49 protein-coding genes, 2 pseudogenes and 1 riboswitch (2 of these 52 only partly in view) are annotated in these 57671 nt (G+C 60.6%); of the genes and pseudogenes, 23 read left to right on the top strand and 28 right to left on the bottom strand.

Annotated elements, in window-relative coordinates:
* The 6 genes from M2401_RS12675 to M2401_RS12700 all read right to left on the bottom strand — a co-directional run.
* Positions 1 to 412, bottom strand: partial view of an MFS transporter gene (locus tag M2401_RS12675; protein ID WP_409033918.1) — the start only. 944 nt of this gene lie to the left of the window's left edge; only the first 412 of its 1356 coding nucleotides appear in the window; it begins with the start codon at positions 410 to 412; its stop codon lies beyond the left edge, outside the window.
* Between the two features lie 192 nt (positions 413 to 604).
* Positions 605 to 1765 carry an L-talarate/galactarate dehydratase gene (locus M2401_RS12680; protein ID WP_259103162.1) on the bottom strand — a complete coding sequence of 387 codons (1161 nt, stop codon included), beginning with the start codon at positions 1763 to 1765 and terminating at the stop codon, positions 605 to 607.
* A gap of 156 nt (positions 1766 to 1921) precedes the next feature.
* Complete coding sequence (locus tag M2401_RS12685; protein ID WP_259103301.1) at positions 1922 to 3217, bottom strand: MFS transporter; 1296 nt, start codon at positions 3215 to 3217, stop codon at positions 1922 to 1924.
* 252 nt (positions 3218 to 3469) lie between these two features.
* Complete coding sequence (locus M2401_RS12690; RefSeq protein ID WP_259103163.1) at positions 3470 to 4522, bottom strand: LacI family DNA-binding transcriptional regulator; 1053 nt, start codon at positions 4520 to 4522, stop codon at positions 3470 to 3472.
* Positions 4523 to 4757: 235 nt separating this feature from the next.
* A complete protein-coding gene (locus M2401_RS12695; RefSeq protein ID WP_259103165.1) occupies positions 4758 to 5825 on the bottom strand; it encodes a dienelactone hydrolase in 1068 nt (355 codons plus the stop codon).
* Between the two features lie 385 nt (positions 5826 to 6210).
* The gene (locus M2401_RS12700) at positions 6211 to 7095 is read right to left on the bottom strand and encodes a LysR family transcriptional regulator (protein ID WP_259103167.1); all 885 of its coding nucleotides are present in this window, start codon (positions 7093 to 7095) and stop codon (positions 6211 to 6213) included.
* Between the two features lie 96 nt (positions 7096 to 7191).
* Here M2401_RS12700 and M2401_RS12705 point away from each other — a divergent pair, with 96 nt between their 5' ends.
* A complete protein-coding gene (locus M2401_RS12705; protein ID WP_259103168.1) occupies positions 7192 to 8118 on the top strand; it encodes a DMT family transporter in 927 nt (308 codons plus the stop codon).
* Positions 8119 to 8157: 39 nt separating this feature from the next.
* On the opposite strand, the gene M2401_RS12710 is transcribed toward M2401_RS12705, so the two are convergent.
* A complete protein-coding gene (locus M2401_RS12710) occupies positions 8158 to 8772 on the bottom strand; it encodes an FMN-dependent NADH-azoreductase (RefSeq protein ID WP_259103170.1) in 615 nt (204 codons plus the stop codon).
* A gap of 76 nt (positions 8773 to 8848) precedes the next feature.
* A complete protein-coding gene (locus M2401_RS12715) occupies positions 8849 to 9133 on the bottom strand; it encodes a hypothetical protein (protein ID WP_259103171.1) in 285 nt (94 codons plus the stop codon).
* Between the two features lie 14 nt (positions 9134 to 9147).
* On the opposite strand from M2401_RS12715, the gene M2401_RS12720 reads away from it, so the two are divergent.
* Entirely contained in the window at positions 9148 to 9285 is a 138-nt protein-coding gene (locus M2401_RS12720) for a hypothetical protein (protein WP_259103173.1), read from the top strand.
* A gap of 12 nt (positions 9286 to 9297) precedes the next feature.
* On the opposite strand, the gene M2401_RS12725 is transcribed toward M2401_RS12720, so the two are convergent.
* Positions 9298 to 9597 carry a DUF6124 family protein gene (locus M2401_RS12725; RefSeq protein WP_259103175.1) on the bottom strand — a complete coding sequence of 100 codons (300 nt, stop codon included), beginning with the start codon at positions 9595 to 9597 and terminating at the stop codon, positions 9298 to 9300.
* A 416-nt stretch (positions 9598 to 10013) separates the two neighbouring features.
* On the opposite strand from M2401_RS12725, the gene M2401_RS12730 reads away from it, so the two are divergent.
* Both M2401_RS12730 and M2401_RS12735 read left to right on the top strand, forming a co-directional pair.
* A complete protein-coding gene (locus M2401_RS12730; RefSeq protein ID WP_259103177.1) occupies positions 10014 to 10919 on the top strand; it encodes a LysR substrate-binding domain-containing protein in 906 nt (301 codons plus the stop codon).
* Positions 10920 to 10932: 13 nt separating this feature from the next.
* On the top strand, positions 10933 to 11283 hold the full coding sequence (locus tag M2401_RS12735; protein WP_259103179.1) for an MmcQ/YjbR family DNA-binding protein: 351 nt from the start codon (positions 10933 to 10935) through the stop codon (positions 11281 to 11283).
* A 1-nt stretch (position 11284) separates the two neighbouring features.
* On the opposite strand, the gene M2401_RS12740 is transcribed toward M2401_RS12735, so the two are convergent.
* Both M2401_RS12740 and M2401_RS12745 read right to left on the bottom strand, forming a co-directional pair.
* Entirely contained in the window at positions 11285 to 11680 is a 396-nt protein-coding gene (locus M2401_RS12740) for a DUF1294 domain-containing protein (protein WP_259103180.1), read from the bottom strand.
* 159 nt (positions 11681 to 11839) lie between these two features.
* Entirely contained in the window at positions 11840 to 12670 is an 831-nt protein-coding gene (locus M2401_RS12745) for an undecaprenyl-diphosphate phosphatase (RefSeq protein WP_259103187.1), read from the bottom strand.
* 267 nt (positions 12671 to 12937) lie between these two features.
* Between M2401_RS12745 and pnuC the strand changes: the two genes are divergently transcribed.
* Both pnuC and M2401_RS12755 read left to right on the top strand, forming a co-directional pair.
* On the top strand, positions 12938 to 13498 hold the full coding sequence (gene pnuC, locus M2401_RS12750) for a nicotinamide riboside transporter PnuC (protein WP_259103188.1): 561 nt from the start codon (positions 12938 to 12940) through the stop codon (positions 13496 to 13498).
* On the top strand, positions 13495 to 14031 hold the full coding sequence (locus M2401_RS12755; protein WP_259103189.1) for an AAA family ATPase: 537 nt from the start codon (positions 13495 to 13497) through the stop codon (positions 14029 to 14031). The genes pnuC and M2401_RS12755 overlap by 4 nt, the downstream gene beginning before the upstream one ends.
* Here M2401_RS12755 and M2401_RS12760 read toward each other — a convergent pair.
* Positions 14019 to 15344: a sigma-54 dependent transcriptional regulator gene (locus M2401_RS12760; protein ID WP_259103190.1), complete on the bottom strand. Its 1326-nt coding sequence runs from the start codon at positions 15342 to 15344 to the stop codon at positions 14019 to 14021. The two genes, M2401_RS12755 and M2401_RS12760, sit on opposite strands and share 13 nt — an antisense overlap.
* A 353-nt stretch (positions 15345 to 15697) precedes the next feature.
* Between M2401_RS12760 and M2401_RS12765 the strand changes: the two genes are divergently transcribed.
* Positions 15698 to 15964 carry a hypothetical protein gene (locus M2401_RS12765; RefSeq protein WP_259103191.1) on the top strand — a complete coding sequence of 89 codons (267 nt, stop codon included), beginning with the start codon at positions 15698 to 15700 and terminating at the stop codon, positions 15962 to 15964.
* A 115-nt stretch (positions 15965 to 16079) separates the two neighbouring features.
* Here the strand turns inward: M2401_RS12765 and M2401_RS12770 are convergent, their stop codons facing one another.
* Genes M2401_RS12770 through cobW form a run of 4 tightly spaced genes read right to left on the bottom strand, consistent with a single transcriptional unit; the run spans position 16080 to position 22614 of the window.
* Positions 16080 to 16706 (bottom strand): VWA domain-containing protein, encoded by a 627-nt coding sequence (locus tag M2401_RS12770; protein ID WP_259103302.1) that lies wholly within the window; start codon positions 16704 to 16706, stop codon positions 16080 to 16082.
* 53 nt (positions 16707 to 16759) lie between these two features.
* Entirely contained in the window at positions 16760 to 17779 is a 1020-nt protein-coding gene (locus M2401_RS12775) for an ATP-binding protein (RefSeq protein WP_259103192.1), read from the bottom strand.
* Positions 17779 to 21546 (bottom strand): cobaltochelatase subunit CobN, encoded by a 3768-nt coding sequence (gene cobN, locus M2401_RS12780; RefSeq protein ID WP_259103193.1) that lies wholly within the window; start codon positions 21544 to 21546, stop codon positions 17779 to 17781. The genes M2401_RS12775 and cobN overlap by 1 nt, the downstream gene beginning before the upstream one ends.
* Before the next feature lie 3 nt (positions 21547 to 21549).
* Positions 21550 to 22614 (bottom strand): cobalamin biosynthesis protein CobW, encoded by a 1065-nt coding sequence (cobW, locus tag M2401_RS12785; RefSeq protein ID WP_259103194.1) that lies wholly within the window; start codon positions 22612 to 22614, stop codon positions 21550 to 21552.
* Positions 22615 to 22707: 93 nt separating this feature from the next.
* Positions 22708 to 22925, bottom strand: a riboswitch (cobalamin riboswitch).
* A gap of 107 nt (positions 22926 to 23032) precedes the next feature.
* Here cobW and M2401_RS12790 point away from each other — a divergent pair.
* Complete coding sequence (locus tag M2401_RS12790) at positions 23033 to 23458, top strand: cobalamin biosynthesis protein (RefSeq protein ID WP_259103195.1); 426 nt, start codon at positions 23033 to 23035, stop codon at positions 23456 to 23458.
* A complete protein-coding gene (gene cobM, locus M2401_RS12795; protein ID WP_259103196.1) occupies positions 23455 to 24201 on the top strand; it encodes a precorrin-4 C(11)-methyltransferase in 747 nt (248 codons plus the stop codon). Before M2401_RS12790 ends, cobM begins: the two co-directional genes overlap by 4 nt.
* Before the next feature lie 207 nt (positions 24202 to 24408).
* Here the strand turns inward: cobM and nfuA are convergent, their stop codons facing one another.
* Positions 24409 to 25002: a Fe-S biogenesis protein NfuA gene (nfuA, locus tag M2401_RS12800; protein WP_259103197.1), complete on the bottom strand. Its 594-nt coding sequence runs from the start codon at positions 25000 to 25002 to the stop codon at positions 24409 to 24411.
* Positions 25003 to 25256: 254 nt separating this feature from the next.
* Positions 25257 to 27545, bottom strand: coding sequence for a fatty acid cis/trans isomerase (locus M2401_RS12805; protein WP_259103198.1), 2289 nt, complete (start codon positions 27543 to 27545; stop codon positions 25257 to 25259).
* 151 nt (positions 27546 to 27696) lie between these two features.
* Here M2401_RS12805 and metH point away from each other — a divergent pair, with 151 nt between their 5' ends.
* Complete coding sequence (gene metH, locus M2401_RS12810; RefSeq protein WP_259103199.1) at positions 27697 to 31416, top strand: methionine synthase; 3720 nt, start codon at positions 27697 to 27699, stop codon at positions 31414 to 31416.
* A gap of 136 nt (positions 31417 to 31552) precedes the next feature.
* Positions 31553 to 31774, top strand: coding sequence for a DUF2970 domain-containing protein (locus M2401_RS12815; RefSeq protein WP_259103202.1), 222 nt, complete (start codon positions 31553 to 31555; stop codon positions 31772 to 31774).
* Here the strand turns inward: M2401_RS12815 and M2401_RS12820 are convergent.
* Positions 31771 to 32856, bottom strand: coding sequence for an ABC transporter substrate-binding protein (locus tag M2401_RS12820; RefSeq protein ID WP_259103204.1), 1086 nt, complete (start codon positions 32854 to 32856; stop codon positions 31771 to 31773). The genes M2401_RS12815 and M2401_RS12820 overlap by 4 nt on opposite strands.
* 527 nt (positions 32857 to 33383) lie before the next feature.
* Between M2401_RS12820 and M2401_RS12825 the strand changes: the two genes are divergently transcribed.
* Complete coding sequence (locus M2401_RS12825) at positions 33384 to 35042, top strand: nitrite/sulfite reductase (RefSeq protein ID WP_259103303.1); 1659 nt, start codon at positions 33384 to 33386, stop codon at positions 35040 to 35042.
* Entirely contained in the window at positions 35026 to 35520 is a 495-nt protein-coding gene (locus M2401_RS12830) for a DUF934 domain-containing protein (RefSeq protein WP_259103205.1), read from the top strand. The genes M2401_RS12825 and M2401_RS12830 overlap by 17 nt, the downstream gene beginning before the upstream one ends.
* An 89-nt stretch (positions 35521 to 35609) precedes the next feature.
* Here the strand turns inward: M2401_RS12830 and M2401_RS12835 are convergent, their stop codons facing one another.
* Both M2401_RS12835 and sohB read right to left on the bottom strand, forming a co-directional pair.
* Complete coding sequence (locus M2401_RS12835) at positions 35610 to 39179, bottom strand: NEL-type E3 ubiquitin ligase domain-containing protein (RefSeq protein WP_259103206.1); 3570 nt, start codon at positions 39177 to 39179, stop codon at positions 35610 to 35612.
* A gap of 84 nt (positions 39180 to 39263) precedes the next feature.
* Positions 39264 to 40286, bottom strand: a complete 1023-nt coding sequence (sohB, locus tag M2401_RS12840; protein WP_259103208.1) for a protease SohB — start codon at positions 40284 to 40286, stop codon at positions 39264 to 39266.
* Positions 40287 to 40495: 209 nt separating this feature from the next.
* Here sohB and M2401_RS12845 point away from each other — a divergent pair, with 209 nt between their 5' ends.
* From M2401_RS12845 to M2401_RS12860, 4 genes are all read left to right on the top strand, one after another.
* On the top strand, positions 40496 to 41197 hold the full coding sequence (locus tag M2401_RS12845; protein WP_259103210.1) for a histidine phosphatase family protein: 702 nt from the start codon (positions 40496 to 40498) through the stop codon (positions 41195 to 41197).
* A 55-nt stretch (positions 41198 to 41252) separates the two neighbouring features.
* Positions 41253 to 41567: an SCP2 sterol-binding domain-containing protein gene (locus M2401_RS12850; RefSeq protein WP_259103212.1), complete on the top strand. Its 315-nt coding sequence runs from the start codon at positions 41253 to 41255 to the stop codon at positions 41565 to 41567.
* Between the two features lie 198 nt (positions 41568 to 41765).
* Positions 41766 to 42833 carry a phosphotransferase family protein gene (locus M2401_RS12855; protein ID WP_259103214.1) on the top strand — a complete coding sequence of 356 codons (1068 nt, stop codon included), beginning with the start codon at positions 41766 to 41768 and terminating at the stop codon, positions 42831 to 42833.
* Positions 42834 to 42856: 23 nt separating this feature from the next.
* Positions 42857 to 43624, top strand: coding sequence for an SDR family oxidoreductase (locus tag M2401_RS12860; RefSeq protein ID WP_259103216.1), 768 nt, complete (start codon positions 42857 to 42859; stop codon positions 43622 to 43624).
* 111 nt (positions 43625 to 43735) lie between these two features.
* On the opposite strand, the gene M2401_RS12865 is transcribed toward M2401_RS12860, so the two are convergent.
* Complete coding sequence (locus M2401_RS12865; protein ID WP_259103218.1) at positions 43736 to 45010, bottom strand: glucarate dehydratase family protein; 1275 nt, start codon at positions 45008 to 45010, stop codon at positions 43736 to 43738.
* Positions 45011 to 45028: 18 nt separating this feature from the next.
* Entirely contained in the window at positions 45029 to 46303 is a 1275-nt protein-coding gene (locus tag M2401_RS12870) for an MFS transporter (protein WP_259103304.1), read from the bottom strand.
* 210 nt (positions 46304 to 46513) lie between these two features.
* On the opposite strand from M2401_RS12870, the gene M2401_RS12875 reads away from it, so the two are divergent.
* The 3 genes and pseudogenes from M2401_RS12875 to M2401_RS12885 form a co-directional block, all read left to right on the top strand.
* Positions 46514 to 47407 carry a LysR substrate-binding domain-containing protein gene (locus M2401_RS12875; protein WP_259103220.1) on the top strand — a complete coding sequence of 298 codons (894 nt, stop codon included), beginning with the start codon at positions 46514 to 46516 and terminating at the stop codon, positions 47405 to 47407.
* A gap of 132 nt (positions 47408 to 47539) precedes the next feature.
* On the top strand, positions 47540 to 48664 hold the full coding sequence (locus tag M2401_RS12880) for an RHS repeat-associated core domain-containing protein (protein ID WP_259103221.1): 1125 nt from the start codon (positions 47540 to 47542) through the stop codon (positions 48662 to 48664).
* 28 nt (positions 48665 to 48692) lie between these two features.
* Positions 48693 to 48953 (top strand): annotated as a pseudogene (locus M2401_RS12885) (LysR substrate-binding domain-containing protein); the annotation flags it as partial.
* A gap of 137 nt (positions 48954 to 49090) precedes the next feature.
* Here the strand turns inward: M2401_RS12885 and M2401_RS12890 are convergent.
* Positions 49091 to 49855, bottom strand: coding sequence for an SDR family oxidoreductase (locus M2401_RS12890; protein WP_259103305.1), 765 nt, complete (start codon positions 49853 to 49855; stop codon positions 49091 to 49093).
* Between the two features lie 108 nt (positions 49856 to 49963).
* Here M2401_RS12890 and M2401_RS12895 point away from each other — a divergent pair, with 108 nt between their 5' ends.
* Positions 49964 to 50914: a GlxA family transcriptional regulator gene (locus M2401_RS12895; RefSeq protein ID WP_259103223.1), complete on the top strand. Its 951-nt coding sequence runs from the start codon at positions 49964 to 49966 to the stop codon at positions 50912 to 50914.
* 156 nt (positions 50915 to 51070) lie between these two features.
* Here M2401_RS12895 and M2401_RS34495 read toward each other — a convergent pair whose 3' ends face one another.
* The 3 genes and pseudogenes from M2401_RS34495 to M2401_RS12905 form a co-directional block, all read right to left on the bottom strand.
* On the bottom strand, positions 51071 to 51934 hold the full coding sequence (locus M2401_RS34495; protein WP_409033923.1) for a methyl-accepting chemotaxis protein: 864 nt from the start codon (positions 51932 to 51934) through the stop codon (positions 51071 to 51073).
* Positions 51929 to 52684: pseudogene (locus tag M2401_RS34500) on the bottom strand (HAMP domain-containing protein); the annotation flags it as partial. The pseudogene M2401_RS34500 and the gene M2401_RS34495, both read right to left, overlap by 6 nt.
* A gap of 131 nt (positions 52685 to 52815) precedes the next feature.
* Positions 52816 to 53667, bottom strand: coding sequence for a CAP domain-containing protein (locus M2401_RS12905; RefSeq protein ID WP_259103227.1), 852 nt, complete (start codon positions 53665 to 53667; stop codon positions 52816 to 52818).
* Positions 53668 to 53930: 263 nt separating this feature from the next.
* Between M2401_RS12905 and M2401_RS12910 the strand changes: the two genes are divergently transcribed.
* Positions 53931 to 56054, top strand: a complete 2124-nt coding sequence (locus M2401_RS12910) for a bifunctional diguanylate cyclase/phosphodiesterase (protein WP_259103229.1) — start codon at positions 53931 to 53933, stop codon at positions 56052 to 56054.
* 147 nt (positions 56055 to 56201) lie between these two features.
* On the top strand, positions 56202 to 57491 hold the full coding sequence (locus M2401_RS12915; protein WP_259103231.1) for an MFS transporter: 1290 nt from the start codon (positions 56202 to 56204) through the stop codon (positions 57489 to 57491).
* Between the two features lie 146 nt (positions 57492 to 57637).
* Here the strand turns inward: M2401_RS12915 and M2401_RS12920 are convergent, their stop codons facing one another.
* Positions 57638 to 57671, bottom strand: partial view of an FAD-dependent oxidoreductase gene (locus M2401_RS12920; protein WP_259103232.1) — the 3' portion only. 1631 nt of this gene lie beyond the right edge of the window; 34 of the gene's 1665 nt are visible here — the last part of the coding sequence; its start codon lies off the right edge, out of view — the gene reads right to left on this strand; its stop codon occupies positions 57638 to 57640.

Here is a 57671-nt window from a genome sequence, read left to right on the forward strand (position 1 = left end):
ACACCGGCGCCTCGATCAGCCCCAGCAAAAAGCGCAGGACAAACAGCATGGCGACGGCAACCGACACCGAGAAAAAGCCGATCATGCCCTGGGCCACGGTAATGGTGGACCAGAGAAACAACGAGACGCCGTAGACCCGCGCCGAGCCGAACTTGTCGAGCAGCCAGCCGCCAGGTAACTGGCCCAGCACATAGGCCCAGGCAAACGCGGAGAAGATATAACCCAGGGTGATGGAATTGATTCCCAGGACCTGAGTCAGTGCAGTGCCGGTGATGGACAGCGTGGCCCGGTCACCGACATTGATCGCCGTGACGATGAACAGCATGGCCAGGATGTAATAGCGCACCTTGCTACGTGCGGCTGTTGCGGCAACGGCGGCGGCCGGGGAATCTGCAACGTTGGAATGATCCACATGAAAGTCCTCTTCTTATCTTTCTTATGATTGGGGCTTAACGGGTGCGACTTTGCCTGGATGGGAGCAAATTCTGTGGGAGCGAATTCATTTGCGACGAAGCCAGTACATTCGACGCATACCTATCGTCTGAAACACCGCTTTCGCGAATGAATTCGTTCCCACAAGTCGTCCCCAAAAATATCTCAAGGGTTATGGGCGAATACCCACTTCCACCTCTTGCGCGGTCCAGACCTTGACCTGTTCGCTCATGGACAGGCCCAGGCCCGGACGGGTCGGCACCAGCATGCGGCCGTCGCGGGTTTCCAGGCGTTCGTTGAACAGCGGCTCCAGCCACTCGAAATGCTCGACCCACGGCTCGGTCGGATAGGCCGCCGCCAGGTGCACATGCAGCTCCATCGCGAAGTGCGGTGCCAGCATCACACCGGCCTGCTCGGCCATGGCCGCAACTTTCAGGTATGGCGTGATACCGCCGACGCGAGGCGCATCGGGCATCAGGAAGTCAGCGCCGCGCAGCTTGATGAACTCGGCGTGCTCGGCGACGCTGGTGAGCATTTCCCCGGTGGCGATCGGCGTATCGAACTGTTGCGCCAGGGCCGCATGGCCTTCGGCGTCGTAGCAGTCCAGGGGCTCTTCAATCCAGATCAGGTTGAACTCTTCGAAGCGCCGGCACATACGCTGGGCGGTCGGGCGATCCCACTGCTGGTTGGCGTCGACCATCAACGGAAAATTGTCGCCCAGGTGCTTGCGCACGGTGCTGACCCGATGCAGGTCGAGGGCGCAGTCCGGCTGGCCGACCTTGAGCTTGATACCGCCAATACCTTTCTCGCGGGACATATCGGTGTTGTGCAGCAGTTGCTCCAGGGGCGTGTGCAGGAAGCCGCCGGAGGTGTTGTAGCAGCGTACGGAATCACGCTGGGCGCCGAGCAGGCGGGCCAGGGACAGGTTGGCGCGCTTGGCCTTGAGGTCCCACAGGGCGACGTCGAAGGCGCCGATGGCCTGGGTCGACATGCCGCTGCGGCCCACCGAAGCACCGGCCCAGCACAGCTTGGTCCACAGCTTGGCGATATCGCTGGGGTTCTCACCGATCAGCGCCGGGGCGATTTCCTTGGCATGCGCGAACTGGCCAGGGCCACCGGCGCGCTTGGAATAGCTGAAACCCAGACCGCGATGACCATCGACCGTTTCGATTTCAGCGAACAGGATGGCGATTTCGGTCATCGGCTTCTGCCGCCCGGTGAGCACCTTGGCATCACTGATCGGGTTGGCCAGGGGCAGGAACACTGAGGACACCCGGACCCAGGCAATACGATCGTCATCGGAGGATTTGAGGTTTTGTTGTTGTGCGAGCATGAGGGCTCTCCTTGGGGCAAATAAAAGGCTTGTCATGACGTTGTGGGAGCGAGGCTTGCCCGCGAAACAGTCGCTGCGGTGTACCTGCCAGACCGAGGTATCGTTCTTCGCGGGCAAGCCACGCTCCCACAGGGCTACCAAATTGCAGTTATTCAGTCAGTTATGAGTTGGCTGGGCCGCGACAGCAGGCTGCGGCTCATCCTCACCATCATCAATTTCCAGGCGCTTGAGCGGCCCGACGATAAACAGGTAGGCAAAGGCGCCGAGCAGGCCCATGGCACCGACGTACAGCAGCGCCGAGTCGAAAGAGCCGAGCTGATTGACCAGCACACCAATGGCGATGGGGGTGACGATGCTGGCGATGTTGCCGCAGAAGTTGAACATCGCCCCGCTGATGCCCATGGCCCGTTTCGGCGAAACATCACCGACGATGCACCAGCCCAGGTTGCCGACGCCCTTGGCGAAGAACGCCACCGACATCACCAGGATCACCAACGGCACCGATTGGGTGTAGTTGGCGACAACGATGGTGCTCGACAGCAACAGTCCGCAGATGATCGGGGTCTTGCGGGCGGCGGTCAGGCTGAAGCCTTTCTTGAGCATCCAGTCCGACCAGATGCCGCCGATCATGCCGCCCAGGCAGCCGGCAATCGGCGGGATCGCCGCGACCAGGCCGACCTTGAGCATGGTCAAGCCCTTGGCTTCGATCAGGTAGGTGGGGAACCAGGTCAGGAAGAACCAGGTGATGGAGGTCAGGCAGAACTGCCCTAGATAGACGCCGAGCATCATGCGGTTCCCACCAATGGCGCGAACCCGCTTCCAGCTGAAGGGCGTCTTCACGTCACCCATATTGGGCAGGCCACCACCGGCTTCGATGTAGTCGATTTCGGCCTGATTGGCGCGCTTATCCTTGCGCGGCTCATGAACCATCTTGAACCACAGCAGGCCGATCAGGATCCCGGCGCCGCCGGTCCAGAAGAACACATGCTGCCAGCCGAAACTGTTGAGCAGCAGCACCATCAACGGTGTGAACGCGGCCAGGGCAAAGTATTGCGCCGACTGGAAGATCGCCGTGGCCAGGCCACGCTCGTGACGCGGAAACCACATCACCGTCAGGCGGTTGTTGGCCGGGAACGCCGGGGATTCGGCCACGCCCATCAGGAAGCGCAGGACGAACAGCGCCAGGAAGGCCGAGCTGAACATGTCCACGTAACCCTGCAGGAAGGTCAGTGCCGACCAGATGATCAGGCTCATGCCCAGCACTACGCGGGAACCGAAGCGATCGAGGACGATACCGCCAGGAATCTGCATGCTGGTATAGGCCCAGCCGAAGGCAGAAAAGGCGATGCCCATGGTGATCGCGTCAAAGCCCAGATCGCCGCGCATGGCGGGTGCGGCGATGGACAGGGTGGCGCGGTCCACGTAGTTGAAGACGGTGACGATAAAGATCATCGCGAGGATGAGATAGCGGACGTTGGTCCTCGCTATCGACGGCGTAGGAATGCTCACTGTTGTTGTCCTTATTGTGTGGTGTTGCAGTGCTGGCCTGCCCTTCTCCAAGGTCTTTGTGATTGTAATGATTGCGCAATCATAACAACTTCAAAAAAAAGGTACTGCGCGGCAGGCAGATCACCTTGGGGCCGATCTTACACTGATTGCGCAATCATTCAACGCCACAAAACAAGGTTTTTTAAAAAAACGAGATCAGGTACTTTGCCGATCGATCAAGGTAAAGCCAGTGTCGACGCGCACCGGGTCGTGGCTGCCTTCGGGGTATTTGAAGCGATCCAGCAGCGCTTGGGCGACATATTGGCCGATCTTGCTGCCATCGACGCGAACGGTGGACAGCGCCGGATAGACCTGCGCGGCGCTGCTCAAGTCGCCGAAGCCCATGACCGCCAAGTCGCTCGGCACCTGCAGGCCGCGGCTGGCGGCTTCGGCGAGAATGCCCTGGGCAATGGTGTCGGAACTGCATACCACGATATCCGGGCGCTCGCCCTGATCAAGCAGCGCCTTGAGCCCTTCCCTGCCGACCTCAAGAGTCGCCGGAGGGGTCATGACCTGCATCGGCACCTGTTCGATGCCATGACGCTGCAACTCGGCAATCAGACTGTGGCAGCGCCGCAGCCCCCGGGGGTCGCTGATGGTCACCACGGCAAAGCGCTTGTAACCTTTGCCGAGCAGATGCCGCGCGGTTTCTTCGCCCACTTGCTCATGAGAGAACCCTACCAGCATGTCCAACGGCTGCTCACTGAGGTCCCAGGCCTCCACCACCGGAATGCCCGACTGCGCCAGGCGCAGGCGGCTGGACTCGGTGTGCAATGTGCCGGTCAGAACAATACCGTCCGGACGACGCCCCAGCACCGCTTCGAGCAGTTTCTCTTCCTGTTCGGCGGAATAACCGGTCAGCCCCAACAAGGTCTGGTAGCCCGCCTCGGTCAGACGGTCCATCAGCGCCTGCACTGTATCGGCGAAGATGGAGTTGGCAATGGTCGGCAGAAAGATCGCCACCAGACGGCTCTTGTTACTGGCCAGGCCACCGGCCAGCATGTTCGACACATAACCGGTCTTGCGCACGGCTTCGCGAACCTTGTCGCGGGTCTCCTCACTGACCAATTCGGGGCGATGCAAGGCCCGGGAAACCGTCATGGGCGAAACCCCGGCAACCTTGGCAACATCGATCAGGGTAAGGCTGGAAGCTTTTTTCGGCAGGGACAGGTCCATGGCGACCGTGGACTTTCCGGATTTCTTCGGCATGGGGTTTCCGGGTTCGAAGCGCTACGGGGTAACGGCGGGAAGCGAATTTACCAAAGCTGCGCGTTGCACGCACGAAAGCAAATCAGCGGCACGATTTTTGTGGGAGCGAATTCATTCGCGAACAGGTCGTTCAAACGATAAACATGCATCGAATGTCCCGGCCCTTCGCGAATAAATTCGCTCCCACACAGCGTCCGTGCATGGCCACAGCAAAGGGAGCTGCAGCCAATAACCCTTAAAGCCCTGCACTGGCCTGTGCAGACCCGCCCTGATCACGATGCGCCGTCTGCATCCCGGCCAGCTCCGATACGCCCAGAGCGCTGTCGAAGAACTGACCGGCATCGGAGCTCAGTTGCCGATGGATATCTTCACGGTCCACGCCCACGCGGTCGTTGCACATCACCGGAATGGTCGCCCGTTGCTCGTCGGTGCATGGTGCCATGAACACAAAGTGCCCTGCCCCGGCCAGCAGCTTGAACTCCGGGCTCTTGGGCAGCTTGCGCGCCAAGGCCTGGGCGTTCTTGTCCAGGGCCAACAGCTCATCGCCATCACCGGCATACATCAGCACCGGCACCTGCACATCACTGAGGGTCTGGCGGCCGAACATCAGGCTCAACGGCGCCATCAGCATCAGGGCACGGACCCTTGGGTCGGCCTTGGCGTGCAGGTCTTCACGGTCGACCAGCAGCTCGCCCCGGGTTTTGCAGGCGTCGCGGTCCTGCGGACGTTCGATGCAGTATTCACGCAAGCGTTGCAGGTCCGGCTGGGCACCCGCGAGGATCAATGCAGTCTCACCGCCAGCGGAATAGCCGATCACCCCGACCTGACGCGGGCTCAGGTAAGGCGACAGCATGGGATCGACCAGCGCGGCGCTGATGGCTTCGGAAATCTGCAGGGGGCGGCCGTACAGGTTGCTCAGGGCACCCAGACGGCTGTGATCGAGATAGTTATCGCCGGGGTGCAGCACTGCGACCACCACAAAACCCTGGCGCGCCAGGGACGTGGCCAGGTCGTGCAGCGCAAGCGGCGTACCAGTGTTGCCGTGGGACAACATCAACAGTGGGAAACGGCCCATGGCGATATGGGCATCTTCGCCAGCGTGGAGTTCATAGCCCTGGACTTTGGTGACCTGTTCGTCGTCCGTGGACGGATAGAAGGCAATGGCCTTCATCGGCTGGGAATCCAGGGGATCGAGGAAGCTCAACTCGTGGAAACCCGCACTCCATTGCTCCTCGGCCTGCACTTGCACCGAAATCAGGCTATCGAGCAGACACACCAGCATCACTGCACAAAGACGTACCATCGTCAGGCCCTACCCCTTCCAAGTTCGAACTGCTACCCCACCCATACCACACGGCAAACCCGCCAACGGCGCACTTATCGCACCTTCATGGGATACAGCCCTGCACAAGTCGGGCCAGATACCCACTACAACTTTTCACACAGGTAAAACTGATAAGTCGGTCAAGCTTCAGGGCGTTATCTTACTTTCGATAAGGAAACGTCGTTCGTAACGAAATCGTAAATCCTGGAGCCTCAGCGGAATTGACCGCTGCCGCAGCAGAAAACTCCGTCGCTACCAACAAATAAATATAGATCCGCAACTGAGAACAACCCTCCAGCGCGACCAGAGGTCACGGCGCAAATGGGGGTGAGAGGAAGAGATTCAGCGCTTGCAAGTCACAAGATCATTCAAAGAGTGTCACGGGCTCCCTGAACTCAGCCTGTAACAACTCGACAAAGGCGTCACGGGCAGGGTGCCGTCCGGCGCTTTCATGCCAGTAGAACAGGTTGTCGATACTCGCCAGTTCAGCGAACTCATGGCCCTGCCAACCCGCCCCGGCCCGGTATTGCTCGTAGATCCCGCGAGGCACCAGGGCGACCCCGGCACCGGCACTGACACAACCGACGATCGCGCCATAGCTGGCAATGCTGGTGATTGGCTGCACCTGTTCATGGCGCAACAGCCATTGTTCCAGGGCAAAACGATAGGGACAGCCCGCAGGCCACATGAAAATCGCCTTGCCCTGCAAATCTGCCGCCGTACGCATAGGACCATCAGACGTTGGCGCGATCAGAATCAGGTCTTCACGGTACATCACCGAGCGCTTGAGCCCCTGGCGCTCGACGTCCACCGCGACAATCGCGCCATCGAGCCGGCGATGGCGAATATCGTCGAGCAACTGGGTCCAGTTACCGGTGCTCAACTCCAGGCAGACCTGGGGGTACAGCGCATGGTATTTGGCCAGCAGCCGGGGCAGCCGCCCGGACGCGCTCGACTCGATGGCACCGATGCGCAGCGGGCCGCTGGGTGCAGCGCCCGGCCCCAAGGCATGGCGGGCCTCATCGGCCAGGGCGAGGATTTTCCGTGCGTAGTCCAGCAGCACCTCGCCAGCCGGGCTGATGCGCAAGCCTCGTCCTTCACGGAAAAACAGCGTCGCCCCCATTTCCCGCTCCAACGACTTGAGCCGGGCGGTGATATTGGACGGCACGCAGTGCAGGACCTCGGCAGCACGGACGATGCTGCCCAGGTCGTGGACTGTCTTGAACATGCGCAGTTGGGCGATTTCCATGACTGACTCAAAGTGAATGATCAGCTCAGTTTAAGTCACTTGTAGTGAGACAAGGGCTTTTTGATACTCGCCGCTTCGATGATCAGGAGTCGCGACATGCAAGCCATCACGCCCACCGCTCAAGCAACCGAAAGACCCAGGCCCAACCTGAAAATCGGCATGGCCACGCTGTTCGTGATTCTCTGCTGGGCCTATTCGCCAACGGGGGTCCATATTGCGCTGCACGACTACGGCCCCGCTCATCTGGCGCTGCTGCGCTTTATCGTGGCCTCGATCTTCATGGCTGGAGTGGCGTTGGTCATGGGTATTTCCCTGCCGCGCCTGCAAGACCTGCCGGTACTGGCCCTTCTCGGTCTGTTTGCCGTAAGCCTGCACCACACTGCCCTCAATTACGGACAACAGGGTGTCAGCGCCGGGGCGGCCAGCGTACTGGCGCAAACCACACCACTGTTCAGCACGCTGCTGGCGCATTTCGTGTTCAAGGAGCGGGTCAATGCCAGGCAGTGGGCCTGTGTGCTGTGCGGCCTGTTCGGCATTGCCATCGTCGCTGGCGGCGATCATGGTTTGGCCGGGCTAAACCCGCAGGCCCTGTTGATTCCGCTGGCAGCCTTGTCCTGGAGCCTGTATTTCGCCCTGCAGAAACGTCATTGCCATCGTTACAGCGGGCTGACCATCGTCTGTTACACGGTCTGGTCGGGCACGGCACTGCTGCTGATCTACGCGCCGGGCCTGTGGCAGGTCGCGCTACATGCCTCTGCCGCGGCCAACCTGGCGGTGCTGATCCTGGGGATTTTCCCCAGTGCCCTGGCGTATCTGGCCTGGGCCTATGTGCTGGCACACAGCAATGTCAGCCGCGCTGCCCTGGCGCTCTACCTGATTCCGCCCACCGCCATGTCCATGGCCGCCATCGCTCTGGCCGAACGCCCTGGGCTCATGGTTATCGTTGGCACCGTCATCGTCCTGGCGAGCGTGCTGGCGTTGACGCTGAGCCCGGCCATAAAACAAAAAACTCCGTCGCCCTGAACAAGGTGACGGAGTTTATTTGACAAGCCAGCGGCTTGATCAGGCAGTCGCGAACAGCTCTTCAGCGATCTGCTTCTGCGCAGCGGTGATCGCATTGGCGCGCGGCTCGTCACCGTAGGCCAGACCGTGGGCAAAGACGAATTCGATATCGGTGATACCGAGGAAACCGAACAGTACACGCAGCAGGTTCTCGTGACCGGCGGCGGTTGGCTGACCCACATGCAGGCCACCGGAAGTCGACACGATGATCAGTTTCTTGCCACCACACAGGCCTTCTGGACCGGCTTCGGTGTAACGGAAGGTGCGGCCGGCAACGGCAACACGGTCGATCCACGCCTTGAGCTGGCTCGGAATGCTGAAGTTGTACATCGGCGCGCCGATCACCACGACGTCAGCATCGATGAACTGCTGCAGGGTCGCTTCGTTGGTTTCGGCTTCCAGCTTCTGCGCGGCAGAGCGGGCATCGGCAGGTGTACCGCCAGCGGCCAGGCTTGCACCGTTGAAGTGGCCCAGGGCGCCTTCAGCGGCCAGGTCCAGGTAGCTGACTTCGGCAGTGGCATCGACGGCCTTATAGGCGTCAACCACGGCGCGGCTCAACTGACGGGAGGCCGAGTGATCACCAAGAATGCTGGAATCGATATGCAACAGTTTCATATGAATGCTTCCCAAAGTGAGAATCGCCACTTGGCGATCAAGTGGGGATAATCCTACAGGTCATATCAATGATCGATTAGTCTGCATTTTTGCGATAGTTTGTCCCATCAACAGGACAGTCTGTAAATTGCAGTAACTCACTTTCTATGTAGGAGCGAGGCTTGCCCGCGAATCGGGCGGCGGGGTTTCTCAGATAAATCGCGTCATCGTTCTTCGCGGGCAAGCCCTGCTCCAACGGATCGCCGCCCCGTAACCATCGCCCCCATCGATTATCGCCATCACCCATGTTCGTTTCTGCGCCGCTTTCATTCAGCGGATGCTTGTCCCATTCATTCAACGCCAGCCATTGCGGCTGGCCCAAGGGGAGCATCGAACATGCTGATTCTGGCCTCGCTGGTTTTGATTTTTGCCTTTGTTGCGGCCTATGGCTTTACGGCTCTGGTCATTCGGGTGGCACGCGGGTCGGCGCACAGTTATCTGTCGTCTGCGGAACACCCGGGCCACTCGAAATAGCTGGAAAGGCTGTTAAACCTCTATTTCAGCGAACGCCCTGCACGCCCCCGACACACCTGGCAGGTAATCGATCATCTGTTCGATCAGCCCCTGGGTCTGGGCAATCAGATGGGTGCTGGCCATGACCAGTGCACGGTCCTGGCCTTGCAGGTTATCGCCCGCTTCATAGGTAGTGGCATTGGCGCAGTTGAGCAGGTCAGAGGCGTGATTCAGGCGCTCTTCGAAGTACGCCAGGGCGGCGAGGATGGTTGCTACGGGGGATCGGGGACTATCTTTTTCATGAAGTAACTCTTTTTCGGTGAATGAAATCACCACCCTCACGCGGCCAAGCGAAAAAGGTGGCAACGGCACAAGGGTTGGCCGACCGGGGAAAAAGATAAACCCGGCACACCCGAAGGTGTCCCTTGCACAGTTGCCATAACGCATGCGCGGACTGACAGCGTCCGCAAACAGCACAAGCGACTGCATCTTTTTCTCACCATGGGCGGCCAAGCCCTATCACTGAATATCAGCGACGGCAGGCAGCCTAGAGATCGAAATTGACCAGCGCAAGCGGTCGGGGATTCTCTCGGAAATTTCACTCAGAAGAAAGAGAGACGTCTCGCAACGAGCCACTTTTGCGGGGATCGCCACTGCTGTGGTTCTGTGTGACAGTGCTAACCCGCAGTAGACGCCCAACCCCCGGCAATGCGAAGGTTCGCCCCATTCATAGAACAGTCGAACTTCTCATGCAGGACCTCAACGATCTCTATTATTTCGTCAAAGTCGTCGAACACGGCGGTTTCGCCGCAGCCGGGCGTGAATTAGGCATCCCCAAGTCGCGTCTGTCGCGGCGCATTGCCGAACTGGAAGAACGCCTGAATGTCAGCCTGCTGCAGCGCACTACACGCAAACTGGCACTGACTGCCGTCGGCGAGCGCTATCTGACTCACTGCCAGGCCATGCTGCTGGAAGCGGAAATGGCCGATGAGGCCGTGGCCTCGCTGTCCACCGAGCCGCGCGGGCGCCTGCGGGTGTCGTGTCCGCTGGGCATGTTGCAGTGGAACCTGTCGGCGGTGGTCAATGAATTTCTTGCCAGCCACCCGCAGGTGCAACTGGAAATGCTGCTGGTCAATCGGCGGGTCGATCTGGTCAACGAAAGCATCGATGTCGCCCTACGCGTACGCGATATCGGCGACGAAGACCCGCAACTGATCGTACGTCAGCTGCTCCCTGCCCGGGCATTGCTGGTGGCCTCCCCGGCACTGCTCGCAGGCCATGACATCCGCACGCCGAATGACTTGGCCAGGCTGCCGATCCTCGGCGCCATCGACGCCGCGCGCAAGGTGCACTTCCAATTGACCCACCGTGACGGCGAGCGCCAGGATTTCTCCGCCGAACCGCGCCTGGCCATTGATGACTTCCCGATGCGCAAGGGTGCGGCCCTGGCCGGGCTAGGCGCGACGATGCTGCCACTGTTGAATTGTCAGAAGGAATTGGCCGACGGCAGCCTGATCCAGCTACTGCCCGACTGGTCGCTGCCCGCCGGCAATCTGCAGGCGGCCTACACCCAGCGCCGGGGTATGCTGCCCGCCGTCAGAGCGTGGATCGAGCACGTCAGCAGCGCCTTCAAATCTGAAGACAACGGCGCATGAACAGGAGATGAGCATGGATATCGAAGCAATCGCCGCCTTTTGCCTGAGCCTGCCAGGCGCTCGGGAGGACTATAAATGGGGGGGCGTGCGGGTGTTTTCCATTGCCACGAACAAGATGTTCGCGGTCATGGGCTTGTCGGGCGATGACCTGGCGTTCAAGGTCGGCAGCGATCTCTTTCTCGGTTATGTCGACCGGCCCGGCATCCGTCCAGCGCCCTACCTGGCGCGCGCCCACTGGATCAGCATGGCCCTGCCACCGCCTTTGAGCGACGGCGAGCTGACCGAACTGCTGACACGCTCGCACCAGTTGGTGGTGGCACGCCTGCCAAAACGCCAGCAGATCGCGCTCAAGCTGGATAGCTGAGTCAGTACAAATGGCGGGAGATAAAGGTCCCGCCAAGCAACACCCGATCCAGCCAGAACAGCTCATGCAGCAGCACGATCAGCCAGAACAACACTTGATAGGACGCCTTGCGGGTCTTATGGCGAAACACCTGCTGCGCCAACAGCGCCCCCGCCCAGCCGCCCAGCAGCTCGGCGGCATGGAGGACCTTCTCCGGAGTGCGCCAGCCGTCGTTGCGCGCCTGATACTTGTCCCGTGCATACAGGGCAAAAGCCAGTACGCTCGCCAACAGGTAAGCCAGTGCTGGCAGTCGCGAGCCGCCCTTGAGCCACATCGATACCAGTCCGAAGCCTGGCAACGCACACAGGCCCAGAAAAATCGCCAGTTTTAATTTGAGCCACTGCACATCTGAACGCATTTTTACTCTCGGGCAGGAAATCTCGCCCCACCAAGCGGTTACCTCGTTGGAGCGAGGCTCGCCCGCGAAGACCTCGACGCTGTACGTCTGAATTGTCGCGACGCTCAATTCGCGGGCAAGCCTCGCTCCAGCAGGCCAATATGTATGGCGTGACGAAGCTTAAGGTTGCGCCGACGACCAATCAATCCAGCCGAACTGCCAGGTCGCCAGAATCAGCAGGCCAAAGGCAATCCGATACCAGGCGAACACCGCATAACTATGGCTGGCAATGAACTTGAGCAGCCCGCGCACGGCAATCATCGCGAAGATGAACGAAGTGACGAAGCCGATGGCAATCACTCCGAGGTCATCGGGCTTGAACAGATGCCGGTACTTGTAGCCCGAGAGAACGGCGGCGCCGACCATGGTCGGCATGGCCAGGAAGAACGAAAACTCGGTGGCCGCCTTGCGCGACAGGCCGAACAACAGACCGCCGATGATGGTCGAGCCGGAGCGCGAGGTGCCCGGAATCATCGCCAGGCATTGCGCGCAGCCGACTTTCAGGGCTTCCTTCCAGGTCATGTCATCGACCGTTTCCGCTGTCACCGTATGCTCGCGGCGTTCGGCCCAGAGCATGATCACGCCACCCACCACCAGGGCCGTGGCCACGGTGATCGGGTTGAACAGGTAATGGTGAATCAGGTCGGAGAGCAATACCCCCAGCACCACCGCCGGCATGAAGGCGATCAGCAGATTGGTGGTAAAGCGTTGTGCCTGACGCTGTTTGGGCAGGCCGATAACCACATCGAAAATCTTGCGGCGAAACTCCCAGACCACCGCCAGGATGGCCCCCAGCTGGATGATGATGTTGAACGCCATCGCCCGTTCGCCACCGAAACCGATCAAGTCCGCAATAATGATCTGGTGGCCGGTGCTAGAAATCGGCAGGAACTCCGTCAGTCCCTCCACGACACCGAGTATCAACGCCTGAGCGGCGGTCCAAAGATCCATCATTCCCCCAAGTGGAAGCCGTGCACGTGGCAGGCATCCTTAATATGTATACAAAAACCGCTACAAACAGGGCCAGCAAGGTATCGCGCCCCGCCATGCTCAATGCCGGTGAAGGCTGACGGGGAAAAGCGGCGCGATGCTAGCAGACAACATGTGACAACGCTCACCGCGCAACAATAAGCACTGCTGCAAAATATTTTCGGCTACCCCACAGGCGCAAATGCTTACAATCGCCCTCCACTTTTTACGCCCGTCGAGGAGTCACCGTTGTCAGGCCTTGAACTATTGGCATCCGCCCTCGGCGTAATCGCCGTCTGGCTCACCGTTAAGCAGAACGTCTGGTGCTGGCCGATCGGGCTGATCATGGTGCTGCTGTACAGCTGGATCTTCTTCGACGTGAAGTTGTACTCGGACATGCTGCTACAGGTCATCTACGCGGTCCTGCAAGTCTATGGCTGGGTGCTGTGGAGCCGTCGCCAGCAGGCCCCGGCCCGCGCCGTCAGCGTCCTGACCGTGCAAGCCATGCTGCCGGGGCTGGCGGCAGGCGCAGTCGTCAGCCTGCTGCTGGGCGCCGCCATGGCGCACTTCACCGACGCCGCGCAACCCTGGCTGGATGCTGCCCTGACCGGTTTCAGCCTGGTGGCTCAGGTGTGGATGGCGCAGAAACGCCTGCAATGCTGGCCGCTGTGGATCCTGCTCGATGTGATTTTCGTCGGTTTGTTTCTGTACAAGGCGCTGTACCTGACGGCTGCGCTCTATGGCCTGTTCACCCTGCTGGCCGTGCTCGGCTGGCGTGAGTGGCGCCGGGCGTTGGTGCCGACGGCATGAAAGTGCTGGTCCTGACCGGGCCTGAATCCAGTGGCAAAAGCTGGCTCAGCGCCGAAATACACCGTCAGTACGGTGCCCTGGTAGTGGGCGAATACGTTCGCGAGTTCATCGATTTGCATCGCCGCGACACCTGCTACGCCGATATCGATGCCATCGCCCGGGGGCAGCTCGCTCGGGAAGATGCCGCCCGCGCTACCGCCGTCCCGCTGGTGGTGCTGGACACCCATCTGTTGAGCAATATGTTGTGGAGCCAGGCGCTGTTTGCTGCTTGCCCGGAATGGATCGAAGCGCAACTGTTGAGCCATCGCTACGATCTGCACCTGCTGCTTGCGCCGGAAGGTGTCGACTGGGTCAGTGATGGTCAGCGCTGCCAACCACAACTGGGCCAACGGCAGAAATTCTTCGCTGACAGTCAGCACTGGCTGGAACGTCATCAGCAGGCGTTTCGGGTTATTACTGGCGACTGGAGCGCGCGCCGTGAACAGGCTTTTGCCGCAGTAGAGCAACTGCTGGAACAGGATCAGCGAATTTGATGCTTGTGCAACAAGCGATAGAACGTCGGACGTGAAATACCCAGAACCTTGGCGGCGACGCTGAGGTTGTCACTGTGCCGGGTCAGTACGTCGCATAAAGCCTGACGCTCGGCGCGGGACTTGTACTCGTCCAGAGTGCCCATGCTGCTGACGATATCGTCGTCGCCCAGCAAACCCAGGTCTGACGCCTCGATCTGCCGCCCATCGGCCAATACCAGGCCACGCCGCACCCGATTGGCCAGCTCGCGAACATTGCCCGGCCAGTCATGCTTGCCCATGGCGATCAGCGCATCCTGACTGAAGTTGCGCGCCCTGCGCCCGGTTTCCTGACTGTAGAAATGAGCAAAGTGATTGGCCAGCAAGGCCAGGTCACCATGGCGCTCGCGCAGCGGCGCCGTACCCACCTGCAATACGTTCAGGCGGTAATACAGGTCTTCGCGAAAGCGCTTCTTGCGAATGGCGGCCTCCAGGTCCACATGGGTCGCGGCGATGATTCGTACATCAATAGGGATCGCTTCGCGCCCGCCCATGCGCTCGATCTGCTTGTCCTGCAGAAAACGCAGCAGATTGGCCTGTATGTCCAACGGCAGGTCGCCGATCTCATCGAGGAACAAAGTGCCGCCATCGGCCGCCTCGATACGTCCGATTCGCCTTTCCTTGGCGCCACTGAACGCCCCCGCCTCGTAACCGAACAATTCGGAGTGAATCAGATGCTCAGGGATTGCCGCGCAATTGACCGCCACAAAGGGCTTGTTGCGTCGATGGGACTGGCTGTGCAGTGTGCGCGCCACCAACTCCTTACCGGTGCCACTTTCACCGCGAATCAGTACAGGCGATTCGGTGGGCGCCAGCTTGCTCAGCAATCGTCGCAATTCGCGGATGGGGCGACTGTCACCGAGCATTTCATGCTCCGGCGCACTGGCCGGCACACCACCCTGGCTGCGCAGGCGAGCCATGCCATAGGCGCGACCCAGCGTGACCTGCACTCTGGCGACGTCGAATGGCAAGGTATGGAAATCGAAAAACCACTCACAAACAAAGTCACCGATCTTCTCCCGACGCAGGTCATCCGGGGTCAGCACGGCAATCCATTCGGTATTGCTGCGAGTAATCAGCTCCTTGACCAGGTCGGGATGCTCGAAATGCTGAGGCATCAGGCGAATCAGTCCGATGTCGCAGCTGCGCCGCAGGGCGTCTTCGAGAGTACAGCTGTCAACCGCCCAACCGGCCAGTTTCAGGACGGGAATCAACTGGTGACAATTGTCGCAAGGATCGACGATCAACAGGCGTCGCGATGTAGCCGCATCATGCATATAGGTTCCTTGGCGCCAAATTGACCGGACATGAGTTATAAATCTTTTTAAAACAGTGTCTTGGCGATTCCGAAATTTACATTAGCAAGTTTTTGACACACCCTTGTACCGATTGACTATATGAGCAAGACCGAAAAGTAATTAGGCCCGTCGTCCTTATTAACGGGCGCTCTGAAATATCCGTCGGTTTTGACCTGGAGGGGTTGAAAGACGCGGCTTTGTAAAAAATCGGAAAAATTTTGTTTTTGTGTGTGACTCATGTACCGGTTGCCGTCATCAACACAAGTAACCAGCCGAGCGGTAGGCCCACCGACGGCGGACCTGAATTGATACGGGCACTTGAGGAATTGACCATGAACGCCCCACTGCGCTTTAACGACGTACTCTTGATCGCTGGCAACGCTTTCAAACCTTTTCAATGCGTTGCCTGGGCTCCACAGGACGGTAACGGTGTACTCAACCTGACCGTCGTCGACCGCATGAGCGCCCGTATCGGCCGCAAACAGATCCCGAGCAGCGCTTACTCAGACAAGGCGCAACTGGCCAACTGGCTGGAAGAGGCCCGTGCTGAAATCAGCAACGAAGGCTACGACCTGAAGCCTTGGACCATGCCGGCCTGATCACTACCTGACTTGCTGAAAACTGTGGGGGCGGATTCATCCGCGAAGACGTCGGCAGATTCAATTCCGCCTTCGCGAATGAATTCGCTCCCACAGATTGCAAAACGTTCCTGCCCTACTCGTCTATCTGTTGAATAATTTTTAAGTCATCTATCGCCTGATACCGCGCGTTCAATTGTGCCGCCAGTTGCCGCGCCCGCCCGAGACGAATAGGTCCCTGTTCAATATCGATCAGGCAGCACGGGCAGGCAAACTGCGGTAGCCCGGCAGTTTCCTTGATACGCCCATCCGTCAGCACCCAAACCCTCTGTACTTCATCCGGATAGCGCCGCGCACGCCGCTGCAACCAATCGGCCGCCTGTTGCAGGGCCTCCGGCAGCGGAGTGCCGCCGCCCGCGCCGAGGCTGTCGAGCCAGGGTTGCAGCGCCCGGGAAGCCTTGTGCCCTTGATACTGCCAGCGGGCCTGGCTGCCACTGGCGGTGAGCAGGGCCAGCCGTGCGCGCTGGCGATAACCCTCATCGAACATCTGTGCCAGCAGTCCCTTGGCTTTGCTTAACGCCTGGGAGCGCCGGGTCGAGGCCGAGGCATCGACCACCAACAGCCAGATTTCCTGCGCACGACGGCTGCGGGGCTGACGGATCAGCTCGTGGCGATAGCGCGGACGTCCGCGCAGCAAAGTCGGCACCCAGGCGATCGCGCCGCTCTCGCCCGCACGCATCGCCCCACGGCTACCGCCGTCCAGCTCTCCGGGCCTGGGCTGGGCATCCGCCGTCGAGGTTACAGGAGGACGGATGCCTAGGGCTTTTTTGGCCAGCTCGGCACTTCAAGACGCTGACCGGTGGCGATGGCCTGGGCGGGTAACTCGCCCCATTGACCCTGAGCATTGTCAGGTTTCTCGGCTGCCGCTTGATTATTCTGCGGGGCCGGTGTCTGGGAGTTTTGCTCATTGGCCTGGCTGTTACGCCGCCGATGACGCAGGGCAAACTCGGCCACGGCCTCGATATCCTGCTCTTCGATGGCCTGGGCGCCACGCCACGCGGTATGAGCCCGGGCCGCGCGCAGCCAGACCAGATCGGCGCGCAAGCCATCGACACCGGCGGCAAAACAACGCTCGCTGATGGCCTGCAACGCGCGATCGTCCAGCTCAATCTGCGCCAGCAACACGCGGGCCTGCTGGCAGCGTTGTTGCAGTTGCTCCTGCTGCGGCTGCCACTGTGCGCAGAAGCCTTGCGGGTCGCTGTCGAAATCCAGGCGGCGGCGGATGATCTGACTGCGTTCGGCCGGCAGGGTCTGCCCGCTCAGAGCGACGTTAAGACCGAAACGGTCGAGCAACTGCGGGCGCAATTCGCCCTCTTCCGGGTTCATGGTGCCGATCAGTACGAAACGCGCCGAATGACGGTGGGAAATACCGTCGCGCTCCACCAGATTGACGCCGCTGGCGGCCACATCAAGGAGCAGATCGACCAGATGATCGGCCAGCAGATTGACCTCATCCACATACAGCACGCCGCCATCGGCCTTGGCCAGTACGCCCGGCGAAAACTGCGCCCGGCCTTCGCCCAGGGCCGCGTCCAGATCCAGGGTGCCGACCAGTCGCTCCTCGGTGGCGCCCAGGGGCAAGGTGACGAACTGCCCGCTGGCCAGCAGATCGGCCAGGCCACGGGCCAGGGTCGACTTGGCCATGCCCCGTGGCCCCTCGATCAACACACCGCCGATCTTCGGGTCGATGGCGGTCAGGCACAGCGCCAGTTTCAGCTCATCGGCACCCACCACGGCGGCCAAAGGAAAATGCGGGATGTCGGCAATGCTTGTCATCAGTTCTCTTCTATATCCAGCAGCAGGTTTTCCAGCGTTTCCCGGTAATCCCCCGGCTCCTGCCAGAGCCCGCGCTGCTGGGCTTCGAGCATGCGTTCGGTCATGTCGCGCAGGGCGTCAGGGTTGTGCTGGCGAATGAACTCACGGGTCGAATCATCCAGCAAGTAAGCATCGGCCAGCAGCGCGTATTGGTGATCATCGATCAGCTCGGTGGTGGCGTCGAAGGCAAACAGGAAGTCCACCGTCGCTGCCATCTCGAACGCGCCCTTGTAGCCATGGCGCTTGACCCCTTCGATCCACTTGGGATTGGCCGCCCGCGAGCGTATGACCCGGTTCAGCTCTTCCTTGAGGGTACGCACTTTCGGCAGGTCCGGTTGGCTGTTGTCGCCGTGGTAACTGGCGACCTTGTGCCCACTCAGACTCTCCACCGCCGCCAGCATGCCGCCCTGGAACTGGTAGTAATCGTTGGAATCGAGCAGGTCGTGTTCGCGATTATCCTGATTCTGCAACACCGCCTGGACCTGGGACAGGCGCCGGGCAAAGCCCTCGCGGGCCGGTGTACCGTCATCGGCGGCGCCGTAGGCATAGGCGCCCCAGTTCAGATAAACCTCGGCCAGATCCTCGCGGCTCTGCCACAGGCGCCCGTCGATAGCGTTCTGCACGCCCGCGCCATAGGCGCCCGGCTTGGCCCCGAAGATGCGCCAACCCGCCTGCCGCGCCGCGTCATCGGCACTCAAGCCCTCGGCTTGCAGGTTGCGTCGCTCCTCACGAACCCTGGCGGCCAGGGGATTCATGTCATCCGGCTCATCCAGGGCCGCCACCGCCTGCACCGCCGCGTCGAACAGGCGGATCAGGTTGGCGAAGGCATCGCGGAAGAAACCCGAGACCCGCAATGTCACGTCCACACGCGGCCGATCCAGCAGGCTCAGCGGCAGAATCTCGAAGTCATCAACCCGCTGGCTGCCCGTGGCCCATACCGGCCGCACGCCCATCAGGGCCATGGCCTGGGCGATGTCATCGCCACCGGTGCGCATGGTCGCCGTGCCCCAGACCGACAGGCCCAGTTGGCGCAGGTAGTCGCCATGATCCTGCAGATGCCGCTCCAGCAACAGGTTGGCCGACTGGAAACCGATGCGCCAGGCCGTGGTGGTGGGCAGGTTGCGCACGTCCACGGAAAAGAAGTTGCGCCCGGTGGGCAGTACGTCCAGACGCCCGCGACTCGGCGCACCACTTGGGCCTGCAGGGACGAAACGGCCGCTCAAGGCGTCCAGCAGGCCCTGCATCTCCGCCGGACCGCAGGCATCCAGACGCGGTGCCACTTGTTCACGCAGGCTCTGCAAAATCAGGCGCAGGTCCTCATGCGCCGGCAAATCGTTCAAGTCGTGCTGCAACAGCACCCGCTCGATCAGGGCACTGGCAAACAGCTCCAGACGTTCGCGGGTATCGCCGGCGCTGCGCCAGACCTGGTCCGTGACAGACAGCAGCGCTTGCGGACGCGGGCCCGTCCAGGGCTCGGCCAACTCGCAGTCCAGAGGATCGAAGCCCAGCTCGAAGGCCCTGGCCAATGCCCGCAGCAAACTCGACTGGGCGCCACGGCCGTCGCCACGGGGAATGCGCAGCAAGGCCAGCAAGGTATCGATGCGCAGACGGCCCTCGGGCGACTCGCCGAATACATGCAGGCCGTCACGAATCTGCGATTCCTTGAGGTCGCACAGGTAAGTGTCCAGGCGCGGCAGCCAGATCGCTGCGTCGGCCTGATCGTCGAGGTTGTCGTCCAATGCCAGTTCGCGGTCCAGATGGCTGTCGCGCACCAGTTTGAGGATGTCCCGTTGCAGCTCCTGGGCGCGGCGCGGGTCGAGCAGTTGCGCGTCGTAATACTCGTCGGCCAGCAGCTCCAGATCGCGCAGCGGGCCATAGGTCTCGGCGCGGGTCAGGGGCGGCATCAGGTGATCAATGATCACCGCCTGTGTACGGCGCTTGGCCTGGGCGCCCTCCCCCGGATCATTGACGATGAAGGGATAGATATTGGGCATCGCACCGAGAACCGCGTCGGGCCAGCACTGCTCAGACAGGCCGACGCCCTTGCCCGGCAGCCACTCCAGATTGCCGTGCTTGCCGACGTGAATCAGCGCGTGGGCACTATAGGCCTTGCGCAGCCAGAAGTAGAACGCCAGGTAACCGTGGGGCGGCACCAGGTCCGGGTCGTGATAGACCGCGCTGGCATCGACCTGATAACCCCGGGCCGGTTGAATGCCGACGAAAGTCAGGCCAAAGCGCAGCCCGGCAATCATCATGCGTCCGCCACGAAACATCGGATCGGCCTCAGGGCTGCCCCAGCGCTCGTTCACGGACAGGCGATTGGCCTCGGGCAGCGCGTTGAACTGAGTCAGATACTCGTCCAGGGCCATGCTCTGGTGGCAGGGGCGCTGATCGAGATTGTCCAGATCGTTGCTGACCCCGCCCAGCAATTGCTGGATCAGCTCGGTGCCGGAACCGGGCAACTCCGTCGCCAGGGGATAACCTTCGACCTGCAAGGCCCGCAGGATATTCAGCGCTGCGGCCGGGGTGTCCAGGCCAACACCGTTACCGATACGACCATCGCGGGTCGGGTAATTGGCCAGAATCAGGGCGACGCGCTTGTCCGCATTGTTCAGGCGCCCGAGCAGAATCCAGCGCCGCGCCAGTTCGGCGACAAAGTCCATGCGTTCCGGTTGCGCGCGGTAGCAGACCACATCGCTCTGGCTGCGCTCACTGCGCCAGGCCAGGTCCTTGAAGCTGATCGGCCGGCTGATGATGCGCCCGTCCAGTTCCGGCAGGGCAATGTGCATGGCCAAGTCCCGTGAACCCAGGCCCTGCTCACTGGCCGCCCACGCTGTTTCGTTGTCCTGGGCGCAGATGGCCTGGATCACCGGGATATTGCGGCGGAACGGCCGCAGATGCGGCGCCTCGGGGCTGGACTGGGCGAAACCAGTGGTATTGAGGATCAATTCGGCGTCGACCTGATCCAGCAAATCCTCCACCACGCTCAGGCAGCCCGGTTCCTTGAGACTGGCAACGGCCATGGGCAGCGGATTGAGGCCCTGGGCCTGCAAGCGCTGGCAGAACACGTCGATAAACGCCGTATTGGCCGCCTGCAGGTGGGAGCGATAGAACAACAGGCCCACCACCGGCTGATCGGCCTGCCAGTCACCCTGCCAGTCCGCCAGCTCGGCACTGCCCAGGCGCGGATGGTAGATCGCCGTGCGCGGCAGGCTGACCGGCTCGGACCAGGGATAATCCCGGCCGAGCCAGCGACTGGCCATGAATTGATACAGCTGCAGGGCATTGTGTCGACCGCCCTGGCGCAGGAAGTGCCAGAGGCGTTCGGCATCGGCGGCAGGCACGGTGCTCAGGTCGCTGAGTTCCGGGTCCGGACGGTCGTCGCCGGGGACCATGATCACCTGCACACCGCGCCCGGCCAGCTCCACCAGACGTTCGACGCCGTAACGCCAGTAGCCGACGCCGCCGTGCAGGGAAATCAGGATGACCTTGGCGTGGCGCAGCACCTCGTCGACATACAGGTCGACGGACGCGTGATTCTGCACCTGCATCGGGTTGGCCAGGCGCAGGCTCGGGTAATCGTCGGGCAACTGCTGCGCGGTTTCCGCCAGCAACGCCAGATGGGAGTCGCCGCTGCAGAGAATCACCAACTCGGCCGGGGTCTGGCCCAGGTCGGCAATGCTGTCATCGGGGACAAAGCCGCCGGGCTGGGTTCTCAGCAGGTGCATGGATCAGCCTGCGATGGCAGCGCGCAAGGCGGCTTCGAGGACCACGGCATCCAGTTCCTGGCCGATCAGCACCAAATTGGTCGCGCGCTCTTCGTCAGCAGCCCAGGCACGGTCGAAATGCTTGTCGAAACGGCTACCAACGCCCTGGATCAGCAGGCGCATCGGCTTGCCGGGAATGGCGGCGAAGCCCTTGACCCGCAGAATGCCGTGCTGCACCACCAGTTGGTTCAGGGCCGCAAGCAGTTGCGCTTCGTTGGCCTCGGGCAGCTTGATCGAGATCGAATCGAAGGCGTCATGGTCGTGATCGTCATGATCGTCGCCTTCGTGATGATCGTGGTGAGTCTTGCGCCCGTCGATATGCACTTCGGATTCGGCTTCCAGGCCCAGCAAAACGTTGAGCGGCAGGCGCCCGCTGCTGGCTTCGATAACCTTGACTGCTGGCGGTAGCTCTTGCGAGACCTCGGCACGCACCGCAGCCAGGCCTTCGGCGTCGATCATGTCGGCCTTGTTGAGGATCACCAGGTCGGCGCTGGCCAGTTGGTCGGCGAACAGCTCGTGCAGCGGCGACTCGTGATCCAGGTTCGGATCAAGCTTGCGCTGGGCATCGACCTGATCCGGGAAGGCGGCAAAGGTGCCGGCCAGCACAGCCGGGCTGTCGACCACGGTGATCACCGCGTCGACGGTGCAGGCATTGCGAATTTCCGGCCACTGGAAGGCTTGCACCAGAGGCTTGGGCAGGGCCAGGCCCGAGGTTTCGATGAGGATATGGTCCAGGTCGCCGCGACGGGCAACCAGCTCGCGCATCACCGGGAAGAACTCTTCCTGCACGGTGCAGCACAGGCAGCCGTTGGCCAGCTCGTAGACGCGACCATTGGCTTCTTCTTCGGTGCAACCGATGCTGCACTGCTTGAGGATTTCGCCGTCGATGCCCAGTTCGCCGAACTCGTTGACGATCACAGCAATGCGACGTCCTTCGGCGTTATCGAGCATGTGCCGCAACAGGGTGGTCTTGCCCGAGCCAAGGAAGCCGGTGACGATGGTGACGGGGAGTTTGGCCAGTGTTTTCATCGGATGCCCTTTGGCAAAGCGGCGGGCAAGCAGGACGAGAACCGACGGCCTGCGCGCGTGGTTCGATTCGCCACCGGATCACCCCGCCCGGTTGTAGTGAGAATTTCGCGAGGCAGGTCTCCTGGCTTACGGCGGCGCGTCGCTTGCTTTGCGACGGGCATTCAGCGCGCCTTCCCGCTTGCGCAGTGGCTATGCGATGAATATGACCGTTTACAGTTGCGGGGGCAGCCGCGGAGTAGCACCGCGTTCCCTTCTTAGCCCTGACCGCCGTTTGCAGGCCATGTCAGGGAACCTCGAACCGGCAAGGCTACGCAGTGGTCGGCGGCAGGTCAATGTCTGGCGCCTGCCACCTCGAAATTGACGATACAAGGCGCAGCATGGTCTCCTCCCGGCCTGCCTGACGATCGAGGACGCTACCGTGAATCCACCCGCACACACCCTGGTGATTGGCCTCGGCTGCAAAAGCGGCTGCTCCACCGACACCCTGCTGGAACTGATCGAACAACAGCTCAAGGCCTACGGCACGGACCTCTCGGCCATCGACGCCCTGACCTCCATCGAACACAAACGCGCCGAGCCCGGCCTGCTGGAACTGGCCGAGCGCCTGGAAAAACCCCTGGTCTTGTTCAATGTCCTGCACCTGTCGGCGTTCGAGCGCCAGCTCAGCCATCGCTCCCAGGCGTCCTTCGACAGCACCGGCTGCTGGGGCGTGGCCGAAAGCGCGGCCCTGGCGCTGGCGGTACAGCTGGGCGGCGGCAATACCGGGCTGCTGATCAAGCGCCAGAACAACGCCGAAGCCACCTTTGCCCTGGCCGGCAGCACTGCTCATCCGGAGAATCCATGACCGTCTTTTTCATCGGCGCAGGCCCCGGCGATCCGGAACTGATCACGGTCAAGGGCCAGCGTCTGATCCGCAGTTGCCCGGTGATTATTTACGCCGGATCACTGGTCCCGACAGCCGTGCTCGAGGGGCATCAGGCCACTCAAGTGGTCAATAGCGCCGAATTGCATCTGGAACAGATCATCGAGGTGATGAAATCCGCTCATGCACAGGGCCGGGATGTCGCTCGCGTGCACTCCGGCGACCCTAGCCTGTATGGCGCCATTGGCGAGCAGATTCGCTATCTGCGCGAACTGGAAATTCCGTTCGAGATCATCCCCGGCGTCACCGCCACGGCAGCCTGCGCGGCGCTGCTGGGCAGCGAACTGACCCTGCCGGATATCTCGCAAAGCGTGATTCTGACCCGCTACGCCGACAAGACCGCGATGCCTGCAGGCGAAGAACTGAGCAGCCTGGCGCAACACAAGGCAACCATGGCGATTCACCTGGGGGTACAGCATCTGGGCAAGATAGTCACTGAACTGACGCCGCACTACGGCAGCGACTGCCCAATCGCCGTGGTCCATCGTGCCAGCTGGCCGGATCAGGACTGGGTCAGCGGCACCCTGGCGGATATCCAGGACAAGGTTCAGGCCAAGGGCTTTCGTCGCACGGCGCTGATCATTGTCGGCCGGGTGCTGGCCAATGACAGTTTCAGTGAGTCATCGCTGTATCGGGCGGGGCATGCTCATCTCTATAGGCCATAAAATACAATCCCGTTGGAGCGAGGCTTGCCCGCGAAGATGATCTGCTGACCCAAGAGATGCTTTGATTGTACCGGCCGCTTCGCGGGCAAGCCTCGCTCCCACCGAAGACTCATGTAAGCCCGAAAACAAAACACCCCGCCAGAGACAGACTCTGGCGGGGTGTTTTGGCGCAACGAGAAAGCCGTAGGAGCGGCTTCAGCCGCGAGCTTAGTAGTAAGCGTTTTCTTTCTGCGTATGGTCGGTCACGTCGCGCACGCCGGTCAGTTCCGGGATACGTTCGAGCAGGGTGCGCTCGATGCCTTCACGCAGGGTCACGTCAGCCTGACCGCAGCCCTGGCAGCCACCGCCGAATTGCAGAACGGCAACGTTGGCCTCGCCCTCTTCAACCACGTCGATCAACGTGACCTGACCGCCATGACTGGCCAGGCCCGGATTGATCTCGGTTTGCAGGTAGTAGTTGATACGCTCGTTGATCGGGCTGTCGGCGTTGACCATCGGTACTTTGGCGTTCGGTGCCTTGATGGTCAGCTGGCCGCCCATGCGGTCGGTGGCATAGTCGACGACGGCGTCATCGAGGAAAGCCTCGCTGAAACCATCGATCCAGGCAGTAAAGCTTTTCAGGCCGATGGCCTTGTCGTCAGACTTTTCTTCGCCGGGCTTGCAGTAGGCAATGCAGGTTTCAGCGTACTGGGTGCCAGGCTGGGTGATGAATACGCGGATGCCGATACCGGGGGTATTCTGCTTTTGCAGCAGATCAGCCAGGTAGTCGTGGGCAGCGTCGGTGATAGTAATAGCGGTCATAAAAATTCCTCGCAGACTTGGCGCCAGTCTACGCCAAACGTCTGCGCCACACAAAGTCCTAGTATTTTTGTCGGGAATGATTCTCAGCCTTCCTGCCACACAGGCTGAGCACCCACCTATTCTTTGATTTGGAATGAAATCCTGTGGGAGCCGGCTTGCTGGCGATGGCGATGGATCAGTCACCGAAGTCATTGCGAGCGCTTGGCACTCGATCGCCACCAAGGCGGCTCCCACGCCCGGCAAACCGACTCACTCTACAGATTTTCATACCTGTTCATATCCAGAACCCCCGCCTCCCGTGGCTCGGTCTCGCGGATATAGCGGTCCAGATCATGGAAGTAGTTCCAGAACAGCGGATGGCTGCGGCGTATACCCCAGTGCTCGACGATCCTGTCGAACTCCGGCTGATGCCGCACCTTCTGCATGGCCTCGACAAACGCCGGAACGTCGCCAGCCGGAACATTGAACAGGAAATTCGGGTAGCTGCTGATCACCCCCGGATAGATAGTCAAGGTGTCCAGGCCCGGCTGATAGCGTGAAGACTCACCCAAGAGAAACGCCACGTTAATGTGGGCCCGATTGCGCAGCATGCTGTACATCACCCGCTTGCCGCGGCTGTCTTCGATGCGCAGCATAGTTGCTTCCGGCAGGTAATCGATCACCTTCAAGCCAGCGGCGGGACGCGAAGCCAGGCGACTGAGCACCTGTTCCACCTGCTGGAAGCTGGCACTGATGCCGGGCCGCGAGCAGTCGCCAGTGCAGCGGTTGATCGGGTCGGGCGCGGCATCCAGGGTTCCGGCGCGCTGTACCAACTTAAGGGCAAAATCGCGCTTGGGGTCCTTGGGATCGAGCTGCATGCCGCTGGGCTTGTCGTCGTCGATCTTCTGGTAATCCAGCCACATCTTGAATTTGCCGCCTTCCTGATACCAGTCGGCGAGAATTTCGTCGCGCTTGTCGGCAGGCATCAGGCGCAGGAAATTGACCTCGGCACCGTTGCGGATCAGGTCGAAATACAGGCGAGTCTGCGCTTGATGGGAGACGTTGCCGTACACATCAAAATTCACCGCCAACTGGTAATAGGTGCGCTCCAGCAGCGGATAGTCGAACAACCATAGCGACTGCGGTACATCGCCGATCAGGCCCTTGTTCACCGAGGCGCTGTCGAAATGGCGGAAGACCGTCAGCAGCGCGTTGTCATTGCCCGCCCACAGGGTCGACCAACTCGGCGGCGGCATCTGCGCGTAGGCGTCGCGGCGCAGGTCTTCGTACTCATTGCGCTTGTCCCGATAGTCGCGCCACAAACCCAGTACGCTGCCAACGTCATCGTTCTGCCCCGGCATGGCCAGCAGTGGCGTGGCCTTGCTGCGGTAGGCGGCATCGAATACGTAGCGGTCATGGGCCGGCTCCTGGAACAGAACCCAGAACTGGTCACGGATCACATCCGTGGCAATCTGCCCACGACACACCGGACCACGAATAAAGGTGCGCACGAAGTACTCGGCGTTATCCAGCATGAATTGATAGCGAGCCACCGCCGGGATCGCTTCGAAGGTATCGAAAGGATTGGCCCGGCGCTCCGGCCCGTAGCCAGGCAAGGACGTCGCCCGCCAAGTGCCGCTGTAGAACAGCTGCTTGACCCGGTCGAGCTTCTGCGCGTTGAGCGGATAGGTGATGTGGGTCTTGTGCACGATCACGCCCTGCACCGGCATCAGGCGGTAATAGACCTGGGTGCCGGGGTCGTCGTTGGGACGGCGGGTGGCGATCAGGTCGATGGCCTGGCCGCTGGGCGTACGCGAGCGCACCCACTGGAAGAAATGCTCCTGATCGCCATTGGTGAAATAGATATGGGCCAGGAATAAATGCTCGTAAAGCCAGCGCCCGACCAGGGCCTCACTGGAGCCGGGGCGGTTGAGCAAGGCTTCCCAATCGGCAATCTGCGCCGCTTCCATGGCATTGGCCTGGATCGCCTGCTGATCCACCGGCGCGCCGGCCGCCAGCCAGCGCTGCACGGTCTGGTACTGGGCATCGGTCAGGCCGGTAACGGCCATGGGCATGCCTTCTTTGGGATGCGCCGCCGCATAGGTATTGAATTCATTGGGTGCCGGGCAGCTGTTATCGCGATTCAGGCCCAGGGCAATTTCTTCCGGCAGCTTGGCATTGGCCTGTAATGGCGTGCTGTGACCCAGTTCGAGCATGCGCGACATCAACGCCGCCTGGCTGCCCTGGGCATCGAGGACCGAGTAGAAACCCTTGTGGCGCCAGGCTTCGGGGCCACTGGCATCGTAGAAAATCCGCGTCGGTGCTACGGCGGTAGAACGATCGCCCTGATACACCGGCACTTTGGAAGCACCGCGCAACGCACCTTCGCCGCTGCCCAGATTGAGCTGACAGGCGGCGTCGTTGCAGGCATGGCAGGCCACGCACTTCTCGGTAAGAATCGGCTGGATATCGCGGGTATAGGAAATTTGCGGCAGCAGGTCCTCGGCACAGGCAGCTGCACTGATCAGCATTAATACAATGCTGACCATCGAACGTAACGGCATAACCTGCGTCCCAGGATCAAAAATCGCAATTCTACAGAGAGCCACAAAGGCTCAACATGAATGATATTCATGCAAAACCCTTAACAACGCTAAATCCGTTCGGGTTTGCTATCATTTCGACCTTTCTGTATCGACCCGTCCAGGTAGCCCTATGTCTGACCGCAGCGCCCGCCTCCACTCGTTCCAGCAAGCTCTCAAGCAGAGGATCCTGATCCTCGATGGTGGCATGGGCACCATGATCCAGAGCTATCGCCTCGAGGAAGAGGACTACCGTGGCAAGCGTTTCGCCGACTGGCCGAGCGACGTCAAGGGCAACAACGACCTGCTGGTCCTGACCCGCCCTGACGTCATCGGCGCCATCGAGAAGGCGTATCTGGACGCCGGGGCCGACATTCTCGAAACCAACACCTTCAACGCCACCCAGGTGTCCCAGGCCGACTACGGCATGGAAGCATTGGTGTATGAGCTGAACGTGGAAGGCGCGCGCCTGGCCCGCCGGGTCGCCGATGCCAAGACCCTGGAAACCCCGGATCGCCCGCGCTTCGTTGCCGGCGTCCTCGGCCCGACCAGCCGCACCTGCTCGCTGTCCCCGGACGTCAACAACCCCGGTTATCGCAACGTTACCTTCGATGAGCTGGTGGAAAACTACACCGAGGCCACCAAGGGCCTGATCGAGGGCGGCGCCGACCTGATCCTGATCGAAACCATTTTCGACACCCTCAACGCCAAGGCGGCGATCTTCGCCGTGCAGGGCGTGTTCGAGGAACTGGGTGTCGAGCTGCCGATCATGATTTCCGGGACCATCACCGATGCGTCCGGCCGTACCCTGTCGGGCCAGACCACCGAAGCCTTCTGGAACTCGGTCAGCCACGCCAAGCCGATTTCCGTGGGCCTGAACTGCGCCCTGGGTGCCAGCGACCTGCGCCCGTACCTGCAAGAGCTGTCGACCAAGGCCGACACCCATGTGTCCGCCCACCCCAACGCCGGTCTGCCCAACGAATTCGGCGAGTACGACGAATCCCCTGCAGAAATGGCCAAGGTCGTCGAAGAGTTCGCCCAGAGCGGCTTCCTCAATATCGTTGGCGGCTGCTGCGGCACCACCCCAGGCCATATCAAGGCCATCGCCGAAGCGGTGGGCAAGTACGCGCCACGGGAAATCCCGGATATCGCCCCGGCCTGCCGCCTGTCGGGCCTGGAGCCGTTCACCATTGATCGCCAGTCGTTGTTCGTCAACGTCGGCGAGCGCACCAATATCACTGGCTCCGCCCGTTTTGCCCGCCTGATCCGTGAAGAGAACTATACCGAAGCCCTGGAAGTCGCCCTGCAGCAGGTCGAAGCCGGTGCCCAGGTAATCGACATCAACATGGACGAGGGCATGCTCGACTCGAAAAAGGCCATGGTCACCTTCCTCAACCTGATCGCTGGCGAGCCGGATATCTCCCGCGTGCCGATCATGATCGACTCGTCGAAATGGGAAGTGATCGAAGCTGGCCTCAAGTGCATCCAGGGCAAGGGCATCGTCAACTCCATCAGCATGAAGGAAGGCGTCGAGCAGTTCATTCATCACGCCAAACTGTGCAAGCGCTATGGCGCGGCAGTGGTGGTGATGGCCTTCGACGAAGCCGGCCAGGCCGATACCGAGGCGCGCAAGAAAGAAATCTGCAAGCGCTCCTACGACATTCTGGTCAATGAAGTCGGCTTCCCGCCGCAAGACATCATCTTCGACCCGAACATCTTCGCCGTCGCCACCGGTATCGAAGAGCACAACAACTATGCCGTGGACTTCATCAACGCCTGCGCCTACATCCGCGACGAGTTGCCGTACGCCCTGACCTCGGGCGGCGTGTCCAACGTGTCGTTCTCGTTCCGTGGCAACAACCCGGTGCGCGAGGCGATTCACTCGGTGTTCCTGCTGTACGCGATCCGCAACGGCCTGACCATGGGGATCGTCAATGCCGGGCAGCTGGAAATCTACGACCAGATTCCGCAAGAACTGCGCGACGCCGTCGAAGACGTAGTGCTCAACCGCACGCCGGAAGGCACTGACGCCCTGCTGGCGATTGCCGACAAGTACAAGGGCGATGGCAGTGTCAAGGAAGCCGAGACCGAGGAATGGCGCAGCTGGGAAGTCAACAAGCGCCTGGAACATGCGCTGGTCAAGGGCATCACCACCCATATCGTCGAAGACACCGAAGAGTCACGCCAGTCGTTCAAGCGCCCTATCGAGGTCATCGAAGGCCCGCTGATGTCGGGCATGAATATCGTCGGCGACCTGTTCGGCTCGGGCAAAATGTTCCTGCCGCAAGTGGTCAAGTCCGCACGCGTGATGAAGCAGGCCGTGGCCCACCTGATCCCGTTCATCGAACTGGAAAAAGGCGACAAGCCGCAAGCCAAGGGCAAGATCCTCATGGCCACGGTCAAGGGCGACGTGCACGACATCGGCAAGAACATTGTCGGCGTGGTGCTGGGTTGCAACGGCTATGACATCGTCGACCTCGGCGTGATGGTCCCGGCAGAGAAGATCCTGCAAGTGGCCAAAGAGCAAAAGTGCGACATCATCGGCCTGTCCGGCCTGATCACCCCGTCCCTGGACGAAATGGTCCATGTCGCTCGGGAAATGCAGCGCCAGGACTTCTACCTGCCGCTGATGATCGGCGGCGCGACCACCTCCAAGGCTCACACGGCGGTGAAGATCGAGCCCAAATACAGCAATGACGCCGTGATCTACGTCACCGACGCCTCCCGCGCCGTGGGCGTGGCCACCCAGTTGCTGTCCAAGGAGCTGAAACCGGCCTTCGTCGAGAAGACCCGTCTGGAATACATCGACGTGCGCGAACGCACCTCGGCCCGCAGCGCCCGTACCGAACGCTTGAGCTACGGCGCGGCGGTGGCGAAGAAGCCGCAGTTCGACTGGGCCAGCTATACCCCGGTCAAGCCGACCTTCATTGGCAGTCGCGTATTGGACAACATCGACCTCGATGTTCTGGCCGAATACATCGACTGGACGCCGTTCTTTATCTCCTGGGACCTGGCTGGCAAGTACCCGCGCATCCTCACCGATGAAGTGGTCGGCGAAGCGGCCACCAGCCTGTTTGCCGACGCTCAGCAACTGCTGCGCAAACTGATCGACGAGAAGCTGATCAGCGCCCGTGCCGTGTTCGGCTTCTGGCCGACCAACCAGGTCGATGACGACGATCTGGAAGTCTACGGCGAAGACGGCAAGCCCATGGCCAAGCTGCATCACCTGCGCCAACAGATCATCAAGACCGACGGCAAGCCGAACTTCTCCCTGGCCGACTTCGTTGCGCCCAAGGCCAGCGGCGTCACCGACTATATCGGTGGCTTTATCACCACCGCCGGTATCGGTGCCGAAGAGGTTGCCAAGGCGTATCAGGACAAGGGCGACGACTACAACTCGATCATGGTCAAGGCCCTGGCCGACCGTCTGGCCGAAGCCTGCGCCGAATGGCTGCACCAGCAGGTGCGCAAGGAGTACTGGGGTTACGCCAAGGATGAAACCCTGGATAACGAGGCGCTGATCAAGGAGCAATACCTGGGCATCCGCCCTGCTCCCGGCTACCCGGCCTGCCCGGACCACACCGAGAAGCGCGCGCTGTTCGAACTGCTCGACCCGATGCCTGCCGGCACCCCCGAGCACACCCCGGGCCGCAGCGGCGTGTTCCTCACTGAGCACTACGCGATGTTCCCGGCGGCAGCGGTCAGCGGCTGGTACTTCGCCCATCCGCAGGCGCAATATTTCGCCGTGGGCAAGGTCGACAAGGACCAGGTGGAAAGCTACACCGCGCGCAAAGGCCAGGACCTCAGCGTGACCGAGCGCTGGCTGGCGCCGAATCTGGGGTATGACGAGTAAGGGCAAACGCAGAACCTGCAGGAGATCCAATGTGGGACCGGCTTTAGCCGGTCCCACAAAAGCCTGTCAGGCTCAGGCACATCTGCACAGGACCACCTAAGCTTGCTGAGGCCCCTAACCCCAGCGAGCACCCCTCATGGACAAGCTCCCCCCCGCCAACAAACCGCCAACCTTCTGGCAGATGCTGCACAGCGTCATTGCCGCGGCCTTCGGCGTGCAAAGCAGCAAAAATCGCGCACGGGACTTCAGCAACGGCAAGCCAGTGCATTTCGTCATGATGGGGTTGCTGTTCACCATTCTGTTCGCCTCGATACTGCTGGGCGTGGTGCAGTTAGTAGTGCATCTGGCCAATAGCTAAGGCTGGATGCGCTTCGGCGAAAACGGTTTATCCGCACTCCCCTCGCTGCCTTCCATACTGTACTGGCGCACGTCGATGCCGCGATCAGCGCGCTTGTTGGACGCCACGAACCCCGGAACATCGCCTGCACTCAACAGCTTGAGCACCCGCACCTGCCGCGCGCCCGGATTAAGCCGTTCAGCGATGCTGGCACGGTCGTAGTCATGCAACAGCAGCATGGCCCAGCCACCAATAGCGATGTGCCCCACGGCCAGCACATTCAGCGTGCCCTCGGCCAAGGCCTTGAGGGCCTCTGGCGAGCCATTGATGGTGGCGAACAACACATCCTTGCCGGGCTGCTTGCCCACCTCACGCACGGCGTCCATGGCGCCGTAGGCCATCTGGTCACTGGCGGCCCAGATCAACTTCACCTGCGGATAGCGCTTGAGCAGCACCCGCGCCTGTTCCAGAGCCCGATCACGGCGCCAACCGCCCAAAACAATCTGGCGCAAATGGACTTCCGGATGTTCGGCCAAAGCACGATACATACCCTGTTCGCGGCGCAGGGAGACCGGCGTGGTGTTGGTACCGGAGAACGCCAGCATCTCGATGCTCTCACCGGCGGCAAGGGGTGGATGCAGGCTCATCAGCTGATTGGCGATCAGGTAACCGCCCTCCTCGTCATTACCGATCAGACTGCCGATCAGGTCAGGGTAGCGTGATGGCACGTCGCCGAGGATTTCCGTTTGGCTGGCGGTCAGGGTGTTGTTGACAAGGAACAGCTTGACCCCGCTGCCCTGGGACAGACGCAGGATTTCAGGAGCCACGTTCAACTCATTGGAAAACACCAGATAGTCTGGCCGCGTCGGACCTTGCAGACTGTCCCGGGCAAGATCGAGAAGGGTCCGGGTATCGCGATCCGAATACAACACCGTCAGCGACATGCCGAGCCTCTCGGCCGCCGCCTGCATGAATTTCGAATACGACGCCCAATAGTTGTCCGTGGCCGAGCCGGGATTCAGAAAAATCACCGAGGCGGCCAGACTTGTATTCACCCAAAGGCTGCTTGCGACTATGAGCCAACAGCAAAAAAACCTGTTCATGGTCACGAGGCCTTGTAAAACAGCAAAAGCATGCCGACTTGAGAAACCCACCTGCCTCCCTTTATCGGCGGCTTGCCTGGAAATCTAAAGCCAGACAAGCCCGCCTCGCACACTTACTGATGGCTAACCCAGAACACGGCGGCTCCTACCACCAGGATAATCAGGAAAAAAATGGCCCAGGCATCAACGCTACTATCACTTTTCACGGTTTTAGGGTGATTACTCATCGCATCGCCTCTTGTCGGTTTTATTAGGCTGCGTGGCCCGGAACACGGGGCGCGCCCATTGACCACACCCCCAGTTAAGCCGAGCATTGCCCTTATCACAAGCAGGGCTATCGGCACTTATAAGCGCCTTAGTCATTTCGGTTATTTGCATATACTCAAACTTCACTTTTGCGTATATCCGCAAACTGGTATCTTCCCCCGGCTCCGTCAGGGAGTGCGCGGCCGTGCGCGCAGAATTGTTTAGATGGCGCAGGAGCAACATTGCTCTGCGGCATTTATAAGCCCGAGAACTGGACCTATATGTACGTATACGACGAGTACGATCAGCGGATCATCGAGGACCGCGTCAAGCAGTTCCGTGATCAGACCCGACGCTATCTGGCCGGGGAACTCAGCGAGGAGGAATTCCGTCCTCTGCGCCTGCAAAATGGGCTTTATGTGCAGCGTTTTGCACCGATGCTGCGCGTAGCCGTGCCTTATGGCCAGCTGACTTCGCGTCAGGTGCGCATGATGGCGAAGATCGCCCGCGACTACGACAAGGGCTATGCCCACATCAGTACCCGTCAGAACGTGCAGTTCAACTGGCCGGCACTGGAAGACATCCCCGATATCCTGGCTGAGCTGGCTACCGTGCAGATGCACGCGATCCAGACCAGCGGCAACTGCCTGCGCAACGTCACCACCGACCAGTTCGCCGGTGTCGCAGCCGACGAACTGGTTGATCCGCGCCCATGGTGCGAGATCGTCCGCCAGTGGACTACGTTCCACCCGGAATTCGCCTACCTGCCGCGCAAGTTCAAGATCGCCATCAATGGTTCGACCACTGACCGCGCCGCCATCGAAGTGCACGATATCGGCCTGGAGCCGGTACTCAACGCCGCCGGTGAGCTGGGTTTCCGCGTACTGGTAGGTGGCGGCCTGGGCCGTACTCCGGTAGTCGGTGCCTTCATCAATGAGTTCCTGCCGTGGCAGGACCTGTTGAGCTACCTCGACGCCATCCTGCGGGTATACAACCGCTACGGCCGTCGTGACAACAAGTACAAGGCGCGGATCAAGATTCTGGTCAAGGCCCTGACCCCTGAAGTCTTCGCCGAGAAGGTCGAGGCGGAAATGGCCCACCTGCGTGGCGGCCAGACCACCCTGACCGACGCTGAAGTCGAGCGCGTGGCCAAGCACTTCGTTGACCCGGACTACAAGGCCCTGAGCAATCAGGACGCCGAACTGGCCGCCCTCGATGCTCAGCACCCCGGTTTCGCCCGCTGGCGCACCCGCAACGTACTGGCGCACAAGAAGCCTGGCTATGCAGCGGTGACCCTGTCGCTCAAGCCTACCGGCGTAGCGCCTGGCGATATCACCGACAAGCAACTGGACGGCGTCGCCGACCTGGCCGACCGTTACAGCTTTGGCCAGCTGCGCACCTCCCACGAGCAGAACATCATTCTGGCCGATGTCGAGCAGAGCCAGTTGTTCACCATGTGGAACGAGCTGCGCGAGCAAGGTTTTGCCACGCCGAATATCGGCCTGCTGACCGATATCATCTGCTGCCCTGGCGGTGACTTCTGCTCCCTGGCCAACGCCAAGTCGATCCCGATTGCCGAGTCCATCCAGCGCCGTTTCGACGACCTGGACTACCTGTTCGACATCGGCGAGCTGGACCTGAACATCTCCGGCTGCATGAACGCCTGCGGTCACCACCACGTCGGCCATATCGGCATTCTCGGCGTGGACAAGAAAGGTGAAGAGTTCTATCAGGTGTCCCTGGGTGGCAGCGCCAGCCGCGACGCCAGCCTGGGCAAGATCCTCGGCCCGTCCTTTGCCCAGGAAGTGATGCCGGATGTGATCGAGAAGCTGATCGACGTGTACGTGGAGAAACGTACCGAAGACGAGCGCTTCATCGACACCTACCAACGTATTGGCATCGACCCTTTCAAGGAGCGCGTCTATGCAGCGAATCATTAAGAATCACGCGGTCATCGACGAAACCTGGCACCTGCTGCCCAAGGAAACGACCCTCGATGGCCTGTCCAACTGCGACGACCTGATCGTGCCCCTGGCCCTGTGGCGTGATCACGCCCATGCGCTCAAGGCCCGCGATGGCGGCCTGGGCGTCTGGCTGGACAGCGACGAAGAAGCCGAGGAAATCGGTGATGACGTCGATCAGTTCCAGGTCATTGCCCTGAACTTCCCGGCCTTCACTGACGGGCGCAGTTACTCCAACGCGCGCCTGCTGCGTGATCGCTATGGCTATAAAGGCGAGCTGCGAGCCATTGGCGACGTGTTGCGCGACCAGTTGTTCTACCTGCAACGCTGCGGCTTCGACGCCTTCGCCATTCGCGCCGACAAAGACCCGTACGAAGCCCTGGAAGGTCTGAACGACTTCTCGGTAACGTACCAGGCAGCGACTGATGAGCCGCTGCCGTTGTTCCGTCGGCGCTGATTCGCACTGAAATACAACCTGTAGGACTGGCTTTAGCCGGGAGAGCGCTCTCGCGGCTGAAGCCGCTCCTACAGGAATATCGAGCTTTTTCAGTCGCTCCTCTTTTCTCCCGCCAACTCCTCCTCCGTCAATCGCTTCATCAATGCCCGTTCATCATCACGCCGTTGGCGCATCAGCGCATCGGCCGCGTCCTTGTAGGCCGCATCGCTCATAGACTCCTTCTCCAATCTTTCATCCAGCGCTTCCATCCGTTCTGCGGTCGGCTGCCGACAGAGCACGAACCGATCGGCGTAGTGGCGCTCAAGGTAATCCACCCAGAATTCACGGCCGAGAGCAAACTCCGCCAGGCGTGCCGTAGTTTCGTTGCCGAGAACGATCTGCCCGGTACGCGCAATGACCTGCAGCGAAACATCCGCAACATCGCCATAGACCATTCTGCGGGTATTGATCGGCAGCTCCAGGCGGCTGGCCAGCCTTGTGCGATAGGCCAGTATCACCTCGACATCCTCGACGAAATCGATCCTGCCAGCAGCATCTCGGCGAGCAATGGCATCTACCTCTTCGAGCCGGTAAAGGCCACGCAACAACTTCAATAACGACTGCCCTTCAGCTCCGGCAACAACCTGGGCCCTGGCCCGGCTGACCAGCACCTCCAGTTCCATGTTGCTGAACATGACCGCCGCGCCATCGGCACAGGTCTGCGGATGAGCGGCCATGCCCGCCAGACGACCGCGCAATGCCTGGTCCTGCGCGCTCGCTTCCAGCACCCTCCACACGCGTTCGCTGACACCTTCAGGGTCGATCTCGAAATCGGCAGAACCCTGCTGCCTGGCAATCACCTCGAAGAAATCGGTCGCGTGCTCCTGGGTCAACAGCAGATCCCAGACATCCCTGCGCCTGGCACGCTGCGCCATCGGGGTTCGCGCCAGCCAGAAGTCGAGGCTCCCGCCCTGTGGCTGCTCGACGAGGGGCACCCGCAGGATCGCCAAACGACCGCGCGCTATCGGAACTAACGGGTTGCCATCGAGCAGGCTGTGCTGCAGCAACCTCCCCCGCTCGAAAAAGGCTTCAGGCAGCGTGGTGATCAGGTTATTGCGCAAATCCAGAGCCAACAGATTGGGCAGATCACAGACCCCGGCCGGCAGCGCGCTGATGCCGGTATGACGCAGGAACAGATTGATCAGCTCGGGCATGCTGCTCACATCCAGCATCGGGCCCAGCGGGTTGAAGGACAGGTCCAGTTGCTTGAGCCTTGGCAACGTCCTGAGGGTATTCATCATCTCGAGACTGAGTTCGATACGGTTATTGGCCAGGCTCAAGCGGGTCAGTTGCGCCAACCCCCTTATGCCGTCGGGCACCCGCTCCAGAAAGTTATGCTCAAGATTGAGCCAACGCAGGTTCGGGCATTTGATCAGCAAGCCACTGGCATTCAGATGCGAGGTAAAAGTTGCCGACAGGTTAATGGCGGTGACATGACTGAAATCACCCGGCAATGGCGGCAGATCGCCCAAGGGAATGCTTGCCAGATTGAGCATATAGCCCTCGATATGTCGCGCCGCCAGGCCTTCGACCGGGGTTTGCCGCTGCCAGCAACGCTTGATGATATCGGCCGCCCGGCTGCGGGCTTCTCTTGATACGGGAATCGAAACGCCGTCGATCCTTGGGCCCCAACGCAACGGACCACTGATCCAACGTTCAAGGCTTTGCTCCAGCTCCTGATAATCCGCTGCCAGTTGCAGCAGCTGCACCTCCAGCGCCACACCACTGCCACGCAGCCCGGCAAGAAACTCAGCCACCTGCTGCGGTGAGAAGCCCGGATACAACGCCTTGACTCGCTCATCCAGTGACAATCCCGGCACCCAAGGCTCACCCGCCGGTACTGGCGGCCCGCTATCCATGCCGCCCTTTAGCCCGCCTTTATCGATATCCCATTGGTCGTTGGGCAGTTGCCGGACGAAGGGCCCGACCTCGCCCTTGCCATCAGGGGAGATGATTCGCCATTGGCGCACAGCGTCTTCCCAGCGAACCTCATAGGCCTTGTCATGAATAGTGAGTAAGTAACGACCATCGGCATGATGGATATCGAGCATGCCGTTGGGACCGGGGATCGTCGGCGCGCCCTCAACAGTGCTGGCCGGCGCCTCGAAAGTACGCAGGGACTGGCGTAGCGATGGGCTAAGGGAGGCCAATCCGGGCGGCTGACTGGTAAATCGTAGCGCGGCCTGCGGCTGTGCCAGAGTGACGCTCGATTCGACCCGGTCAACCGCAGCCTCTGCTCCCTCGACAGCACCGATGAGTTCCCCGGCAGCCAGGGGCACGGCATTGAACAGCCCAAACTCAACGCGCTGCAGCCCCTGTTGACGCTGCTTCAGGCTGTTGCTTCGGACAATCTGGGCAGTGCCGGTGCCAATCAGGGTGACGGACAGACCGGCAATAAATGGAATGGCTTCAGGCACGACCAGAGCAATCACGCCAGTCACCAGCAGACTTCTGGACAGTCCTTCGCTCAACCCATTGAGCAGCGCGTCGGCCGATGTACGGATCACCGAGCCTGCATCCGAGTTCAGGCGTTGCTGCATCCGCCTGCGCAGCAGCACGAAGGGATCGCCGCTGATCGTCTTGCCTGCGTGAATCAGGTGCCGGGGCGGCCAGGCGCCACTGTCGTAGCTGAGCCAATGGGGATAGACCGCCACACCTTCCAGTGTCGCACCCAAACCACTCACAAACAGACCGTCGTGATCATCCCGTTCACGGAAATGCAGTTCCAGCGCCGCTCGCTTGCGCGGGTCACGGCATTGCGCCGCCAACCAGTCAGCCATGGCATGTTCATCGGCAAAGCCATGGACGGGAGAAGAATTGCCCGGAATATACAGCAGCACACGCGGGTGGCGCGTGTCCCGAATCAGCAGGATATCCGTCGAGGTATAGCGATGGATCTTCAACGGGGCGATCTGCACATGGGGGGCCGCACGGGTCGGGCCCTCAAGCTGATCAGGCGTCAATGTGCTCCACTGCTGTGTATCTGGCAGCCCCACGGCGCTGAGTGCCAGCAACCGGTCCACCTCACTCAGGCTGTTCTCAGCGGCCTGGAGCAGCACCGCTTTGATAAACGCCGCCTTGATCAATACCGGGTAATGGCGGGCATTCACCGACCAGAACTTCTTCAGATACGCCTGATAGCGCTTACGCAGATCCAGGTCTTTGACAAACGCCTTGAAGACCTCGGGGCTTACGTTGACGTGGGTCGAGGGGTCATATATCTGGGGAAAGCTGTCTTTGTACAGGCCTTCGCTGAGGAATACCCGTGCATCTGCCGCCAACTGCTCGACCTGCCGCATTGCGATGCCGCCGTCGCGATAGGGCACGGCATGACCAATACCGTTCAGCCAGCCAAAGTGCTTTTGATAGCGCTTAACGGCGGCTTCGGTCAGCGTCAAGGCGCTGAAAATCGTCGCGGGACAAGGCGTTGAGTTTTCATTGAAAGTCAGGGTGACGATGCGCGTGGCATCCGGGTCGAGATCAACAGACCAGTGAGTCTTGGCGTATTTCCTGATCTGGGTGCGAGCAAAGCCACGCGGGCTTTTGACGATCTTGCCGTGGGCGGTGATATAGGCGGCCATCAATGGATGGTCGGCCGGGTAGACAATAGTGTTCGGCATAGTGGGCCATTTCATTCAATTGGAAGAAATGGCCAGCCTATCAACGCGTTTTGCAGAAAAAGCTTAAATAGATACCGCAGCCAGTTACAGGAAGCGTTGCTGAGTCAGACGGCTCCACCAGCGGGTCAGCAGATGATCCACCGAACCACTCGCCGCCAGCCCTACCCGCTCCTGCAGACTCTTGCGCTGGGCGAAGTGAAGGTGGAAGACGTCTGCCGATTTGGCTTTTTCGGACAGGTATTCGTCGCTGGTCTTGAGTTCGTCGACCAGTTGCTTGTCCAGGGCCGCCATGCCCAGCCAGACTTCACCGGTAGCCACTTCGTCGATGCTCAGTTGTGGCCGGTAGCGGGCAACGAAGTTCTTGAACAAGTCGTGGGTGATGTCCAGGTCCTGCTGGAACTTCTCCCGGCCCTTCTCGGTGTTTTCGCCGAAGACCGTCAAAGTGCGCTTGTACTCACCGGCAGTAAGCACTTCGAAGTCGATATCATGCTTTTTCAGCAGTCGATTGACGTTGGGCAGCTGCGCCACGACGCCGATGGAGCCAAGGATGGCGAACGGCGCACTGATGATCCTGTCGCCGATGCACGCCATCATGTAACCGCCGCTGGCCGCGACCTTGTCGATGCAAATGGTCAGGGGAATGCCGGCCTGGCGGATCCGCGCCAGTTGCGAGGACGCCAAGCCATAGCTGTGAACCATGCCGCCGCCGCTTTCCAGGCGCAGCACCACTTCGTCCTTGTCGGTGGCCACGCTCAGCAGCGCGGTGATCTCATGGCGCATGCTTTCGGTGGCCGATGCCTTGATGTCACCATCGAAGTCCAGCACGTAGACCCGTGGCTTGACCTCGGCGGCTTTCTTTTCCAGCTTCTGCGCCTTGCCTTGTTGCTTGCGCAGGGCCTTGAGGGCGTCCTTACCGAGCAGCGACTGCTCAAGGCGCTCACGCAGACCCTTGTAGAAATCATTCAGCTTGGTGACCTGCATCTGCCCTGCCGTGCGGCGACGGCCCTTGCCACGCAGCGCGGCGATAAACACCAGCACGACGATAATGGCGACCACCAGTGTGACCGTCTTGGCCAGAAAACTGGCGTAATCGGCTAAAAACTCCACAGATATTCCTCAATTGCATGACGCCCCCCGAGACAGGGGCGCGAACGTCCAAGCATACCGACGTGACCCGCCGCCGACCAGCCAGAGCGTTTGTACGAAGTTTCCACGACAGGGAAAGACCATTCAAACAAACGTATGAATTTTCATTGACAGCCCACCGGCATCCTCATAACCTCGCCAAACCTTCACCGTACCGGGATGACACGGACGTGGGCAGCATCTATTTGATACGACATGGCCAGGCCTCGTTTGGTGCCGACAACTACGACGTGTTGTCGGCGCTGGGCATTCGTCAGGCCGAACTGGTCGGCGCCCACCTGGCCCAGATGGATATCAGCCTCGACCGTTGCATCGCCGGTTCATTACGCCGCCAGCAGCACACGGCCGACGCGGCATTGGCGCAGTTGTCGAACGCAGCACCGGCGCTGGAAATCGATGCGGCCTTCGATGAGTTCGATGCCGAAGCGGTGATTCGCGCCCTGCTCCCGGCCATGCTCGACGACGAACCCCAGGCTCTGGAGGTCATGCGTAACGCCACCGAGCACCGCGCCGAGTTCCAGCGGCTGTTTGCCCTGGTCATCGCCCGCTGGGTCAGCGGCGAATATGACACCCCCGGCCTGCAAAGCTGGCAGCAGTTCCTCGAACAGGTTCAGGGCGGCCTGCACCGGCTGCTTGACAGCGCCGAAGGCCATGAACGCATCGCCGTGTTTACTTCTGGCGGCACCATCACCGCCCTGCTTCACTTGATTACGCAAATACCGGTCGCTCAGGCATTCGAGCTCAACTGGCAAATCGTCAATACCTCGCTGAACCTGCTGAAGTTTCGCGGGCGCGAGGTGGCACTGGCTTCCTTCAACAGTCACGCACATCTGCAACTGTTGAGGACGCCGGAACTCATCACTTATCGCTGAGTCCGGCACACCGCGTCTTGCGACGCTGTACCCACACTAGAAAAAGGATCGAACCATGACCTCTGTAGCCGACGCCGTTCAAGCAATGAAAGCCAAGTTCAACCCAAGCGCCGCCGCTGGCCTGGACCTGGTTTTCGGTTTCCGCATCGACGAAGACAAACACTTCTCCCTGATCGTCAAGGACAGCACCTGCGAGCTCCAGGAAGGCGAAAACCCTGACGCACAAGTGACCCTGGTCATGGACGCCGCTACTCTGGAAGGCATCGTCAGCGGTGAGACCGACGGCATGCAGGCGTTCATGGGCGGCAAGCTGCGCACCGAAGGCGACATGATGCTGGCCATGAAGCTGAGCGAACTGTTCCCGGCATAAGGCCTGCGACAACGCTGATGCACACGAAACCGAGGTCTGCCCAGGCCTCGGTTTTTTTGTCGCTGAAAAAGCTGAAAAGCTTGATCAAGATCACTGATTGACCTGCAACACGCTGGCCTATAAGGCCGTTTCCAGCTTGTGAGCTGCATTAGATTAGTCAATGATCTGTGCGCTCCATAATAAGTAGAAGGGATAAGCATGGCGCTCACCGACCAGTCCACTCAGATCCGTAGCGGCGAAGAACTCGACACTGCGCTCATCGATCCTTATATCAAGGCGCACATTCCCGGCCTGAGCGGCAGCCCGGCGATCAGCCAGTTTCCCGGCGGCGCATCGAACCTGACTTACCTGCTGCAATACCCCGAACAGGAGTTCGTCCTGCGCCGCCCGCCGTTCGGCCACAAAGCCAAGTCTGCCCATGACATGGGCCGCGAGTACCGCATCCTCAATCAGCTGCGTGATGCCTTCCCCTTCTGCCCCAAGGCCTACGTGCACTGCACCGACGAATCGGTGATCGGCGCCGAGTTCTACGTGATGGAGCGGGTCAAGGGCATCATCCTGCGCGCCGAACTGCCTGCCGAGCTAAACCTCGATGCCGGGCAGACTGAAGCGCTGTGCAAAAGCTTCATCGACCGCTTCGTCGAACTGCACCGGGTTGATTACACGGCATGCGGCCTGGCTGACCTGGGCAAGCCCGAGGGCTATGTGGCCCGGCAGATCAGCGGCTGGAGCGACCGTTACGCCAAGGCCCTCACCCCTGATGCCCCGGCCTGGGACAAGGTCCGCGACTGGCTGCTGGAAAAGATGCCCGCCGACCATCCGGTCTCCAGCATCGTCCACAACGACTACCGCTTCGACAACGTGATCCTCGACCCGGCGAACCCGATGCAGATCATCGGCGTGCTCGACTGGGAGCTGACCACCCTCGGCGATCCGCTGATGGACCTGGGCAACACCCTGGCCTACTGGATCGAAGCCGACGACCCGGCACCGGTGCAACTGATGCGCCGCCAGCCCAGCCACGCGCCGGGCATGCTCACCCGTCGCCAGTTTGTCGACTACTACGCCGAGCGTTCGGGCATCGCCATCGACAACTTCGACTTCTACTACACCTACGGCCTGTTCCGTCTGGCCGGCATCGTGCAGCAGATCTACTACAGGTTTTTCCACGGCCAGACTCAGGACAAGCGCTTCGCCCAGTTCATTCACATGAATAAGCTGCTCGAGCACATGGCCCTGCAAGTGATCGGCAAATCCAGTCTCTGATTGCGACCTATAAGGAAGACAGCATGTCCAAGACCCAACTGTTCGACCTCGACGGCAAGATCGCCTTCGTTTCCGGTGCCAGCCGCGGTATCGGCGAAGCTATTGCCAAACTGCTGGCGCAACAGGGCGCCCATGTGATCGTCTCGAGCCGCAAGATCGACGGCTGCCAGCAGGTTGCCGACGCCATCATCGCCGACGGTGGCCAGGCCACGGCCATCGCCTGCCATATTGGCGAGATGGAGCAGATCTGCAGCGTCTTCGCGCAGATCCGCGAACAGTTCGGCCGCCTGGATATCCTGGTCAATAACGCCGCGACCAACCCGCAGTTCTGCAACGTACTGGACACCGACCTCGGCGCATTCCAGAAGACTGTGGACGTGAACATTCGCGGTTATTTCTTCATGTCGGTGGAAGCCGGCAAGCTGATGCGCGACAACGGCGGTGGCAGCATCATCAACGTTGCCTCGATCAACGGCGTCTCCCCCGGCGTGTTCCAGGGCATCTATTCGGTGACCAAGGCAGCCGTGATCAACATGACCAAGGTCTTCGCCAAGGAATGCGCCGGCTTCGGTATCCGCTGCAACGCCCTGCTGCCGGGCCTGACCGACACCAAGTTCGCTTCGGCGCTGGTCAAGAACGACGCGATCCTCAAGACCGCCCTGGCGCAGATCCCGCTCAAGCGCGTGGCCGACCCGAGCGAAATGGCCGGCGCGGTGCTGTACCTGGCCAGCGATGCCTCGAGCTACACCACGGGTGTGGCGCTGAATGTGGATGGTGGTTTCCTCTCCTGACGCCTCATACCAGCGTTGGAGCGAGGCTTGCCCAAGAATGATACGACGCGGTTTTTCTGACACTGCGCGTCGATCGGTTCGCGGGCAAGCCTCGCTCCAACGGAAGTCGGCTCAATACCGCGGTTTAACGGCCTTCCACTCCGGCTTGTATTTCTGCATCTGCTTCACATCGTCACGCTGGCGAATCCCGCAGCTGAGGAACTGGTCGTTGAGCTTGCCCAACTGGTCATAGTCCAGCTCAAGGCCCAGCCCCGGCTCGCGGGTCAGATGCACGCAGCCATCAACGATAGGCAGTTTGCCGCCCTTGATCACTTCCTCGTCCGGCTCCTGCCACGGGTAGTGGGTATCGCAGGCGAAATCCAGATTCGGCACCGCGGCGGCGACATGGGTCATGGCCATCAGGCTGATGCCCAAGTGCGAGTTGGAGTGCATCGACACGCCGAGGCCAAAGGTCTCGCACATCTTCGCCAATGCCTGGGTATCGCGCAGGCCGCCCCAGTAATGGTGGTCGGCAAGGACGATCTGCACGCTGTTCTGCGCCACGCTGCGGCGGAACTCGTCGAAATCGGTGACCACCATATTGGTCGCCAGAGGCAGGCCGGTGCGCTTGTGCAGCTCAGCCATGCCATCCAGGCCAGGGGTCGGATCCTCGTAGTACTGCAAGTCGTCGCCGAGCAGTTCGGCCATGCGGATCGAGGTTTCCAGGGACCAGTTGCCGTTGGGGTCGATCCGCAATGGGTAGCCGGGAAATGCCTTCTTCAACGCCTTGATGCATGACACCTCATGCTCCGGGTCCAGAGCACCCGCCTTGAGCTTGATGCTCTTGAAGCCATAGGCCTCGATCATGCGCCGGGCCTGGGCGACGATCTGCTCCTCGCTCAAGGCCTCGCCCCAGCTGTCTGGCGCGTAGGGGGACTGGGCGTGCTCGGCATACTTGAAGAACAGGTAGGCACTGAACGGCACCCGATCACGCACCGCACCGCCCAGCAAATCCACCAACGGCAGGTTCATGGAGCGGGCCTGCAGATCGAGAAACGCCACTTCGAAGGCCGAATAGGCATTGCTCACCGCCTTGCTGGCATGGGAGCCGGGGGCCAGTTCGGCGCCGGCCAGGCTGGCTGGCCTATGGGCAGCAACGGTGGCCTGAACGATACGCCGCAGCTTGTTCAGATCGAACGGATCAAGGCCGATCAGCTGGCTTTGCAGTTGCTGCTGGATAGCCAGGGCCGGTGCATCGCCGTAGCTTTCGCCCAGGCCGATATAGCCGTTGTCGCTTTCTACTTCGATGATCGAACGCAGGGCAAAAGGCTCGTGGATGCCGCTGGCGTTGAGCAGCGGTGGATCACGAAAGGCAATTGGCGTGACTGTTACGCGTGTGATTTTCAAAAGAATGCTCCCGATCAATCAGGGTTTTGGGCTGGAAGGTGTGCTGAGTACGGTATTGGCGGACTCAGCCAAAGACGGGCGGCGCGGTTCACCTCGCGGCGTGGTGCGGGCAAAGAAGATCACCACCGCCGCCAGCAGCGACGTGGCGGCCAAGCCATAAAGCCCGCCTTGAATGGAACCGGTGGTCTGTTCAAGAAAGCCGAAGGTTGCCGGGGCGACGAAGCCGCCGAGGTTGCCGATGGAGTTGATCAGGGCGATCACCGCCGCAGCGATACGCGCATCCAGGTAGCCCTGGGGTATCGGCCAGAACAGCGCCGACGCGGCCTTGAAACCGATGGCGGCAAAACAGATGGCGATGAAGGCGAAGATCGGCCCGCCGGTGGTGGACATGAACATGCCGAACGCAGCGATCACCAGCGTCACCGCGACCCAGGCCTGCTGATGCTTGAAGCGCGCGGCCAGCGCAGCGAAACCGTACATGGCAACAATGGAAATGATCCACGGCACCGAGTTGAACAGGCCCACCTGGAAGTCACTGAGGCTGCCCATTTTCTTGATCATGCTCGGCAGCCAGAAGGTCGCGCCGTAGATGGTCAGGGCAATGGAGAAGTAGATGAAGCAGAACAGCATGATCTGCCGGTCGGCCAGCAACTTGAACATCGACGGCCGCACCGTCTGCGCTGCTTCCCGCGCCCGCTGCTCTGCATCGATGGCCTGGGTCAGGGCAGCTTTTTCCTCGTCGCTGAGCCACTTGGCTTCCCGGGGATGGGACTGCAACCAGAACCAGACAAAGCCGCAGAGCACGATGGAGGCAAAGCCTTCGATGAGGAACATCCATTGCCAGCCATGCAGACTCAGCCCCTCGACACTCAACAGCGCGCCCGACACAGGACCGGAAATCACCGAGGCAATCGCCGAACCGCTGAGGAAGATCGCCATGGCCTTGCCACGCTCGGTGGAAGGCAGCCATTGGGTGAAGTAATAAATGATGCCGGGGAAGAAGCCTGCCTCTGCCGCACCGAGAATAAAACGCAGCACGTAGAAGCTGGTCTCGCCACGAACAAACGCCATGGCCATGGCGGCCGCGCCCCAGGTAAACATGATGCGCGTCAGCCAGGCACGGGCGCCGAAGCGTTGCAGCAGCATGTTGGAAGGCACTTCGAACAGCGCGTAACCGACGAAGAACAAGCCGGCACCCAGACCATAGGCTGCAGCGCCTATGCCCAGATCGGTTTGCAGATGGGTACGAACGAAGCCAATGTTGACCCGGTCGATGTAGTTGACGATGAACATCACCACAAACAGGGGCAGCACATGGCGCTTCACTTTCGCGGCGGCGCGGGCCAGAGTTGAATCAGGCGCTGCACCGGCGGATGTGCCAGGGACGTTATTCAAGGGGCGACTCTCCCGTTGTTGGTTTTTATAGGGATGAGTCGATGATGGACGCCGGTATTGTTCCCGTCTAATCTATATTTGCACTTGATTGATACCTGGAATATATCAATGTTTGAACTGGCCCAACTGCGCTGCTTTACCACCGTCGCCACGGAACTGAATTTCCGTCGTGCTGCCGAGCGCCTGAACATGACCCAGCCCCCCTTGAGTCGGCAGATCCAGTTGCTCGAACATAATCTGGGCGTCGAGCTGTTTACCCGCAGCACCCGCAGCGTGGCCCTGACCGCCGCCGGTCGCGCATTCTTTATTGAAGCCCAGAGCCTGCTCGAGCGCGCACAACAGGCAGCCCTCGCCGCCCGGCGCTTCGCCGAAGGCGATATCGGCTCGGTAAGCATCAGTTTCGTCGGCAGTGCGGTGTATGAATTTCTGCCCAAGGTCATCGCAGAGGCGCGGCTCAAGCAGCCCCATGTGAAGATTTCTTTGACGGAAATGAACACTCATCAGCAGCACGAAGCCCTGCGTGCAAGGCGCATTGATCTGGGCATTGTCCGCGCGCCGCTGTTCCAGCCGGGCTATGAAAGTGAGTGCCTGGTGCGCGAGCCGTTTATCCTCGCCATCCCCAGCAGCCACCCCTTGGCCCGTGCCGAAACAGTCGGAGTGCGCGACCTCAATGGCGTACCCTTTCTGATGTACTCCCACTCGGCCTATCCGCCCTTCAACGAATTGCTCACCGGCATGTTCCGTTCGGCCCAGGTGGCGCCGGAATACGTGCAATGGCTGGGTTCGTCATTGACCATCCTGGCCCTGGTCAACGCCGGCATGGGCCTGGCGTTGGTCCCGCGTTGCGCCACTTCGGTGGTGTTCAAGGACGTGACCTTTCGCGCCATTGAACTGGATGAGGGTGTGCAGAGCGAACTGCACCTGGCCTGGCGCAGCGATAACGACAACCCGGCATGCCGCATGTTGCTGGAGGCGATTCGAGCGGCGGTGAGGGTCGATTGAACAGTTTTGCCTGACAAACGTTTAACACTAGTACCCATTTCGAGAAATGGGTACTAGTACTTCTGTTAGTAGTACTGCCGTGTCTCGGGGCGTAAGTTAGGCCTGTTCAGGCGCTTAAGCGGGATTGCGATCATGCCGGGTACAAACAGACTTTGTCACTATCGTTACGACCCATTAGACCTCCTGGCGTCAGTCACGCCTCTGGCTAAAGCGATTGCGCGACATTTCTATAAAGGCGGGATTTTGGCGACCACACTGCAAGGTACCGAGCAACGTACATTCATGCGGGCACAGACGTCGCTTCTCGCGCAGCTTGATCCATCCGGCAACGTAATGCTGGCCACTGATAGAAACAACAGCGTCTTACAGGCAAACACCAAGCAGGCGCAAACGCCTGTCGCATACTCTGCCTACGGCCATCGTCAAGATATCCTGACATTACCCGGATTGCCCGGCTTCAATGGTGAAAAAGCTGATCAGGTTACAGGCCACTATCTGCTGGGTAATGGTTATCGGGCCTACAACCCGGTATTGATGCGCTTTAATAGCCCGGATAGCCTGAGCCCGTTTGGCAAGGGTGGTCTGAATGCCTATGCCTATTGTCTGGGGAATCCAGTAAAAATGGTCGATCCGACGGGGCATTTTGGTGGATTGTCGAAGGTCTTGGCCGATTTAATGGTCACGGGTATAGGGAAAGGGGTTGGAGCACTGAAGGCCACTGGAAATCGCTTTGCTGGATCGTTCGCCAAGGGCCTGAGTGGGAAGGGAGCGTCGCGAGCAGGGAAGCATTTTGCACCATCAAAAACTCGAGCGGGTGAAGTCATTGTCGCTGAAAGTTTTAAACAGAAGGTGAGCGAGTTCGCTTCAATAAAAGCGAGAGAGGCGGTGTTACGCGCTTTCTCTTCAACAAGCGTTCTTCGACAGCAAGGTAGGTTGCCCGCACTTGAAACGATGGGAATATTCGATAACTCACTCACCTCCCTTATAAAACAGCATCCAAAACTTCAAAAAGCAGGCGGTGACATTTTAGGAACCCCATTTGGGATACAAGCGATTGCTGATTTTGACGAGCACGCAATGAAGTATCTAACTAAAGGCGGCCCGATGGAGTCAATCGATTCATTTAGAGGCGGGTTTCGAGACGCGGTTTCACGAAACTTCAATCGTGGGGGCTGGAGCCATACAGCTGCTATACGTGACCACTTGGAAAAAGCTCGCAGTGTTAGAAGAGCACCCAATCCACTACCTATGAAGTGAATAGCCAACCACTTTATTTTTTAATCTTCCTCCATTACAGCCGGGGTATGACAGCGAATGTCTGGTGCGCGAGCTCTTTATCCTCGCCATCCCCGGCAGCCACCCTTTGGCCCGTGCCGAAACGGTCGGTGTGCGCGACCTCAATAACGTGCCCTTCCTGATGTACTCCCACTCGGCCTACCCGCCCTTCAACGAACTGCTCACCGGCATGTTCCGCTCGGCCCAGGTGGCGCCTAATTTCGTGCAGTGGCTGGGTTCGTCATCGACCATCCGGACGTTGCTGGCGGCGGTGCGGGCGGACAGTGTAAATTCTTGATGATGCAATCGCTGGCGCGAGGCTTGGCCCCGAATCGATTGACGCGGTTCGTCTGAGACCACGCGTCTACCTGTTCGCGGGCAAGCCTCGCTCCAACGTCTTTCAATGCATCAACCCAGCGGAATCGGATTATCGATCAGCGACTGGTTGAACTGCGCGATCAGCGCGTATTCGTTCGGCCCGACATTGGCGCGCAGCGGAGCGATGCCGTCGACGAAAACTTCGGTGGTATCGGTGGCCAGTTTTTCCAGGGTCTGGGCGATAAACACGTCCAGCGGCATCGAGCGCGGGTCGCCGCTCTTGTGGATCAGGTCGGTGTCGACCCATGGTGGCGCGATTTCCAGCACGCTGACGCTGCTGTCACGCAACATGAAACGTTGCGACAGGGTGTAGGAGTGAATGGCCGCCTTGGTCGCCGAGTACAGCGCCGTGACCGCAATCGGAATAAAGGCCAGTACCGAGCTGTTGTTGATCAGGTAGGACTGCGGCTGTTTCTTCAGGTGTTCGACAAAGGCAGCGCTGACCCGTACCGGCCCCAGCAGGTTGGTTTCTAGCAGACCGACGGCCTGGGCATCGTCCAGCTGGCCGGAAGCCGGATTGTCGAAGGGCATGATCCCGGCATTGTTGATGACCACGTTGAGGGTCGGGTGGCGGCGGATGACTTCCTGTGCCACAGCCTTGATCTGCGCCGCGTCATTGATATCCAGCTCGATGGTATCGATGCCGGGGTTGGCCTTGGCCACCTCGTCCAGCAGGGCCTTGCGGCGACCGGCGATGATCACCTGGTTGCCCAGGCGGTGGAAAGCTTCGGCCAGGCCACGGCCAATGCCCGAGGTGCCGCCGGTGATGAAGATGGTGTTGGCTGTGAGTTTCATGGTCATGGTTCCTGTAGGGAAGTACTGGGTGATGGCGCCATGATGCGGCGAGTTGACCATGACCGAAACGACGTATAGGGTAGTGATTCGAGACACAGGGATCACGCCATGCACCGTATCTGCTATTTACTCACCGATAACTTCCAGGTGATGGCTGTGGCCACCCAGGCGGTGTTCGAGTTTGCCAACAAGGTCGCCGTCGAGCCCTTCTATACCATCGAGACTTTTTCCCTGGAAGGCGGCGCGGTGCGCTCTTCCCTGGGCATGAGCATCGATACTCAACCCGTGCAGGCGCCCAGCCTGGCCGATACCTGGATCATCGCCGGCGTGGACAATCCACTGGATGGTCCACCGTCCGATGAGACCCTCGCGTTCGTGCGCCTGGCCGGAACCCAGGCGCGGCGCACGGCGGGAATCTGCACCGGTGGCTTCACCCTGGCCGCAGCCGGCCTGCTGGAGGGCCGTCGCGCCACCACGCACTGGGTCTATGCCCCGGCCCTGCAACGGCGCTTTCCGGATATCACGGTCGAGGAAGACCGGATCTTTATCGTCGATGGTTCGATCTGGACCTCAGCGGGCATGACCGCCGGGCTCGATCTTGCCCTGGGCATGGTCGAGAAAGACCTGGGCAGCGATCTGGCGCGCTCGGTGGCGCGCAAGCTGGTCATGCATCAACGCCGCTCGGGAGGCCAGAGCCAGCACTCGGAAATGCTTGATCTGTCGGCCAAGTCAGACCGCATCCAGAACGCTCTGGAATATGCCCGCCAGCACCTGGCCACCCCGCTCAAGGTCGAGGATCTGGCCGACAGCGTGCACATGAGCCCGCGTCAGTTCACAAGGGTATTTACCGCCGAAACCGGTCAGTCTCCGGCCAAGGCCATCGAGGGCCTGCGCCTGGAGGCGGCGCGATTGATGATTGAACAGAGTCGTCACTCACTGGATGTGATCGCCCGGGAAACCGGTTTCCGGGACCGCCGCCATATGCGCGAAGTGTTTATCCGCGGCTTCGGCGTGCCGCCCCAAGCGGTAAGGCGGGATGTGCGCAGCGCGGCGCGCTGAATCATCCAGGCAGCAGGCAGATCCTGTGGGAGCGAGGCTTGCCCGCGAAACGGCTGACGCAAACCATCAGATATCCCGTGCTTTAATTTTGCGCGGGCAAGCGTCGCTCCAACGAGTGCCGCACTCCAACAGGAGTCATCCGCGTGCACGTTCATGTCAAAGATGAAACCGATCCACCGACTGCGCCAACTGCCCCGCCAGGCTGGAGAGTTCGTCGGTGGTCGCGGCGGTCTGCCCTATGACCCGGCTGTTGCCCTCGGACATCCCGGCAATCAATTCCACCTGATGGGCGATTTCGTTGCTGGCCAGGCTCTGCTCGCCGATGGTGCGGCTGATGTCGTTGACCAGTTGCGTGGTGTTCAGGGTTGCTTCGAGGATCTCGCGAATGGCCTTTTCGACATCGGCGGTCACCGCCATGCCCTTGTCGACCTGAACCACCCCGGCCTCCATGCTGGTCACCGCCTCGCGGGTGCTTTGCTGGATACGTGAGACCATGCTGGCGATTTCCTGGGTCGAGGCGCTGGTACGCCCGGCCAGGCTGCGGACCTCATCGGCGACCACGGCAAAACCACGGCCCTGCTCCCCGGCGCGGGCAGCCTCGATGGCAGCATTCAGTGCCAGCAGGTTGGTTTGCTCGGCGATACCCTTGATCACCTGAATGATGCTGTAGATCCCTTCGGATTCCTTGTCCAGAGTGCGGATAACCTGAGCCGATTGCTGGGCCGAACGGGCGATGCCGCCCATATCGCTGACCACCTGATGAATGATCTGCCCGCCATTCTTGGCCAGGGCCTCAGCCTGATTGGCCATATCCAGGGCCCGCTCGGCGTGCCGGGTGATTTCCTCGATGCTGGAGGTCATTTCACTGGCTGCCGCGGCCATGGTGTTGGCCGCGATGCTCTGTTGCTGGCTGCTGCCGGCGACTTCATGGCAACCGCTGCTCAATTGCTGACTGACCCCGCTGACCCCGTGGGCATTACGCCGCACCACTTCGATCATGCCGCGCAGGTCGCGCTGCATGGTCGCCAGGCTACGAATCAACATGCCAGCCTCGTCCCGTTGCGCGGGTTCGGCAATCGGCTCGTTGAGATGACCATGAGCGATGCTTTCGGCGATCCGGCTGGCGGTGTTCAGCGGCCCCATGATGCTGCGAATGACCCAATGGCCCTGGGCAATCAGCAACAGGATGCCGATCACCAGCACCACACCCAGGGTCAGGTTGGCGGTATGAATCGCACTCTGGGTCGCTTCGCTGCTTTGCTGGGAATTGGCTTCGATCTTCTGGCTGAGATCGGCCATCTGGTCTTCCAGCTGGCTGAACGCCTTGTTGAAGGTGCCCAGGTCCTGTCGCGCTGCGTCCGGGCGATCCAGCGCCAGGGCGACAATGCGCTCGGCCGTGGCTATATAGGTGTCAAGGCCGGGTTTGATGGTGGTCAGGCCCGTTTTGATGTCGTCGCTGACAGGCAGCTTGAGGTTCTCCCCGAGCATCTGGCGAAAGTTCGTCGCGTGTTCAGCCAGAGCGGCCTGCACCTCGCTCTTGCTGCTTTCGCTTTTGCCCAGGCCTACCAGCATCGCCGAGAACACGTCGGAGCGCAGGGCGTCATGCATCATGTCGGCCTCAAGGTGATTGCGCAGCACTGTCATGCTGGTCTCACTGTCCTCGGTCGCCTCCGCCATCCGGCTGTTGCCCACGTAGTTGACCAGACTGATGATCAAAGCAGTGAACACGCTGGTGCCAATCAACAAGAGCAAGCGTAATTTGATGGACACGGTGAAACTCCCCTGGTGGCAAATACAAGACCGAAAGGTCAAAGCCCATTGCAGGCACAACGACTTGCGTCATTGCGGTTAGTTAAGACTATTTCCACGCTTTCGCCTGTTATCAGCCCTGGCGCTGAGGATCAGGGCGCGCCGAACAGCATGGTCCAGTAGATGCCCTTGTCGCTACGGGCGTTGTTGGCGTATCCCGCGCCCACCTGAGTAAACAGTGGATTCATCAGGTTGGCGCAATGGCCGGGGCTGGCCAGCCAACCTTGCATGGCATCGCTGGGCGAGCCCTGCCCGGCGGCGATATTTTCGCCGATATTGCGTCCCCGGTAGCCTGCCGCATGGGCGCGATCGCCGGGGGAATCCCCCGCCAGACCCTGGTGCGCGAAGTAGTTGTCATGAGCCATGGCACGGCTATGCCCTTCAGCGGCAGTACCCAAGGCACCGTTCCAACTCAAAGGCCGGGCGGCAGCGAAACGCTGGTAACCGCACATCCGTGGATGGGCCCGGGCGCTGTTGACCATCGCCAGCAAAACTTTGTCGGCGGCCTGTTGATTGCCCAGATGCGGATCGATCTGCGGCCGCGCCAGCACCACGCGCCATTGGCTGCCGGCGCGGCTGAGGCCGATGTCGGCGTACTGGCCATCAAGCATCGAGTCGCAATAGTCGCGCTGCAGCAAATCGAACGCAGACTCAACGTCATGGGCCCCGACCAGATGAATGGTCTGCACCAGAGCCGCCTGATAACCGGCGGCCTTCAGACCATCGCGCAGACCACCGCCGTAGTCGACCGGCAGCGCCAGGCTGGATTTCAGTGTCAATGGCGCCAAGGCCCGAGCGTAGCTGCCATCACAGCGGTCGGGGTGCGCGCGATAGGCGTTGATCTGCTGCAGCAGTTGCCGCTCGCCATCCGCCTTGGCGGGATGGGCGAACAGCGCCATAAAAACAGGGAGAGACAGAGAGGCATAGCGCAGGAATGGACGCATCAAGCAGACAGCTCACAGCAGGTGGCACGAGTCCGGCAGTACAACACCAGAGATTACGCCTGACGACGGCCGTCAAAGCCCGGATCAGACCGCTCGCTTTGCGACAAGTTGCAAAGCAGCACACCGGCAAATGTAGTCATCCGACAGATAGTAGTAACGGCGGGCAAAAATTGATGGCAAAATAATGGCGCCATTCATCCGGCGCACAGACAAAGGGATGGATCCCCTGCGGATTCCCGGCCTCATCAAGGAACGACCGATACATGAACGCGCCCCTAGCCATGCTTTATCTCATTTCTGTGGGCGTGTTGTTCATGGCTGCATTGCAGGCAGCAATGGTGGCGCGCAGCACGCCGTATGTACGGGCCTGCTGGGTATTTTCCGCGATCTGCCTGACCTTTTGCTGTTACCAGTTCTGTGTCGTCCTGCAATATCAGGCGGTGGATGAGTCGGGCGCGATTGCTGCCCATCGCTGGGTCAATCTGTTCTCGCTGTTGATCACGCCGCTGACCCTGTATCTGGTCGCCGCCCTCGACAACAAGCGCCGCTCGCTGAGCGCCGCCCACATCACCTGTGGCTTGGTCGCCGTGGTGATTGTCGACAACTTCGTCAGCCCCCTCGGCTATCGCTTCGCCGAACTTCAGGGGGTGAGCCAGACAACGCTGCCCTGGGGCGAATCGCTGAATATTTTTTCCGGTCCACCTGCAGTTGTCTGTCGTCTGATGCGTTTGCTCACGCTTGGTGTTCTGATCTATAGCCTGGTGTTTTCGGTGCGTATCAGCAACCTGGCCGGGCAGCTGTCGAGTCGTCTGATCTGGACGGCCATCACCCTGATGTTCATTACCTGCGGGCTGACCTGGGTGTCTGACAGCGGCCTGCTGAAGCTGCCGTATATGGCGGGGTTCGGCTTCATGTTTCTCGCTGGCGCGCTGCCGCTGCTGATCCGCAACGACGCGCGCAATCGCAAGGCCGAAGCGCTGCGTATCAACAGTGCGCTGGAACAGGCGGTGAAAAAGCATACCCTGGCCAATCAGCGCTTCGAGCATGTGCTGCACAACGACCCGTTGACCGACCTGCCCAACCGCGCCGGTGCTGTCAGTCGCCTGTATGGCCTGCTGGAACACAACCTGCTGAACCAGACCCGCCTCGCGGTATTGATGTTCGACCTGGATCGCCTCGGCGTAATCAATGGCATGCGCGGGCACAAGGCCGGCGATCAACTGCTGATCGAGGTCGCCGAGCGCCTGCAGCTGGCCTTCCGCGACAGTGACCTGATTGCCCGCCTCGACGGCGGCAGCTTCATGGTCGGCGCCAGCGGGCTGACTGAGCAATATGGTGTGGCGCTGATCTACGACAAGCTGGTCGAGGCCCTGGAACCGCCTTTCGAGGTGGCGGACCGGATCCTGAAAATCACCCTCAATACCGGCATCAGCGTGTTTCCGGATGACGGGCAGACCGTGGAAGATATCCTCGCCGCAGCCGAGCTGGCCCTGCATGATGCGAAAAGCTCCGGGCCCGGCCATATCCGCATCTTCGACCCGTCGCTGAAAGAGAATCTGCAACAGCACATCGACTTCGAAGGTGCTCTTAAAGAAGCTCTGGAGAAGGAGCAGTTTTTCCTCTGTTATCAGCCTCAGGTAGCGTCCGAGGACGGCCGTACCGTATGCCTGGAGGCGCTGATTCGCTGGCAGCACCCGGTTTATGGCCTGGTCATGCCGGACAAATTCATCCCCCTGGCAGAATCCACGGGCATCATCACCGCCATCGGCGCCTGGGTCATCGACTCGGCGTGCCAGCAACTGGCGCGCTGGCACGCCATGGGGTTCAACGATCTCAAGGTGGCGGTCAATCTGTCCGCCCAGCAACTGCTGGTCAAGGATCTGGAAGAGACGGTCAGCAACGCCTTGGGCCGCGCGTGCCTTAGCGGTCGCGACCTGGAACTGGAAATCACCGAGTCGGTGCTGATGCAGGACCCCGAGCGTTCCATCGAGCGCCTGGGTGCCCTGCGCAAGCTGGGTGTGCGCCTGTCGATCGACGACTTCGGCACCGGCTATTCGTCCCTGGGTTACCTGCGGGTGCTGCCGGTGCACGCGTTCAAGCTGGATCGCAGCTTTGTGCGGGATATTGGCAAGAGCGTCAAGGACCTGGAAATATGCGCCACCGCCATTGGTCTGGCGAAGAATCTGGGGCTGGAGATCGTCGCCGAAGGCGTGGAAACCAAGGCCCAGATGCAACAACTGCGCGAGCTGGGCTGCCATCTGTTGCAGGGTTATCTGTTTGCCCGGCCCCTCGCTGTAGAAGCGGTGCAACCCTATCTGCTGGCCTCACCGCAAATCGGCACGGCCTTGCTCAAACCGGCGCAGGCCCTGCCTGATCTGATGAACTGATCGGGCTAAAGGCTCGCTGCCGCTACCACTGCGTGATAACAGATGATTGACCTGAGCCATTTGTTACATTATATGTTGACCTGTTAGCCATCTTAACTATAAATAAAAGCCTTAACGGCTTTACCGACAGTTCAACAGGACCTCCCGATGCTCTCTCCCCTGCTGGCCGAATCTCTGGCCCGTCGCAAAGTTCACTACAGCTGGGTCATCGCCGCTGTCACCTTTCTGACCATGTTGGTCATGGCTGGGGCTGTCGGCGCACCGGGTGTCTTTATCGTGCCGCTGCAAAAGGAATTCGGCTGGAACACTGCGGAAATTTCCTCAGCCCTGGCCATTCGTTTCCTGCTGTTCGGTCTGATGGGGCCGTTCGCCGCCGCCTTCATGAACTACTTCGGCATGCGCCGGGTGATGATGACGGCCCTGGGCATTGTCATCGTCGGCCTGGGCACTTCCCTGTATATGCAGCAATTCTGGCAATTGGTACTGCTGTGGGGCGTGGTGGTGGGCCTGGGCACCGGGCTGACCGCCATGGTCCTTGGCGCCACCGTGGCCACCCGCTGGTTCTCGGCCCGGCGAGGCCTGATCATCGGCCTGCTCGCCGCCAGTTCCGCCACCGGGCAACTGGTGTTCCTGCCGTTGCTGGCGCGCCTGACCGAAGTCTACGGCTGGCGCACAGCCATGGGTTTTATCTGCGGCGCGCTGTTGCTGGCCATGGTGGTGGTGTTTGCCCTGATGCGTGACCGCCCTGTGGACCTGGGCCTGCCGTTATACGGCGACAGCGATCCGGTGCCTGCGCCAGCCAAGGCCACCAGCCTGGCGGCACTGCTGTGGACACCGCTGGTGGTGCTCGGTGAAGTGTCGAAATCCATGACCTTCTGGGTGCTGTTCGCCACCTTCTTTATCTGCGGGGCCAGTACCTCAGGGCTGATCCAGACCCACTTCATCAGCATGTGTGGCGACTTCGGTCTGGCCGCCACCGCTGCCGCAGGTGTATTGGCGCTGATGGGCATCTTCGACTTCTTCGGCACCATCGGCTCCGGCTGGCTGTCGGACCGCTTCGACAATCGCTGGCTGTTGTTCTGGTACTACGGCCTGCGCGGCGTGTCGTTGATGATGCTGCCCTTTATCGACTTCCAGATCTTCGGCCTGTCGATCTTTGCCGTGCTCTACGGCCTGGACTGGATCGCCACCGTGCCGCCGACGGTGAAGCTGACTGCCGCCCGCTTCGGTCCGGAAAAGGCCAATATCGTCTTCGGCTGGATCTTTGCCGGGCATCAACTGGGCGCTGCCTTCGCGGCGTATGGCGCCGGGCTGATGCGTACGCTGTTGGCCAGCTATACGCCGTCATTCTTCCTGGCCGGGGCGTTGTGCGTGATTGCCGCATTGCTGGCGATTGCCATCAGTAAGCCTGCGCGGGCCAAGGCGCAAACTCTGTAACGCAACACGGCTGCACTGTCACGCAGCACAAAACCTGTGGGAGCCGGCTTGCTGGCGATGGGGTCGGATCAGGCAATAGATTTGCCGACTAAAACGCCGCTATCGCCAGCAAGCCGGCTTCCACAAAAACTGTTTCCATGCAACATTCACCCGCGCTTCATCGCCTCGAATATCTGTGCC

Origin of the sequence: Pseudomonas sp. JUb42, from assembly GCF_024807945.1 — a bacterium.
GTDB lineage: Bacteria > Pseudomonadota > Gammaproteobacteria > Pseudomonadales > Pseudomonadaceae > Aquipseudomonas.

Bases quoted from the DNA above. Each gene is read 5' to 3' on its own strand.
- M2401_RS12755 (WP_259103189.1), top strand. From the start codon at position 13,495: ATGAAAGTGCTGGTCCTGACCGGGCCTGAATCCAGTGGCAAAAGCTGG.
- M2401_RS12825 (WP_259103303.1), top strand. From the start codon at position 33,384: ATGTACGTATACGACGAGTACGATCAGCGGATCATCGAGGACCGCGTC.
- M2401_RS12815 (WP_259103202.1), top strand. From the start codon at position 31,553: ATGGACAAGCTCCCCCCCGCCAACAAACCGCCAACCTTCTGGCAGATG.
- M2401_RS12905 (WP_259103227.1), bottom strand. From the start codon at position 53,667: ATGCGTCCATTCCTGCGCTATGCCTCTCTGTCTCTCCCTGTTTTTATG.
- cobM (WP_259103196.1), top strand. From the start codon at position 23,455: ATGACCGTCTTTTTCATCGGCGCAGGCCCCGGCGATCCGGAACTGATC.
- M2401_RS12735 (WP_259103179.1), top strand. From the start codon at position 10,933: ATGGATATCGAAGCAATCGCCGCCTTTTGCCTGAGCCTGCCAGGCGCT.
- M2401_RS12850 (WP_259103212.1), top strand. From the start codon at position 41,253: ATGACCTCTGTAGCCGACGCCGTTCAAGCAATGAAAGCCAAGTTCAAC.
- M2401_RS12875 (WP_259103220.1), top strand. From the start codon at position 46,514: ATGTTTGAACTGGCCCAACTGCGCTGCTTTACCACCGTCGCCACGGAA.
- M2401_RS12915 (WP_259103231.1), top strand. From the start codon at position 56,202: ATGCTCTCTCCCCTGCTGGCCGAATCTCTGGCCCGTCGCAAAGTTCAC.
- metH (WP_259103199.1), top strand. From the start codon at position 27,697: ATGTCTGACCGCAGCGCCCGCCTCCACTCGTTCCAGCAAGCTCTCAAG.
- M2401_RS12720 (WP_259103173.1), top strand. From the start codon at position 9,148: ATGCTGATTCTGGCCTCGCTGGTTTTGATTTTTGCCTTTGTTGCGGCC.
- M2401_RS12695 (WP_259103165.1), bottom strand. From the start codon at position 5,825: ATGGTACGTCTTTGTGCAGTGATGCTGGTGTGTCTGCTCGATAGCCTG.
- M2401_RS12890 (WP_259103305.1), bottom strand. From the start codon at position 49,855: ATGAAACTCACAGCCAACACCATCTTCATCACCGGCGGCACCTCGGGC.
- M2401_RS12680 (WP_259103162.1), bottom strand. From the start codon at position 1,765: ATGCTCGCACAACAACAAAACCTCAAATCCTCCGATGACGATCGTATT.
- cobN (WP_259103193.1), bottom strand. From the start codon at position 21,546: ATGCACCTGCTGAGAACCCAGCCCGGCGGCTTTGTCCCCGATGACAGC.
- M2401_RS12760 (WP_259103190.1), bottom strand. From the start codon at position 15,344: ATGCATGATGCGGCTACATCGCGACGCCTGTTGATCGTCGATCCTTGC.
- M2401_RS12855 (WP_259103214.1), top strand. From the start codon at position 41,766: ATGGCGCTCACCGACCAGTCCACTCAGATCCGTAGCGGCGAAGAACTC.
- M2401_RS12820 (WP_259103204.1), bottom strand. From the start codon at position 32,856: ATGAACAGGTTTTTTTGCTGTTGGCTCATAGTCGCAAGCAGCCTTTGG.
- cobW (WP_259103194.1), bottom strand. From the start codon at position 22,614: ATGAAAACACTGGCCAAACTCCCCGTCACCATCGTCACCGGCTTCCTT.
- M2401_RS12830 (WP_259103205.1), top strand. From the start codon at position 35,026: ATGCAGCGAATCATTAAGAATCACGCGGTCATCGACGAAACCTGGCAC.
- M2401_RS12710 (WP_259103170.1), bottom strand. From the start codon at position 8,772: ATGAAACTGTTGCATATCGATTCCAGCATTCTTGGTGATCACTCGGCC.
- M2401_RS12860 (WP_259103216.1), top strand. From the start codon at position 42,857: ATGTCCAAGACCCAACTGTTCGACCTCGACGGCAAGATCGCCTTCGTT.
- M2401_RS12730 (WP_259103177.1), top strand. From the start codon at position 10,014: ATGCAGGACCTCAACGATCTCTATTATTTCGTCAAAGTCGTCGAACAC.
- M2401_RS12805 (WP_259103198.1), bottom strand. From the start codon at position 27,545: ATGCCGTTACGTTCGATGGTCAGCATTGTATTAATGCTGATCAGTGCA.
- M2401_RS34495 (WP_409033923.1), bottom strand. From the start codon at position 51,934: ATGCAGCGCGACCTGCGCGGCATGATCGAAGTGGTGCGGCGTAATGCC.
- M2401_RS12765 (WP_259103191.1), top strand. From the start codon at position 15,698: ATGAACGCCCCACTGCGCTTTAACGACGTACTCTTGATCGCTGGCAAC.
- M2401_RS12705 (WP_259103168.1), top strand. From the start codon at position 7,192: ATGCAAGCCATCACGCCCACCGCTCAAGCAACCGAAAGACCCAGGCCC.
- M2401_RS12700 (WP_259103167.1), bottom strand. From the start codon at position 7,095: ATGGAAATCGCCCAACTGCGCATGTTCAAGACAGTCCACGACCTGGGC.
- nfuA (WP_259103197.1), bottom strand. From the start codon at position 25,002: ATGACCGCTATTACTATCACCGACGCTGCCCACGACTACCTGGCTGAT.
- M2401_RS12745 (WP_259103187.1), bottom strand. From the start codon at position 12,670: ATGGATCTTTGGACCGCCGCTCAGGCGTTGATACTCGGTGTCGTGGAG.
- M2401_RS12910 (WP_259103229.1), top strand. From the start codon at position 53,931: ATGAACGCGCCCCTAGCCATGCTTTATCTCATTTCTGTGGGCGTGTTG.
- M2401_RS12690 (WP_259103163.1), bottom strand. From the start codon at position 4,522: ATGCCGAAGAAATCCGGAAAGTCCACGGTCGCCATGGACCTGTCCCTG.
- M2401_RS12835 (WP_259103206.1), bottom strand. From the start codon at position 39,179: ATGCCGAACACTATTGTCTACCCGGCCGACCATCCATTGATGGCCGCC.
- M2401_RS12895 (WP_259103223.1), top strand. From the start codon at position 49,964: ATGCACCGTATCTGCTATTTACTCACCGATAACTTCCAGGTGATGGCT.
- M2401_RS12685 (WP_259103301.1), bottom strand. From the start codon at position 3,217: ATGATCTTTATCGTCACCGTCTTCAACTACGTGGACCGCGCCACCCTG.
- M2401_RS12880 (WP_259103221.1), top strand. From the start codon at position 47,540: ATGCCGGGTACAAACAGACTTTGTCACTATCGTTACGACCCATTAGAC.
- M2401_RS12870 (WP_259103304.1), bottom strand. From the start codon at position 46,303: ATGTTCATCGTCAACTACATCGACCGGGTCAACATTGGCTTCGTTCGT.
- M2401_RS12740 (WP_259103180.1), bottom strand. From the start codon at position 11,680: ATGCGTTCAGATGTGCAGTGGCTCAAATTAAAACTGGCGATTTTTCTG.
- M2401_RS12775 (WP_259103192.1), bottom strand. From the start codon at position 17,779: ATGACAAGCATTGCCGACATCCCGCATTTTCCTTTGGCCGCCGTGGTG.